The 40,893-nt window shown below is 61.3% G+C and carries 34 protein-coding genes, 1 tRNA gene, 1 other RNA gene and 1 pseudogene; 23 read left to right on the forward strand and 14 right to left on the reverse strand.

Translation table 11 applies throughout. From position 1 onward, the window contains the following. A pseudogene (locus tag Q0J85_RS10535) lies at positions 1–254 on the reverse strand (hypothetical protein); the annotation flags it as partial. Between the two features lie 85 nt (positions 255–339). After that, positions 340–1,731, reverse strand: a complete 1,392-nt coding sequence (locus Q0J85_RS10540) for an extracellular solute-binding protein (RefSeq protein WP_294481243.1) — start codon at positions 1,729–1,731, stop codon at positions 340–342. Between the two features lie 242 nt (positions 1,732–1,973). Here Q0J85_RS10540 and Q0J85_RS10545 point away from each other — a divergent pair, with 242 nt between their 5' ends. The 8 genes from Q0J85_RS10545 to Q0J85_RS10580 all read left to right on the forward strand — a co-directional run bounded on the left by Q0J85_RS10545 (position 1,974) and on the right by Q0J85_RS10580 (position 8,898). Then, a complete protein-coding gene (locus Q0J85_RS10545) occupies positions 1,974–3,419 on the forward strand; it encodes a sugar ABC transporter ATP-binding protein (RefSeq protein ID WP_294481245.1) in 1,446 nt (481 codons plus the stop codon). Then, positions 3,416–4,372, forward strand: coding sequence for an ABC transporter permease (locus tag Q0J85_RS10550; RefSeq protein WP_294481247.1), 957 nt, complete (start codon positions 3,416–3,418; stop codon positions 4,370–4,372). The genes Q0J85_RS10545 and Q0J85_RS10550 overlap by 4 nt, the downstream gene beginning before the upstream one ends. Positions 4,373–4,376: 4 nt before the next feature. Further along, complete coding sequence (locus Q0J85_RS10555) at positions 4,377–5,330, forward strand: substrate-binding domain-containing protein (RefSeq protein ID WP_294481249.1); 954 nt, start codon at positions 4,377–4,379, stop codon at positions 5,328–5,330. A 6-nt stretch (positions 5,331–5,336) separates the two neighbouring features. Beyond that, entirely contained in the window at positions 5,337–6,008 is a 672-nt protein-coding gene (locus Q0J85_RS10560) for an alpha/beta fold hydrolase (RefSeq protein ID WP_294481252.1), read from the forward strand. A 36-nt stretch (positions 6,009–6,044) separates the two neighbouring features. After that, positions 6,045–6,272 (forward strand): zinc ribbon domain-containing protein, encoded by a 228-nt coding sequence (locus Q0J85_RS10565; RefSeq protein ID WP_294481254.1) that lies wholly within the window; start codon positions 6,045–6,047, stop codon positions 6,270–6,272. After that, on the forward strand, positions 6,272–7,114 hold the full coding sequence (gene rsmA, locus Q0J85_RS10570) for a 16S rRNA (adenine(1518)-N(6)/adenine(1519)-N(6))-dimethyltransferase RsmA (RefSeq protein ID WP_294481258.1): 843 nt from the start codon (positions 6,272–6,274) through the stop codon (positions 7,112–7,114). The genes Q0J85_RS10565 and rsmA overlap by 1 nt, the downstream gene beginning before the upstream one ends. Positions 7,115–7,219: 105 nt before the next feature. Beyond that, the gene (locus Q0J85_RS10575) at positions 7,220–8,110 is read left to right on the forward strand and encodes a prephenate dehydrogenase (protein ID WP_294481262.1); all 891 of its coding nucleotides are present in this window, start codon (positions 7,220–7,222) and stop codon (positions 8,108–8,110) included. Then, on the forward strand, positions 8,107–8,898 hold the full coding sequence (locus tag Q0J85_RS10580) for an ABC transporter ATP-binding protein (protein ID WP_294481265.1): 792 nt from the start codon (positions 8,107–8,109) through the stop codon (positions 8,896–8,898). The genes Q0J85_RS10575 and Q0J85_RS10580 overlap by 4 nt, the downstream gene beginning before the upstream one ends. A gap of 16 nt (positions 8,899–8,914) precedes the next feature. Here Q0J85_RS10580 and Q0J85_RS10585 read toward each other — a convergent pair whose 3' ends face one another. The 4 genes from Q0J85_RS10585 to Q0J85_RS10600 are packed head-to-tail and all read right to left on the reverse strand — an operon-like array spanning position 8,915 to position 12,050. Then, complete coding sequence (locus Q0J85_RS10585; protein WP_294481267.1) at positions 8,915–9,688, reverse strand: ElyC/SanA/YdcF family protein; 774 nt, start codon at positions 9,686–9,688, stop codon at positions 8,915–8,917. After that, the gene (locus Q0J85_RS10590) at positions 9,685–10,506 is read right to left on the reverse strand and encodes a histidinol-phosphatase (RefSeq protein ID WP_294481271.1); all 822 of its coding nucleotides are present in this window, start codon (positions 10,504–10,506) and stop codon (positions 9,685–9,687) included. The genes Q0J85_RS10585 and Q0J85_RS10590 overlap by 4 nt, the downstream gene beginning before the upstream one ends. Positions 10,507–10,527: 21 nt before the next feature. Then, positions 10,528–11,313 carry a DNA repair exonuclease gene (locus Q0J85_RS10595; RefSeq protein ID WP_294481297.1) on the reverse strand — a complete coding sequence of 262 codons (786 nt, stop codon included), beginning with the start codon at positions 11,311–11,313 and terminating at the stop codon, positions 10,528–10,530. Next, positions 11,265–12,050, reverse strand: a complete 786-nt coding sequence (locus Q0J85_RS10600) for a hypothetical protein (protein ID WP_294481272.1) — start codon at positions 12,048–12,050, stop codon at positions 11,265–11,267. Before Q0J85_RS10600 ends, Q0J85_RS10595 begins: the two co-directional genes overlap by 49 nt. 227 nt (positions 12,051–12,277) lie before the next feature. Between Q0J85_RS10600 and fusA the strand changes: the two genes are divergently transcribed. Both fusA and Q0J85_RS10610 read left to right on the forward strand, forming a co-directional pair. After that, complete coding sequence (gene fusA, locus Q0J85_RS10605) at positions 12,278–14,290, forward strand: elongation factor G (protein ID WP_294481273.1); 2,013 nt, start codon at positions 12,278–12,280, stop codon at positions 14,288–14,290. A gap of 126 nt (positions 14,291–14,416) precedes the next feature. Then, positions 14,417–15,457: a LacI family DNA-binding transcriptional regulator gene (locus Q0J85_RS10610; protein ID WP_294481275.1), complete on the forward strand. Its 1,041-nt coding sequence runs from the start codon at positions 14,417–14,419 to the stop codon at positions 15,455–15,457. On the opposite strand, the gene cysK is transcribed toward Q0J85_RS10610, so the two are convergent. Beyond that, positions 15,424–16,350: a cysteine synthase A gene (gene cysK, locus Q0J85_RS10615; RefSeq protein ID WP_294481277.1), complete on the reverse strand. Its 927-nt coding sequence runs from the start codon at positions 16,348–16,350 to the stop codon at positions 15,424–15,426. The genes Q0J85_RS10610 and cysK overlap by 34 nt on opposite strands. 270 nt (positions 16,351–16,620) lie before the next feature. Here cysK and Q0J85_RS10620 point away from each other — a divergent pair, with 270 nt between their 5' ends. After that, positions 16,621–19,692, forward strand: a complete 3,072-nt coding sequence (locus tag Q0J85_RS10620) for a glycoside hydrolase family 38 C-terminal domain-containing protein (protein ID WP_294481280.1) — start codon at positions 16,621–16,623, stop codon at positions 19,690–19,692. A 59-nt stretch (positions 19,693–19,751) separates the two neighbouring features. Here Q0J85_RS10620 and Q0J85_RS10625 read toward each other — a convergent pair whose 3' ends face one another. The 5 genes from Q0J85_RS10625 to rnpB form a co-directional block, all read right to left on the reverse strand. After that, positions 19,752–21,851, reverse strand: coding sequence for a glycoside hydrolase family 36 protein (locus tag Q0J85_RS10625; RefSeq protein WP_294481281.1), 2,100 nt, complete (start codon positions 21,849–21,851; stop codon positions 19,752–19,754). Positions 21,852–21,868: 17 nt separating this feature from the next. Continuing rightward, positions 21,869–22,840, reverse strand: a complete 972-nt coding sequence (locus tag Q0J85_RS10630; RefSeq protein ID WP_294481282.1) for a hypothetical protein — start codon at positions 22,838–22,840, stop codon at positions 21,869–21,871. Between the two features lie 4 nt (positions 22,841–22,844). After that, positions 22,845–23,894 (reverse strand): glycosyltransferase family 9 protein, encoded by a 1,050-nt coding sequence (locus Q0J85_RS10635; protein ID WP_294481283.1) that lies wholly within the window; start codon positions 23,892–23,894, stop codon positions 22,845–22,847. A 24-nt stretch (positions 23,895–23,918) separates the two neighbouring features. Further along, positions 23,919–24,722 (reverse strand): metallophosphoesterase family protein, encoded by an 804-nt coding sequence (locus Q0J85_RS10640; protein ID WP_294481284.1) that lies wholly within the window; start codon positions 24,720–24,722, stop codon positions 23,919–23,921. 124 nt (positions 24,723–24,846) lie between these two features. After that, positions 24,847–25,214, reverse strand: an RNA gene (gene rnpB, locus Q0J85_RS10645) — RNase P RNA component class A. 128 nt (positions 25,215–25,342) lie between these two features. On the opposite strand from rnpB, the gene Q0J85_RS10650 reads away from it, so the two are divergent. From Q0J85_RS10650 to Q0J85_RS10680, 7 genes are all read left to right on the forward strand, one after another. Further along, the gene (locus Q0J85_RS10650; protein ID WP_294481285.1) at positions 25,343–27,145 is read left to right on the forward strand and encodes a hypothetical protein; all 1,803 of its coding nucleotides are present in this window, start codon (positions 25,343–25,345) and stop codon (positions 27,143–27,145) included. A gap of 3 nt (positions 27,146–27,148) precedes the next feature. Continuing rightward, on the forward strand, positions 27,149–29,458 hold the full coding sequence (locus Q0J85_RS10655; RefSeq protein ID WP_294481286.1) for a hypothetical protein: 2,310 nt from the start codon (positions 27,149–27,151) through the stop codon (positions 29,456–29,458). A 134-nt stretch (positions 29,459–29,592) separates the two neighbouring features. Beyond that, the gene (locus Q0J85_RS10660) at positions 29,593–31,185 is read left to right on the forward strand and encodes a ribulokinase (RefSeq protein ID WP_294481287.1); all 1,593 of its coding nucleotides are present in this window, start codon (positions 29,593–29,595) and stop codon (positions 31,183–31,185) included. Next, positions 31,178–31,876: an L-ribulose-5-phosphate 4-epimerase AraD gene (gene araD, locus Q0J85_RS10665; protein WP_294481288.1), complete on the forward strand. Its 699-nt coding sequence runs from the start codon at positions 31,178–31,180 to the stop codon at positions 31,874–31,876. The genes Q0J85_RS10660 and araD overlap by 8 nt, the downstream gene beginning before the upstream one ends. Then, positions 31,860–33,290, forward strand: coding sequence for an L-arabinose isomerase (araA, locus tag Q0J85_RS10670; protein ID WP_294481289.1), 1,431 nt, complete (start codon positions 31,860–31,862; stop codon positions 33,288–33,290). Before araD ends, araA begins: the two co-directional genes overlap by 17 nt. A gap of 109 nt (positions 33,291–33,399) precedes the next feature. Beyond that, positions 33,400–33,475: transfer RNA gene (locus Q0J85_RS10675), tRNA-Arg, on the forward strand. 164 nt (positions 33,476–33,639) lie between these two features. Next, positions 33,640–34,935, forward strand: coding sequence for a tyrosine-type recombinase/integrase (locus Q0J85_RS10680; protein WP_294481290.1), 1,296 nt, complete (start codon positions 33,640–33,642; stop codon positions 34,933–34,935). A 544-nt stretch (positions 34,936–35,479) separates the two neighbouring features. On the opposite strand, the gene Q0J85_RS10685 is transcribed toward Q0J85_RS10680, so the two are convergent. Beyond that, entirely contained in the window at positions 35,480–35,842 is a 363-nt protein-coding gene (locus Q0J85_RS10685) for a helix-turn-helix domain-containing protein (RefSeq protein WP_294481291.1), read from the reverse strand. 428 nt (positions 35,843–36,270) lie between these two features. On the opposite strand from Q0J85_RS10685, the gene Q0J85_RS10690 reads away from it, so the two are divergent. Then, positions 36,271–37,029 (forward strand): inovirus-type Gp2 protein, encoded by a 759-nt coding sequence (locus Q0J85_RS10690; RefSeq protein WP_294481293.1) that lies wholly within the window; start codon positions 36,271–36,273, stop codon positions 37,027–37,029. Between the two features lie 243 nt (positions 37,030–37,272). Next, entirely contained in the window at positions 37,273–37,671 is a 399-nt protein-coding gene (locus Q0J85_RS10695) for a hypothetical protein (RefSeq protein ID WP_294481294.1), read from the forward strand. A gap of 159 nt (positions 37,672–37,830) precedes the next feature. Here Q0J85_RS10695 and Q0J85_RS10700 read toward each other — a convergent pair whose 3' ends face one another. Further along, complete coding sequence (locus tag Q0J85_RS10700) at positions 37,831–38,133, reverse strand: PcfJ domain-containing protein (RefSeq protein ID WP_294481295.1); 303 nt, start codon at positions 38,131–38,133, stop codon at positions 37,831–37,833. 1,011 nt (positions 38,134–39,144) lie between these two features. On the opposite strand from Q0J85_RS10700, the gene Q0J85_RS10705 reads away from it, so the two are divergent. From Q0J85_RS10705 to Q0J85_RS10710, 3 genes are all read left to right on the forward strand, one after another. Then, positions 39,145–39,471, forward strand: coding sequence for a transposase (locus Q0J85_RS10705; RefSeq protein WP_367274636.1), 327 nt, complete (start codon positions 39,145–39,147; stop codon positions 39,469–39,471). Between the two features lie 52 nt (positions 39,472–39,523). Then, a complete protein-coding gene (locus Q0J85_RS15485) occupies positions 39,524–39,721 on the forward strand; it encodes a transposase (protein WP_367274637.1) in 198 nt (65 codons plus the stop codon). Further along, positions 39,718–40,893, forward strand: a 1,176-nt coding sequence (locus Q0J85_RS10710) for a tetratricopeptide repeat protein (RefSeq protein WP_294481296.1), incomplete at its 3' end; no start/stop codon positions are given. The genes Q0J85_RS15485 and Q0J85_RS10710, both read left to right, overlap by 4 nt.

Here is a 40,893-nt window from a genome sequence, read left to right on the forward strand (position 1 = left end):
GTTGTTTGATGGTTGGTTGGTACGGGGAGAGACGCGCTCTTACGAGCCGCTTTCTCTCCCCCGAACCCCTCTCTTGTAATGCCGGGCGCGGAACTCTGTTGCGGGGCGGGAACGGGGAGGGGCGTTTGGGCGTGAGCCGCTTTCTCTCCCCCGAACCCCTCTCTTGACTGTCCGGCGCATGCAAGCGGAGAATGGGGGATTGGGCGAATTTTCACTCTTTGTAGTTCGATCAGCGTGAAGTGTCTCGATTGCATGACAGTCCCTCCTTGATTTCGGTGGTTGCAGTGATTGTTATGAATGAGTTTCGACTTCGGTCGATCATGGTGAATCCTTGATTGTTCAGCGGAAAACAGCTTTGTTGGCGAAGAGAGCGGCGAATTCTCCTGCCGTGTCCGCGGCGGCGGCAGGCGGGCGCAGTTTCAGGAATGTCCGGGTCATGGCGGCAAGTTCGGCGGTTCCGTCGTCGACGCCGACTTCTCCGGCCAGGACTCGGTTGATGCCCGTGATGACGAGCTTGTAAAGCGTGCTGTCGGAAAGATGATAGTTCGTGGTCATTTTCGGAACCTCGGAGAGGAACAGGCAGTCGCCGGGATCGTGCGGATCGAGCGAACGCTGCATGGCCGAGATCCGCACCGGAATGCCGTAGCGCGATTCCGCGATGAAATTCTGGAAACTTTTCCCGAGCAGCAGACGCACGAGCCCGGCCGCAGTGTGCATATCCGCGCACTCCTTGCGGACGCAGAAGATCTCGGTCGCCTGCATGGTCGTGTCGATTCCGCCCGGAAATGCGGGCAGGGGAGCCAGCCGCCAGTTTCTGCAGTTGCAGCTGTTGAGCAGCAGCAGAAATTGCCTCGGCTGTTCGATGAACGGGAGCTCGCCATCGATGAAGCGCTCCCAGTAGTTCGGATGGCGCGGAACGAATGGAATCCCGTTCTCATGCAGGATCTGGTAAATGGCGGAGAGCCCGCGGCGGGTTTCGGGCGTATCGATGCGGACGGGATCTCCCGCCGCCGGATCGATCAGCGTTCCGCCCGCGCGGCGCAGATAGTTCATCCAGAGGAACGGTTCGGCTTTCCAGTAATACCGTTTTTCCGGAGGCAGGATCGGGCGGAACGCCGCCAGCGATTTCCGGAAGTCGTTCCAGGTCCATCCCGCCCCCGGCTCGGCGACGCCCGCCTTTCCCAGAAGTTCGGTGTTGTAGAACATGACGCGCGGCGAGAAGAGCAGCGGCAGCCCGACCAGCCTGCCGTTCAGCCGGCACGCATCGAACGGCGCACCCGTGAAATCCGCATCGTCCGGAAACACCGCCCGGAAAATCTCCGAGAGATCGGCGTATTCCGCGTGATGCGACTGCAGATAACCCGTCGCCCGGAGCTCGAACATCCCGTGCCGGAACTCCCGGACCACGCGCAGATGCGGAAACTCCCGCCCGAGCCGGTCGATCAGCTCCTCCCGGTAAGGCAGCTTGTACAGCGGATCGAAGAAGAATACGTTGCGCTGCAGAATCCGCCCCCGCCAGTCGGGGTGGACGTAAACTCCGTGACGCGGCACCTTGTAGAGCACTCCCTCGTTCGAGAGCGACTCCACGGCGCTCTGCACGATCAGCAGTGAGATTCCGGTCGCCGCCGCGATGTCGCGGGTGACGGGGAGCTTCTCCCCGGCGGGCACTTCCCCGGATTCGATCCGGTCGAGAATCCAGTTCCGAACGATCGTCAGTTTGTCCTGCTTCATGTTCTTTTATCCTCAGTGGTGTATTAGTCACTGATTTGTTCACAGATAATTTTACCCGAAAAAGCGGGAAAAGTCAAGAGCGGGTCGGAAAAAAAACGAAAAAAAACGGCGACGGACGCCGCCGGAGACTCTCCGGGTCGGCAATGAAGCCAATTTCCGGGGCGCGCGGGAGCTGAAGTTCGATTTGCAAAAACGACACTCCGAACGTATATTATCAGAATTGCAATCAGGGGGAATTTCCGGTGCTCAAGGTTGAAAATCTGACGAAATGCTACGATGCCGAAACGGCGCTCGACCATGTGTCGCTCACGCTCGAAGCGGGGCGCATCCTCGGCCTCATCGGCGAAAACGGCGCCGGAAAATCGACTTTCACGAAATGCCTCACCGGGGTGGTGCGCCCGACCTCGGGAACGATTTCGATCGATCCGGGCGTCTCGATCGGCTGGATTCCGCAGGAGTTCAATCTCGTTCCGGATCTGACCGTCACGGAGAACATCTTTCTCGGGCGCGAGAAGAGCCGGTTCGGGCTGCTCGACCGCGCGGCGATGCGCCGGGAGGCCGAGCGCAGATTCCGGAAACTGAACGTCGAGATCGACCCCGATGCGCTGGTCAGCGAACTGCCCCCCTCCGGAAAACAGATGGTGGAATTCGCCAAAGCGCTCGACGAGAGCCACCGGCTGCTGCTCATGGACGAACCGACCACGATTCTGAATGCGGAGGAGACGCGGCGGCTCTTCGCGATCATGCGCGAATTCAAAGCCGCGGGCGGATCGATCATCTACATCTCGCACAAACTCGCCGAAGTCCGCGAGATCTGCGACGAAATCGCGGTGCTGCGCGACGGGGTGCTCGTGAGCGTCTCGCCCGCCTCGGAACTCGATCCGGCGGAGATGGCGCGCCGCATGGTCGGCCGCGAACTCTCGCGCATGTTTCCGGAACCCCTCACGAATCCTCCGGGCGAACCGGCACTCGAGGTCGAACATCTCAAAAGCGGCCGGGCCGTGCGCGATGTGAGTTTCACGCTGCGCCGCGGCGAGATCCTCGGCGTGGCGGGGCTGGCCGGCGCGGGGCGCACGGAGATGGCCGAGGCGATCATGGCGCTGCGCCGGGTCGACGGCGGCACGATCCGCGTGGACGGCAGACCCGTGAAATTCCGCCGTCCGTCGGAGGCGGTCGCGGCGGGGCTCTCGTATCTGCCGGAGGATCGGCAGGGGAGCGGGATTCTGCCGGGATTCTCGATCGGGGAGAACATCACGCTCGTGTCGCTCGCGCGTTACTGCCGGTTCGGGCTGCTGCGTCCGGCTCTGATCCGGGAGGCGGCGGAGCGTTACGGACGCGAGTTCCGGATCAAACCGAACCGGCCGGAGGCGCTTCTGAGCGAACTTTCCGGCGGCAACCAGCAGAAAGTCGCGATGGCGCGCGGGCTGGACACGCGGCCGCGGATTTTTATTTTCGACGAGCCGACGCGCGGCGTGGACATCGCGGCGCGACGCGATATTTATGAATTCATCCGGAAGTGCGCCGACGGGGGCGTGGCGTGTCTGCTGATCTCTTCGGACATGGAGGAGATTCTCGGCATGTGCCGCACGGTCATGGTCATGCGCGAGGGGCGGGTCGCGGGCTTCCGGTCCGGGGAGAAACTGACCCAGGAGGAACTGATGTATCTGGCAATCGGAGTGGATCGATGAAAGTCAAGATGAATTGGAAAAGCGTCCGGGATTCCGGCGGCGTGTGGATCGCGCTGGTCGTGTTTCTCGTGGCGGCGGCGATTTCAAACGAGAATTTCCGTTCGCCGCAGAATCTGGTGAACATCACGCGGCAGGTGTCGTACAGCGGGATCATCGCGCTCGGAATGACGTTCGTGATTGCGGCGGGGGGGATCGATCTGGCGGTCGGTTCGCTGTTCGCGCTGGCGGGGGTGGTTTCGCTTTTCGCGATGAACGCGGCGGGCGGTCCGGAGAGCGTGCAGCTCGTCGCGGGGCTCGGTGCCGCGCTCGGGGTCGGCGTCATCGGCGGGGCGTTGAACGGGGTGCTGGTCGGGGCGGCGCGGGTGCAGCCGTTCATCGTGACGCTGGGAACGATGTCGATCTTCCGGTCGCTCGCGCTCTACTTCTCGAACGCGGGGCTGGTCCGCACCGACAATACGCTCTACCAGAAGTGCGGGATGGCGGAGTTCGGCGGGATTCCGCTGCCGACGATTCTGCTCTTCGTGCTGACCGCCTGCCTCACGGTGGTGTTGAAGCTCACGCGGTTCGGGCGGCACGTCTGCGCGGTCGGGTCGAACGAGCGGGTCGCATACTACTCGGCGATCCGGACCGGACTGGTCAAATTCTGGACCTATGTGCTGGTCGGCGGGCTGGCGGGGCTGAGTGCGTTTCTGCTCGGCGGGCGGCTCAATTCGGTCAGCAGTTCGGGGGCGGGGCTCTCGTATGAGCTCGACGCGATCGCGGCGGTCATCATCGGCGGAACGGCGATGACCGGCGGAAAGGCGACGATTCCGGGGACGCTCGCGGGCGTGCTGCTGCTCGGGATCGTCTCGAACGTGCTCGACATGTGGGGAATTTCGGTCAATTTGCAGGGGACGGTCAAGGGACTGGTCATCATCATAGCCGTACTGATCCAATACAGAAGGAAGGATTGATTGTATGAAGAAGTGGTTCACTTTGTTCGGCGCGGCGCTGCTGGCGTTCGCGGTCGTGTCGTGCGGTGAGGCGAAAGCGAAAAAGACGAAGATCGGCGTGTCGATTCCGGCGGCCGACCACGGCTGGACCGGCGGCGTGATCTACAGCGCCGAGAGCGCGAAGAAGAAGCTCGAGGCCGCGAATCCCGATTTCGAGATCATCATCTCGACCGCCCGTGACGCCTCCGAGCAGGTCAACAAGATCGAGAATCTGCTCGTGCAGGGGGTGAAAGCGGTCGTGGTGCTGCCGCAGGAGCCGGGGCCGCTGACGAACGTCTGCGACATGGCGAAACAGCAGGGGGTCTTTCTGGTCACGGTCGACCGCGGACTTGAGAAGCCGGTTCAGGACGTTTATGTGGCCGGCGACAACGCCGGATTCGGCCGGACGGCGGCGCAGGCGCTCGTGCAGGCGCTCGGGGGCAGGGGAGACATCCTCGTGATGGAGGGGATTCCGTGTGTGGTGAACACCGACCGCGTCGAGGCGTTCAAGGCCGAGATCGCGAAGCACCCGGGCATCCGGCTGCTCGAGTCGCAGTCCGCCTACTGGGACACCGAAAAGGGGCTGAAACTCATGGAGAACTTCCTGCAGAAATATCCGAAGATCGACGCGGTCTGGGTCGGAGACGATGACGTTCTCATCGGCGCATTGAAAGCGCTCGAGGAGTCGAAGCGGCAGGATGTGAAGCTCATGCTCGGCGGCGGAGGGGCGAAAGCGATCGTCAAGCGCGTGCTCGACCGCGATCCGGTGGTCCGCATGACGGTCACCTATCCGCCGAAGATGATCGAGATCGGCATCGAGTCGGCGATCGCGGGGCTGAAGAACGGCGGGAAAGCGAAAGAGGCGAAGATTGTGATTCCCTCGGAGGTGGTTACGCCGGAGAACGCCTCGGAATACTATTTCCCCGATTCGATCTACTGAGGGGCGATGGTTCCGGCACTGGTCGCATATGCGCTGGGGCGCCGCTGTTTCGAGCGTTTTCCGGGGAGGGAGGATCTTCCGCCGGTGGTGCTTGTGCACGGGCTGCTGCACCGGGGCATTGTCATGAGGAGTCTCGCGAAGTTTCTGAACGGGCGCGGGTATCCGGTTTACGTCTACGACTACAAGACCACCCGCGGCGGGATCGTCGCGCACGGGCGGATGTTCGCGGAGTTTCTGCGGGAGCTGCCGGAAAAGCGGGTCGACCTGGTGACGCACAGCATGGGCGGGCTGCTGACCCGTGTGGCGCTCTCCGGATTCGAGGGGACGCCGATGGCGGCGAAGATCGGGCGCGTGGTCATGGTTGCGCCGCCGAACCACGGGTCGCAGATGGCGGAGGATGTGGCGCGGAATTTCCCGCCGTCGAAACTGCTGGTGCGGCCGCTCGACGAGCTGTCGAACCGGGAGGGGGCGGTCTGCCGGGAACTGCCGGTCCCGCGCGGATACGAGATCGGGATCATCGCGGGGGACGCCGACGGGAAAGTTTCGCTGGAGTCGACGCGCCTCGAGGGGATGCGTGACCATGTGATCGTGCATGCGCGGCACGTGAATATTCTGTTTCAGCCGGAAGCGCGCGGAGAGATTCTGGCATTTCTCGAGACCGGCCGGTTTCGCCACTGAAACTGTTCGGAAAAATGTTCTGGAAAGGATTGTGTTATGCCGATTTTCAATTACAAATGCCGCAGTTGCGGAACGGAATGCGAGCTGTTGGTGGCGCACTTCGACTCTGAGGCGGAGTGTCCGAAGTGCGGTTCGTCCGACATGGAAAAACTTCCGAGCCGGTTCGGAGCGGTGCTGAGCGGCGGGGCGACTTCGTGCGCGAGCCGGGATCTCTGCCCGTCCGGTCACAAGTGCTGCGGGAACTGCGGCTGCGGCGGTCACTGATGAACAAACAGCAGCTGCTTACGGCGCTTGAGTCGATCGGGATGCGCCCCGGGCGCGGGCTCGGGCAGAATTTTCTGCTGGACGGGAATCTGCTCGACTTCATCGTGCGGCTGAGCGCCCCGAAGAGGGGGGAGAAGATTCTCGAAGTCGGTCCCGGGTTCGGCGCGCTGACGTCGCGGTTGTTGAAGAGCGGGGCGGAGGTGTATGCGGTCGAATTCGATCACCGGATTGCGGAGTATCTCCGGGCGCATGTTGAGAAGGAGAATTTTCATCTGACCGAGGCGGATGCGTGCCGGGTCGATTACGTTGAGCTGCTGAAAGGGGAGCCGTTCCGTGCGATTGCGAATCTGCCCTATTCGATCAGCACGATTTTCATTGCGCGGATGCTCGATCTGCCGCGGCCGCCGGAGTCGATGTTCTTCATGCTGCAGCGCGAGATGGGGGAGCGGCTGAGCGCGGTGCCGGGGACGAAGAATTACGGAGCGTTGTCGGTGCGGACGCAGCTCAGATACGAGGTGAAACTTGAGAAAATCGTGCCTCCGGAGGTGTTTTTTCCGCCGCCGGAGGTTGATTCGGCGATTGTTTCGTTCCGGCTGCGGCGCGGTGGGGCGGGGGATGATCCGGAGCTCTGCCGTCTGCTGCCCGGGGTGGTCAAGACGGTGTTCGCGCAGCGGAGAAAGCAGATGGGCAAGGTGCTCGGGCAGAACTACGGGAAAGAGAAAGCGGCGGCGGCGCTGGCGGCGGTGAATCTGCCGCCGGAGGTTCGCCCGGACAAACTCACGGTGGAACAGTTTGCGGCTCTGACCCGCCGCCTCTTCGATCTGCCCGGCGCGGACTCGTGACCGGGGCGCGTTCTCCGCGGGAATCGGCGTTTCTTTTGTAAAACGGGTTGCATCCGGGCGCGGTTCATGGTATATTAAAGGATTTACCAGAGGAACATTGAAACTATGGATCAACCCCGGAATACGGTTGTCGCAATCATCGGACTCGGACTGCTCGGCGCTTCGCTCGGCATGGCTCTGCGCGGCGGAGCGTTCCGCCGGACCGGCTGGACGCGGCGGGAAAGCATCCGCCGGTGGGCCGTCGACTGCGACGTTCTCGACGAATGTGAAGACTCTCTCGAAGAGGTTCTCGGCAAGGCGGATCTGACGATTCTCGCGCTGCCGCTCCCCGAGATCGAACGGTATCTCAAAGAGTATGCGCACTGCTTCCGCCCCGGCTCCGTCGTGAGCGATATCGGCAGCTGCAAGTCCGGCATCATGAAAGCAGCCGAGGCTCTCAAGCCGTTCGGCGTCCATTTCGTCGGCGGCCACCCGATGGCGGGAACCGAAAAGTCCGGCCCCGAGTCGGCGTTCCCGACCCTCTACCGCAATGCCGACGTCTTTGTCTGCCCCGGCGAGGAGTCGCCGGAGGAGGCGGTTGAACTGGTCGAACAACTCTGGCGGTCGGTCGGCACAAAGACCTCCCGCATCTCCGCGGCGCGGCACGACGATCTCGTGGCGCATACGAGCCACGTGCTGCACATTCTCGCTTCGGCGCTGGCGCTCTCGATTCTCGACGCGCCGGATGAGACGCTGCGGCTCGAACGGTTCCGCGGCTGTGCGACCGGATTCCGCGACACCTCGCGCATCGCGTCGAGCTCTCCGCTCATGTGGCGCGAGATCATCGAGAACAACCGCGAGGCCGTGCTCGTCGCCATGCGGGATTTCGACCGCCGTTACGAAGCCTACCGCCGGATGATCGAAACCGGCGATTTCGACTCCTTTGAACGGGAATTCGCCCACGGCAAACTGCTGCGCGACAGCTGGCTGGAATACAAGAGCAGGAAACGGGAATGAACAAGGAATTAGCTATCAACATCGAGAACGCGAGTGTCCGCCTCGGCGGCCGCGAAATCATCCATGACATGCACTGGCAGGTCGAAAAGGGCGGCCGCTGCTTCATCCTCGGAGCGAACGGCGCCGGAAAAACCACGCTCGTGAAAACCCTCATGGGCTACGCCTGGCCGAAGTTCGGCGCGAAGGTCGAAGTCCTCGGCCACCGGTTCGGGCAGACCAACCTCGTCGAACTGCGCAAGCGGATCGCCTGGGTGAGCCCGTTCATGAACCAGTTCACGAACACCGAGAGCACGGGACTGGAGATGGTGCTCTCCGGATTCGACGGCACGCTCGGGCTCACGCGCAAGGCGACCCCCGAGGAGATCGACACGGCCAGGGCGTTGATGGAGCGTTTCCGCTGCGCGCATTTGACCGATCAGGAGATCTTCACGATGTCGAGCGGCGAGCAGGTCAAGATCATGATCGCGCGCGCGCTGCTCACGAAACCGGAACTGGTCATCCTCGATGAGCCGAGCGTCTATCTCGACATGGCCGGGCGCGAATTTCTGCTCGAGGAGATCCGCCAGATCGCGGAGAAACTCCCCGAGGTCACGATCATCTTCATCACGCAGCGGATCGAGGACATTCTGCCGGTCTTCAGCCGCGGGATGATCCTCGCGAAAGGGCGGATCGTCGAGAGCGGTGAGCGCGACGAGATTCTGCGCGAAGAGGTTCTGAGCGCCGCTTACGGGCTGCCGATCAAGCTCTGGAAGAACAAGGCGGGCCGCTACTGGGCGATGCTCGAGTAGCGCGGCAAACTCCCCGTCAGAAGAGCAGGTATTCGAGCATGCCGAGATATTCGTAGACGGCGCGCTCGCAGTCGCTCAGATTTTCCGCCGAGGGGACGAATTTGAGGATTCCGGCCCCGTTCCCGCCGATCTGCGTGGCGGGAGCGGGCAGGGCGTCGAGACCGTACCGCTTCGAGAGCATCATGAGCCGCGGCATGTGATACGCCTCCGAGACGAGGATCTTTCTGCCCGGTTCTTTCCGGAACGCCAGAACTTCCTGCCGGGAGTTCAGGGCGGTTTCGAGGAACGAGAGCTGTTCGGGCGGAATGCCGTAGTGGCGGAAAAACGCCTCCAGCGCTTCGCGTTTCCGCTCCGGAGCGTCGTGTCTGCCGGTGATGGATGCGACGATCCGGAACGGGATCTCCCGTTCCTTGAGCGTCCGGCCGATGCGGGCCGCCTCGTGCAGCCGCAGCTGCATCTCGTCGTCGAACCAGCGTTCGGGCGGAACTCCCGGTTCGGCATGGAATCCGTGTCCGGCCACGACGATGGAGTAATGTTCTTCCGGCAGCTCCTCCGGCCTCAGCACCGGATGGACTCCGGTCAGCGTGAGCAGCATGAGCCGGCCGCAGAGCGATCCGATGAGCAGCAGCGCGATTCCGGCGAGCAGCAGCGCTTTCCCCGCGGTCCGGCAGCGTTTTCCTCCTTTCGGCCAGAGCAGGAGCGCGAGAGCCGCGGCGAGCACCAGCAGCAGGAACGGCACGGGGAAGAGCAGCCGGGCGATCAGCTTTTTCGCCATCAGCAGAAACATCATGCACTCTCCCGGCGCGTCCGGCGGAGAATCCGGTCGGCGAGCGCCGCGTTCTGCGGGACGAGTCCGAATTCGAGCCCGAATGCGATCGCCTCGTCGGTGTTGCCCCAGACGTCGACGGGGCGGTGTGCGTCGGCGCCGACGACGGTCTGCACCCGGTGTTCCGCCATGATCTCCCAGAACTTTTTCCACGGATATTGCGGACGGCGTCCCTCCGGGGTGTCGATCCACGGTTTGCGCAGTCCGTAGGCGTTGATTTCAAAGGGTACGCCGAATGCGTTCGACGCCGCGGCCAGCTCCACGGCGAGCGCGCGCAGTTCGGGCGTCCAGCGGGGAAACCCCGCGAGGAACATGTCCGGATGTGCGACGTAGTCGAAGAGTCCGGTTTCCATCGCGCGGATCATGAGATCGGTATAGGCGCGCGCCCGCTCGGGCGAAGTCGGAGAGCCGCCGCCGATCCCCGGCGGATCCGTGAAGTGCGGTCCGAGAATCCGGTAGTCGAAGCCGTTTTCCCCGGAGTAGGTTTCGTCGTAGAATCCGCGCCCGAGCGAGGGGACGAAATCCACTTCCGCTCCGGTGAGGATGCGCAGCTCCGGGAAGAGTCGCCGCATGCGCGACAACTCCTCCCTGTAATCGGGCAGCTCCGAAAAATCCATGCGGGAACTCCCGAATCTGCCGTCCGGAAACGGCGCATGGTCCGAAAATCCGAGCACGGCGACTCCCTGTCTGACCGCCTCGCGGCAATATTCCTCGACACTGCCCTGCGCATGTCCGCAGCGGGCGGTATGGGTATGAAAGTTGATCCTCTCTCCGAATTTCATGGTGTTCTCTCTTCTGGAACGTTAAATCCGCAGCAGCTCCCGCCGGATGACGCCGTCGGTCACGGTGATCCGGTTGAAAGCGTACCATTCGTTTTCCTCCTGCGCGAGCCGGTAGATCGAACCGCAGTAAGCCGTCATCGGCCGGTCGGCGAGCAGTTCGTGCCGGTGCATGTGCCCGAGCGCCCAGTAGTCGACCGGCGAGGTTTTGAGTTCGTCGAGCGTGACGGGGGCGGCGTATTGCTGCGTCCCGACGTTCGCATGGACGAGCCCGATGCGGAACCCCGGTTCGCGGGCGAGTTCCCGCGCCGTGAGCGCCGCGAGATTTGCCACGACTCTGCGGCTGTCGTGGCTGGCTCCCGCCACGGAGACCGCCGCCGGGTTCCCGTCGACGGAGAACCGTTCGACTCCGGGTTCCGCTCCGAAAAGCCGGACGTTGCCGGGAAGCAGCGGCGCAATCTCCCACTCCGGGAGCGGATCGTGATTTCCGGCGACGATGAGGACGCGCACGCCGGCCGTTTCGAGCTTTCTCATCGCCTCGAGAAACCGCCTCCGGCTCTCCGTGCAGTGAAAATTCCGGTCGAACACGTCTCCCGCGAACAGCAGAAGATCCGCTCCGGACGCAATCGTCATATCGATCAGGCGGTCGAAAGCGGCGAAGAGTCCGGCCCGCAGACGCGCCGCCTCCGCCGGGACAACCCCGTCGAGGCGGTCGAACGGAAATCCGAGATGAAGATCTCCCGAGTGGATGAAACGGAATTTCAGTTGACGCCTCCCGCCGTCGGATCCTCCGGCATTGCAATTCCGCAGCGGCGCGCGAACTCCCCGCCCGCGCGGAACGTCTCCTCGCCGAACTGACCGAGCCCATGCGCGTCCGAGCCGGTGTGAAAGCGGCAGCCGCATTCGCGCGCGATGGTCATGACCCGCTCGTACTCCCGCAGCGCCCCCGGAGGCATTTTCCGGAAGATCGAGAGATTCAGTTCGATCGATTTTCTCTTCTCCGCGGCCGCCCGGAAACACTCCTCGAAGAGGCGGTCCGGGATTCCGGCGAGCAGCTCTTCCCCGCGGTCGAAGAAGCCGATCGGCACGAACGGGTGGGCGATGCCGAACGCGAAGTCGATTTCACACACCTCGAGAAAGCGGTCGAGAAAGAGTCTGCGCAGTTCGTCGGAGCCCTCCATCCCCGCGGGGCGCACGAACCCCTCCATGTGGAAGTGGTTGGCCGGAACCAGGACGAAGTCGAACAGCGCCGCGTGTTCCGGCGTGAGTCCGACCACGCCGTTGCCGATGTACTCCGTCTCGCAGCCGAAGAGCAGCCGGACGCCGGGAATCGTGACGTCCGCGAGCTCCCGCCGCAGCGAGAGCACGTGCGGAATGTCCTGCGGGCGATACCAGTCGCTCGCGCCCGGAACGTCGCTGTCCCAGAGATGGTCGGCGAAACCGGCGACCGTGAACGGGCGGCGGCGGATTTCCGCGAGGTAGCCGCCCGGGGCCGCGTCCTCCCGTGCGCAGCGGGACAACGTCGTATGAATGTGGAGATCGTGCATGATTCCGCGTCCGGTTGAAGAAACAACTGTCCGGGTAAAATAGCACATTTCCCGGTTTTTGTAAAGGCGCTCCGGGAAAAAATGATTTTTTTTTGTTTTCGCCGGAAATCCGGGTTGTATTTTCAAAACGATGATGCTAGTGTTAAAACAGCCCGGAGAATCCGGGCGGAGAAGTTCTTCCACAACTGTTTTTTCCGGAATTCAATCCAAACATAAGGGGGGAGTCTATGACCAAAGCCACCGAGTGCAGAAACTTCGTTGTCGCCGGACATTCCGGCTGCGGGAAAACCACGCTCTGCGAACTGATGCTCTTCAAGTGCGGGGCGATTCCGCGACCGGGCAGCGTCGAATCGAAGAACACCGTCTCCGATTTCATGGCCGATGAACAGGAAAAGGGCTCGAGCATCTACTCCTCCGTGATGAACTGCAAGTGGAAGGGCGACGAGTTCTTCTTCGTCGATACTCCGGGATACGCCGAATTCATCGGGGAATACGTCGCGGCCGTGCGCGAGGCCGACGCCGCGCTCGTGGTCGTCGACGCCGTGGACGGTCCCCAGATCGGAACGGCCCGGGCCTGGAAACTCTCGAAACAGCGCGGCATTCCGCGTTTCGGCATTGTGAACCGTCTCGACCGCGAGCGGGCCGACTTCAAGGCGACGCTCGAGCAGATGCGGCGCAACCACGGGAAGAACGTCATCATCCCGCTCTACTGGCCGGTGGGTTCCGAGGCGAATTTCAGCCGGGTCGTGAACGTGCTGTTCGACAAGGAGATTCCGGCGGAGATCGCCGACGACGTGGCCGAGTGCCGCGGTCTCTGGCTCGATGCGATCGCCGAGACCGACGACGACCTCATGATGCGCTATCTCGACGGCGAGGAGCTGACCGACGAGGAGATCCACACCGGACTGTTGAAGACGATCAAGAGCGGCCGCACGATTCCCGTGTTCGCCGGCAGTTCGGTCAAGGACATCGGGATTTCCGAACTCATGGATGCGATCGTCGCGCTCTTCCCGTCGCCGCTCAATTACGTGACGGTCGACGGCGCCAAGCGCAAGATCGGCGAGGAGTGTCCGCCGATCGGCATCGTGTTCAAGAGCCTGAACGATCCGTTCAGCGGCCAGTTGACATTCATCCGGACGGTTTCCGGCGTGTTCAAGGCCGACACGGACGTCTACAATCTGTCGCGTCCCGGGGTGAAAGAGCGGTTCGGGTCGCTGCTGTTCATGAACGGCAAGAATCAGACTCCGGTGAAAGAGGCCGGTCCGGGAGCGATTTTCGCGGTCGCGAAGCTCAAGGACACCCACATCGGCGATACGATTTCGGCGGTACCGACCGAGACGCCGCTGCCGGGCATCGACTATCCGGCCGCGGTCATGTCCTACGCCGTTTCGGCCGCGAAGTCCGGTGACGACGAGAAAATCTCGGCCGGTCTCGCGAAGATCCGCGAATGCGATCCGACCGTCCGGCTGCGCCGCGACGAGGTCACGCACGAGTTTCTGCTCTCCGGCATGGGCGACCAGCATCTCGCGATCGTCGCGAAGCGGCTGAAGGACCAGTTCAAGGTCGAAGCGATTCTCGACACGCCGAAAGTTCCGTACCGCGAGACGATTACGGCTCCCGGCGAGGGCCACTACCGCCACAAGAAGCAGACCGGCGGCGCGGGTCAGTTCGCGGAGGTGTTTCTGCGCATCGCCCCGAACGAGGCGGGGTATGAGTTTGTGAACGAGGTCGTCGGCGGGACGATCCCGAAGAACTTCATCCCCGCGGTCGAAAAGGGCGTCGCCGAGACCATGGAGAGCGGACCGCTGGTCGGCTGCACGGTCGAGAAAGTCCGCGTCGCCGTTTACGACGGCAAGTATCACCCGGTCGATTCAAACGAAATGGCGTTCAAGATCGCCGGGCGCATGGCGTTCAAGGAGGCGATGGCGCAGGCGAAACCCGTTCTGCTCGAACCGGTCATGCACGTCGATGTGCACATTCCGGATGCGTACATGGGCGACATCACCGGCGACTTGAACCACAAGCGCGGCCGCATCCTCGGCATGAGCGTCGAAGAGGGCATGGAGGTCGTCTCCGCCGAAGTCCCCTACGCCGAAATGCGCAAATATGCGACCGAACTGCGCAGCATGACGCAGGGACGCGGTTCGTTTGAAATGAGTTTCGTCCGCTACGAGCAGGTCCCCGCCAACGTCGCGAACGAGATCATCGCCAGACATCAGGCCGAGGTCGAGGCCGAATAGAAGAAAGGCTCTCTGCCGGAAAAGCGGGGGGCGGATTCCGTCTCCCGCTTTTCTCATGCCGGAGATGTAAAATCCCGGGGGAATTTTACATCGGACGAACGGGCGGGGGAGCGGAGAAAGAGCGCTATGACGATTGTGGAGATAGCCCGGATGGCGGGCGTGAGTGTGAGTTCGGTGTCGAACTACTTCAATCGGCCGGGGCGGGTCGGTGCGGCGACGGCGGCGCGGATTCGAGCGGTCGTTGCGAAAACGGGTTTTGTGCCGGATCTGCGCCGTCCCGGCCCCAAGACCGGGGAGCGGATCGGGGTGAGGACGGGGAACATCGCGTTTCTCCATCCCGGCGGGGAGCTGCTGCGCCGTTTTCTCGCGCGTCCGGGGGTGCCGCGTCTGCTCGACGGGGTCGAACAGGCGCTGGAGGCGCGTCATCTCCGGCTGGTGCTCTCCGGCGCGGCGGCGGCGGGGAATCTCGACGCGCGGAGCTGCGACGGCGTGATCGTGTACGGCGGCTGGCTGCCGGCGGCGGCGGAGAGTGCGCTGCACGGGGTTCCGTGGATTCGCTGCTGCGCTCCGGTCGGGGAGGGGAATCCGGAGCGCTGCGGCGTGACCTGGGACGGCACGCGGGCCGGGGAGATCGCGGCGGAATTCCTCATGCGGCAGGGACATCGGCGCGTGGCGGTGTTCAATCCGGACGGCTCCGATGCGGAGTTCCGGCGGCGGGTCGCCGGATTCCGGCGCGTGGCGAGCGCGGGCGGGATGGTTGTGACGGAGTTCACCGTTCCCGGGATCTCCGCCCACTCCCCGATCGTGGCGAACCGGATTCTGGCGGGACGTTTTCTGCACGGGCCTGCCGCTCCGACGGGGGCGTTCTTCTGCACGGACGGCGCGCTTGCGGGCGTGTGGCGCGAGCTGCGGGGGGAAACCCGCACGCTGCAGCTGCGCCATGTGATCGGGTGCGGCGCGGACGAGACGGCTCTGAGATACGTTTCTCCGCGCCCCGCCACGGTCGATCTGCGGTTTGAGGAGATCGGCCATCTGGCGGTCGAACTTCTCGCCGCATTGTTGCGCGGCGGGGAGCCGGTGCCGGCGGAGAGGGTTGTGTCTCCGGTCCTGATGGCGGGGCGGTTCGGGGAGTCTCAGAGCGTGTCGAAGAGCCAGGTCGAGAGATAGCGTTCCCCGGAATCCGGGAGCAGTACGACGATGGTTTTGCCGCGCCACTCGGGTTTGCGGCTCATCTCGAGCGCGACCGAGAGCGCCGCTCCGCCGGAGATGCCGATGAGGATTCCCTCGGTGCGGGCGCATTTCCGGGCGGTTTCGCCCGCGGCTTCGGCGCTGACGGGGACGACTTCGTCGATGACGGAGCGGTCGAGCACCGCGGGGACGAATCCCGCGCCGATTCCCTGAAGTTTATGAGCTCCGGCCGGTTTGCCCGAGAGCACGGCGGAGGTGTCCGGCTCGATCGCGATGATGCGGATTCCGGGGTTGTGTTCTTTCAGGAAGCGGCCGATGCCGGTGATGGTTCCGCCGGTGCCGACTCCGGCGACGAAAGCGTCGATCTTCCCGTCGGTATCGGTCCAGATCTCCGGTCCGGTGGCGGCGAGATGGGCCGCGGGGTTGGCGGGATTGGCGAACTGCTGCGGGATGAAGCTGCCGGGATTCGCGTTGTGGATCTCTTCGGCCTTGTCGATGGCTCCCTGCATGCCGCGGGCGCCGTCGGTCAGCACGACTTCCGCGCCGTAGGCGGCGAGCAGTTTGCGCCGTTCGATGCTCATGGTTTCGGGCATGGTCAGGATCAGCCGATACCCTTTGACGGCGGCGGCGAGCGCGAGTCCGATTCCGGTGTTTCCGCTGGTCGGTTCGATGATGAGTGCGCCGGGGCGCAGGGCGCCGGATTTTTCCGCCTCCTCGATCATCGCGAGCCCGACGCGGTCTTTCACGCTGCCGCCGGGGTTGGCCGATTCGAGTTTGACGATGATTTCCGCGTTTCCGTCATTGAGCCGGTTGATCCGGACGAGCGGCGTGCGGCCGATCAGTTCGGCGACGTTGTCGGCGATGTGTCCCATGAGTTCTCCTCCTCCCGCTGAAGAGCTGGATTCCGTCCGGGGTGCAGCGGGCAACGGCTCCGGAACCGGATTTTCGCATCATAATATAGCGCCTTGCGGCCGTTTTTGCAATTCGGGCGGCGGGGATGGTTTCGACGCGGAAAAATCGCGATTCCCGCTCTCCGGAGATTGCATTTCCCGTTTACGGATGTACATTACCAGAAATGCAATCGGTTGTATTATGATCTGCACCTGCGAGTTATAGAAAGGGAAAAAATGCGACAGGAAGAGATGAAACTGTACCTGGACCGCTGCCAGCGTTTTCTGAGGCGTTGTGAGCCGGATCTGCTGTCTGAGGCACGGGAGATTCAGGCGGAATTCGCGAACAGCCGGGAGCCGGTCCGCTGGGCCGACCGGCTGACACTGCAATATAAGCCGATCAGAACCGGAGACGACTGGGGCGAGGCGTGGGAGAGCGCCTGGTTTCATCTCACGGCGGAACTGCCGGAGTCGTGGCGGGGCAAACCGGTCGCGATGCAGCTGAATCTCTCCGGGGAGAGTCTGGTGTTCGACGCCGCCGGAGTTCCGGCGTTCGCGCTGACCGGAAACAGCGTCATCAACGCGCATTACACGAAAGAGTATTGCCAGTTCCCGCCGGAGTTTCTGAAAGACGGGCGGCTCGACCTCTACGTCGAAGCGGCCGCGAATTCGCTGTTCGGGGTGTTCATGGACGAGGAGCCGCACCGGCTCATCGAAAAGCCGGAGGGGTATTTCCCCGGCAAGGTCAAGGCGATGCGGGTCGGGCTCTTCAACACGGAGCTCTGGCACATGCGCATCGAGCTGGAACTTCTGCTGAATTACTATGAGACTCTTCCCGAGGCGGACTACCGCCGCCGCAAGCTGCTGGCGGCGATGAATGAGGCGGTCAACGTCTATGCCGACGATCCGGCCAATGCGGCTGCGGCGCGCCGGCCGCTTGCGAAGATGCTTTCGCTGCCGGCGCTCGGGTCGGCGCTGAAAGCGAGTCTGGTCGGGCATGCGCACATCGACACGGGCTGGCTCTGGCCGGTTCGCGAGACGATCCGCAAGTGCGCGCGCACGTTCGCCAATCAGCTCGACATGATGGATAAATACCCGGGGTACGTGTTCGGCGCCTCGCAGCCGCAGCACTACGCCTTTGTGAAAGAGCACTACCCGGAACTTTACGAGAAGATCCGCCGCCGCGTGGCGGAGGGACGCTGGGAGCTTCAGGGCGGCATGTGGGTCGAGGCGGACTGCAATCTGATCTCCGGGGAGTCGATGGTCCGCCAGTTCCTGCACGGCAAGAACTTCTACATGGATGAGTTCGGGTTCGACGTGAAGAACCTCTGGATTCCGGACGTGTTCGGATACTCGGCCGCGCTGCCGCAGATCATCCGGAAATGCGGCTGCGACTTCTTCCTGACGCAGAAGATTTCGTGGAATCAGTTCAACCGCTTCCCGCACAACACGTTCTTCTGGGAGGGGATCGACGGCTCCGAAGTGCTGACCCACTTCCCGCCGGAGGACACCTACAACGCATTTGTGTTCCCGACCGAACTCTGCGCGGCGCAGGACCGTTTCAAGGAGTCGGACATGCTCGACGAGTTCATCAGTCTCTTCGGCATCGGCGACGGCGGCGGCGGCCCGAAAGAGGAGCACATCGAGCGCGCGCTGCTGCTCGGGAACATGGAGGGCATGCCGAAAGTGAAGTTCGGCCGCGCTGACAAGTTCTTCGAGCGCCTCGCCGCGAGCGACGCGGTGAAGCAGCGCAGACTCTGCCGCTGGGTCGGCGAACTGTATCTGGAGATGCACCGCGGCACGCTGACCACGCAGGCCCGCACGAAACGCAACAACCGCAAACTCGAGCAGCTCCTGACCGCGACCGAGTTCCTCTGCTCGATGGCTCCGGTTTCGGAGTATCCGGCGGCGGAACTCGACAAGGCGTGGAAGACGCTTCTCATCAATCAGTTCCACGATATCATCCCGGGCTCGTCCATCCGGAAAGTCTACGAGGTGACCGAGAAGCAGCATGCGGAACTCTTCGAGGTGTGCGGCCGTCTCATCGCCCGGGCGGCGGAGTCGATCACGGTTCCGGAGGCGGATGCGCTCACGCTCGTCAACACGCTGTCGACGCCGTACACGAATCCGGTCGAACTGCCGGAGGATTGGGCCGACTGCGAGATCACCGATCTGGCCGGAAACGCCGTTGAAGTTCAGGGGCGTCGCGCGGCCGGGAGGATTCCGGCCTCCGGCGCGGCGGTCTGGAAACGCGGCGCGAAACGCGCCGCCGCCGTCGAGGAGAGTCACTCCCTGGTGCTGGAGAACCTGCTGGTCCGGTATGAGTTCGACGCCCGCGGCGAACTTGTGCGCGCCTTCGACAAGGAGGCCGACTGCGAGACGCTGCGTCCCGGCGAAAACGGCAACGTCTTCAATCTCTACGTCGACCGCCCGAACAACTTCGAGGCGTGGGACGTGGATTTCTTCTACGAGCAGGAGCAGCGGACCGGCGCGGAACCGATTTCGCATTCAAAGTGCGTTACCGGTTCGGTCGAGTCGACGCTCTCGTTCGAGTGGAAAGTCGGAAACGCCTCGTTTATCCGGCAGACGGTCCGTCTGGCCGCGAACTCGAAGCGGCTCGACTTCGAGACGGAGGTCGACTGGCACGAATCGCGCCGCATGCTCCGCGTGAATTTCCCGGTGGCGGTCTGCGCCGGAGAAGCCGCATTTGAAATTCAGTACGGTTACGTGAAGCGTCCGACCCACTCGAACACGAGCTGGGATATGGCGAAATTCGAGGTCGTGGGTCATCGTTACGTCGATTTCTCCGCCGGGAAATACGGTGTCGCGATGCTGACCGACTGCAAGTACGGTTACCGTACGAACGAAGGGAACCTCGACCTGTGTCTGCTGCGTTCGCCGAAATATCCGGACTGGAATGCGGATCAGGGACGCCAGGTGTTCACCTACGCCTATCTGCCGCACGTCGGAGCCCTCGCCGAATCGAATGTCTGGAGCGAGGCCGCGCAGTTGAACCGCGCGCCGCTGCAGTTTGCCGGCCGCCGGCTGACCGCGGAAGTGCCGTTCTCGGTGCTGGGCGGATCCGTTTCGCTCGAAGTCGTCAAAAAGGCGGAGAAGAGCGACGATCTCGTGATCCGGCTCGTCGAGACCGCGGGGTCGGCTTCGCGCACCCGGCTCTGCACCACGCTGAAAGAGGCCCGGCTCATCGAGACCAACCTCATCGAATGGGAAGAGCTCGACTCCTTTGAGTTCCGGAACGGCGAGGTCGAACTCGACTTCCGTCCGTTTGACATCCGCACGTTCAAAGTGCGCCGGAAACGCTGAACGTCGATACGATTCAGGCCGCCCGTGAACCGGAATCCGGTTGCGGACGGCCTGTTTTTTTACCGGTCGGCGAGTCCGATTCTCACGACTCTGCCGCTCATGGCCGCGGGGGAATCGAGCCGGAACTCCCCGCCGACGATCGAGGCGATGCCTGTCCCCGGCGCGGCGAACTCCTCGAGGATCCGCCATTCCCCGCCCGGCGGCAGGTGGAACGCGATCTGCGACGGAGGATCGTTGAATACGTGCAGAAAGAGCGCCGCTTCCGTGCCGTTCCTGCTCCGGCGGATCAGGAGCTGATTGCCGCGCAGCTGCCGCCATGCGGGGCCCATCATGGTCGCGAGCGTGCTCGAGCCGTGTTTCAGCAGCGGGACGAGGCGGCGGTAAAACTCCATCGCGCGGCAGGTCAGAGCCCACTGTTCGGGGGAGAGTCCGAGGACGTCGCCCGAGAGACAGAACCGCCCGAGCATCGCCGAGGAGAGGATGTACCCGAGTTTCGTCAGATCGTGTTCCGGCTTCACCACCGCCCAGATCTGGCACTGGCGCGGCAGCATGAGCCGGTGGAGCGAAGCCGCGATCACCGGGACCTCCGGCTCTTCGTGGGCGTCCGAGAACGAGGACATCGAACTCAGGGCGAACATCGACGGTTCGAGCCGGTGGCCGCCCGAGGCGCAGTTTTCGATCACGAGATCCGGGTTGACCTCGCGGAGCCGCCGGAACATCCGCCAGGTGCCGAGCACCTGGCGTCGCAGCCCTTCGCCCGGGGAATCCGGATGGTCGCAGCCGAAGCCGACGGTCTCATTGTAGTCGACTTTCACGTAGCCGAATTGGTTGTTCCGGAGCATCTGCACGACGCGCTCCTCGAGATAGGCGATCGCCTCCGGATCGTTCAGATTCCAGAAGTGCCGATCCGGAAAGACCGGGATGCCGTCGAGCGTAAGGTGATGTTCCCGCTGTTCGGTGAACGCCTTTGACCCGGGGCCGCACACCTCGAATTCAAACCAGATGCCCGGGATGAACCCGCGTTCGCGCAGCCGTTCGGCGGTGGCTTTGATGCCGTCCGGGAAAAGCTCCCGGCTCGGCACCCAGTCCCCCTGGGAGTTGTACCACTCCGTGCCGGGGGTCTTGAACCAGCCCGCGTCGATCACAAAGTAGCGCACGGGAGTTCCGCGGAGTTTATCGGCGATGGCGAGGATGTTTTTTTCGCTCGGGTTGCCCCAGGTCGTGCACCACTCGTTGAAGATGACCGGCAGATCCTCCTCGGATTCCGGCACGTCGAGCCGCGCCTCCTGTTCCGCGAGCAGCCGTTCGCACAGCGCGTCGAAACCGCGGGCGGAGCAGGCGAGAAACGCCTCCGGCCCGGAGAAGCTCTCCCCCGGGGCGATGCGTTTGCTCCAGTGGCCGAACTCCCGGTCCGCGAGCCCGCCGGAGAGGCTGAAACTGAAGTTCCGGCGGCGCGAAAATTCGATCTGCCAGGAGCCCGCCCACGCGAGCTGCACCCCGTAAAAGACTCCGGTTTGCGTCTCCTCCACCGCCGCGAACGGGTGGAATCCGCGCACGGGCATGGTGCCGATCTGGCCGAACCGTTCGCACTGGATCGAGTGCCTGTTCCAGGAGCGTTCCAGGTGGAGCGCCTCGGCCGTATCGCAGACGTGATACCCCTCCGCGCTCCAGTTCGAGCGGAAACGGTGCAGTTTGACCTGTCCGGACTGTTCGGCCGCGGTTCCGGGGCCGATTCCGCCGAGGGCGAAACTCTCGATCATGTCGAGCACGACCGGCTGCTCCGAGCGGTTCACGAATTCGATCCGGACAGAGAAAACCGGCGTCTCATCGCGCCAGCTCAGGTGATGGATCAGCTCATACCCGCGCGGGTCCGCGAGGGTCGTGACGACCGTCCGCCCCTCTCTCCTCTGATCGCGGAAACGGAAACGCTCCGTCGAGCCGTTTTCGCGCATCGTGCGCCCCGCGCCGAAGCCGCAGGTGTTGTGGTCGCCGCGGATTTTGACTTCCGCCAGCGGCACGAGCGTCTCCTCCGGGACGGTCTCCCGCTCCGGGGCGCCGGCCGGAGCCAGCGCGAGTTCGATCCGTCCATCCTCCGGATTGTGCCGGTAACGCAGTTCCGTATCGCCGATCCGGAACCGGGAGAGTTCCTGATTGTGCATGAAAGAGTCCTCCCCGGTCACAGATCTTTGCCGAGATCGACCAGCCCCGGAGCGGCGGGCGCTTTCGGGGGAGGCGCGGGATTGCCGGTCGCGGCCGCGTCGTCTTCCGAGAGGAGATCCGCGGCTTTGACCAGTCCGGCGTTGGGATCGGCGAAATCGACCCCCGCGCGGGCGGTCTCGCCGCCGACGAGCGTGACGATGCCGGTATCGGGATTGCGGAACAGCATCGGAATGGTCGCGGCGGTCTTGCGGTATTCGTTCGCGACCGGCTTGCCGTCAATCGAGAACGCCAGATACTGGAACACCTTGGGCGAGAGCGGCATGAGCAGATGAATCCGGCTGAGCATGTCGACCTGAACCGAGAAGCGTTCGTAGCCGACCGCCTTGCCGATCCGGATTACCGAATAGATCTTCTGATCGTCCTCGATCACGAGATAGTAGGCCTTGGTCGCCCCCTCCGTGATCGACCGGATGTTGTAGGTCCGCTCGGCGGAGACCCCGTTGCCGGCCTCTTTCGTATTGAGTTCCGGGACTCCGACGGTCTGTTTCCAGACCTGGATTCCGGGTTCGACGTTGAACTTCAGATCCCGGGTCTTGTATTCGCTCGGCAGCAGCGAGTGCGAAACGTAGGCGTGAACCCGGTAGACCCCGGTCCGGTCGAGCTGATAATAGCGGTTGATCGGCACGATCATGCGTTTGATCTGCCCCGGAGAGAGCACGAGCCCGCGCACGGAGAGTTCCATTCCCGGCCGTTTCGGCACGATGTTTCCGCGCTGGTCGGTCACCTCGAAAAGAATATATCCCTGCAGTTTCGGATGTTTCCCGAAAAGCAGCGGCCGGGCGGTGTCGTTGCGCAGCGTCACGCAGGCGTAGATCGGTTCATACTGCATATAGTTGGTCCGGTTCAGCGAGAGGTCCATGCCGATCTGGGCCGACGCGGTCACCGCCGCGCAGCAGATGAGTAGGGTCAGGGCGATTGATTTGAACATGATTTTATTCTCCTGTTGCCAGAGTTTGATTACAGTCGTCAGCAATCCGGGCGGCGTCGAGCCGGTGACAGGCCGGCGGCTCCTCCGGACAGTTTCGTTTCAGACAGCCGAGGCAGGGCGCTTCGCTCCGGTAGATCCGGTGAATCCTGCCGTAAGGCCCGGTTCTGGCCGGGTCCGTCGGCCCGAAGAATCCGAACACCGGCCGCTGCAGCGCGGCCGCGGCGTGCATCGGTCCGGAGTCGTTGCTGAGCACGAGACGCGAATTGCGCAGCAGCTCCATCATGACCCCGAGCGAGGTTTTCCCCGTCAGGTCGAAGAGCGGAACGCCGCCGCCGGCCAGCTGCCGGATCTCCGCCGCGGCGGGCGAGTCCCCCGCGGTCCCGACAATGGCGAACGCGCACTCCGGGGTCTCCCGGTGGATGCGCCGGATCACCTCCGCGAACAGCGCGGGAGGAAACGTCTTGGTCTTCCACCGGCTGCCGGGCAGCAGTGCGACCAGCTTCTCCGGAATCGGACCGGGCAGGAGCTGCCGCAGTTTCGCCGCATTTTCCGGATTCTCCGGCAGGAGCGGCTCCGGAACCGGGTCGGACGCGCCGAACAGCGCATTGACGAGATTCACGTTGCGCTCGACCGCATGACCGGGCGGAACGTCGAACTTCAGCGTGTATCCGAGTTTCGCCGCCGGTTCGCGCGGGCGCGCGAAGCCGACCACCGGACCCCCTTTCGCCGCCGCCGCGAAAATCGCGCTGCGCGTCAGCCCCTGAAAGTCGATGACCAGATCATAGCGCCGCCGTCTGAGTTCCCGCACGAGATGCGCGAATTCCGGCACCAGCGTGGTCAGCCGCCCGAGCCGTTTGCGGTTGAACAAAATCCGCTCGGAGATCGGGCAGGGGCTGTAGTCGAGAATCTCCGCGAACGCCGGGTGCACGAGGTAGTCGAGTTCAGCCTCCGGGCAGTGCCGCCGCAGCAGTTCAAGCGCCGGGAAAACGTGGAGGATGTCCCCCAGGCTGCTCGGCTTGACCGCCAGAATCCGTTTGACCGATGAGCTCTTCACTTTTTCTGAACAGCAGCCGGAGACTCAGCTTCCGAGTTCGAGCCGGGTGGCGAGACGCTCCGGCAGCCCCGCGTCGATGATCTTCTGCTGCTGGCTCGCGATGTCGTAGGGCAGCCGATACCGCGTGACACAGCGCGCGACCGTGTCGAGCACCGCGAAGCTCGCGCGCGGGTCGCGGTTGCGCGGCTGGCCGATGCTGCCGATGTTGAACAGATACTTGTAGCCGACCTTGATCTCGACCGGCAGTTCGTCGGCGAGGGTGTAGTCGAAGTTGTCATCCTCGAGTTCGGGGTTGTAGTTCCACTCTTCGATCTCCTCGATGTGGCTTGAAACCGGTTTCTTGCAGAACGCGACCGGCACATGCGAGTGCCCGCAGAAACACAGCGAGGTGAACTGATAGTTGAAATTGTCGGCCGCATGGTGCGCGTCGAAGATGTATCCCCAGTTTTCGGGCGAATCGAGCGTGGCGTGGACGAGCGTGGTGTTGCAGTTCTGCATTGTGGTCCGGAACGGCGCGCTGCCGATCCAGTTCCGTTCAGCTTCGTCGAGGTGCGCCCGGGTCCATTCCACGGCTTTCTTCGCGTGGGGATTGAAGCCGGAGATTTCGATGTCGCCGTTGGCCGTGTATTCGTCGTGATTGCCGCGGACGCGCGCAATGCAGTTGAGCTCGTAAATCGTGCGCACGCAGATCTGCGGGTCGGCATTGTAACCGACGATATCACCGAGGGAGACGTAATGATCCACCTCGAGTTCCCTGCACTTTTCGAGCACCACTTTCAACGCATCGTAGTTGGCGTGGATGTCACTCAGAATCGCATACTTAGCCATCTTCTCAACATCTCCGGACTGTTTCCGGCGCGGGGGGCAGAGGGCCAGACTCTCTCCTCCCGCACCGTCCCGCCGCCGGCTTCCGGCGCGGATACTTATATGAAATACGAAAAAACACTTCAAGAGCACGTCGACTGCTGTAAGCCGGATTCTGTCCTCCGCCGGTGGCGGATGGGCAATCATCTGTCTGTGCGACCAGAACCCGGGGTTCATAGCGCCGCGAGCAACGGCTCACCCCCTATTTGGTCTTGCTGCGGGAGGGGTTTACCATGCGGCGCCGCTCTCGCTGACGCGCCCGGTGGGCTCTTACCCCGCCTTTTCACCCTTACCCGGACGGATCCGGGCGGTTTGCTTTCTGTTGCACTGGCCTTCCTGCGGCGTATTGTCCGCAGTATCCTCCTTTTCAAGAGGACTCCCCGCTCTATGCAGTCCGGACTTTCCTCAGCCGGACGGTGTCGAAACATCTCCGGCCGCGATTGCCCGCAATCGACGTACCTCCGTTAATATAACCATCTCGCCGGAATATACAAGTGCCGTTCCGGTTTTTTTGCGGCCGTTGCCGCGGGAAAAGGCGGTTTTTTTCTTGCAATCGCGCCCGGACGGGAGTATATTCCCGCTGTATGGATGGAGAGATTAAATCGAAACGCTTTGCCCTGCCGGAGGCTCTGCGCCGGGAGCGGGGAGTCCTGTGCACCGTCGGGGCGCTGGCGCTGGCCGTGCGGCTGGTGCTTTTCTTCGGCTGGCTCGATTCGCCGCTGCGGTATTTCCACCGGGTGCCGGGGCTGGATATGCTCTCGCTGCTGCGGTACGGGCAGTGGGGGGATCCGGGAATCCACCCCGTGTTCACGCTGCACCGGACGCTGGTCGCGCTGATCTACCATTTGAACGGCGCTTCGCATTCGGTCGCGGCGCTGGCGGTGATCCAGCTGTTCTGCGGAACCGGGACGGCGGTGTTCACGGCCTGGTCGGCGCTCCGGCTCTGGGGGAGCCGCCGGGCGGCGCTCGCGGCGGGGGCGGTCGCGGCGTTCTACGCGCCGGCGGTGATGTATGAGTTGTCCATGCTGCAGGAGACGCTGCTTTTGTTCGCCTTTTCCGCGAGTTTCGCGGGGATTCTGCTGGCGGAGAAGCTCCATTTCCGCCGGGGGTCGGGGTGGATTGCCGGAGTGCTGCTCGGGCTGGCTTCGATCGGGAGGCCGACGGCGCTTCTGTGGGTGGCTGCCGCGGTCGGCTGGTCTTTTCTGGTGCAGTTCCGCCGGGGGCGGGGGAACTGGCGCCGGGTGCTGCCGGTCGTCGCCGCGGTGTTTGCGGTCTGGATCGCGGTCGGGGGGCTGAATCGCTGTTTCAACGGCGGGTGGAGTCCGTTCTTCAACGTCGTGGAGTACTCTGCGACGGTCAACCGGATCGGCGCGCCGGCCGGCGGCGGAGACGGGGGCGGCGGCGCAACGGCGGTTCCGGATTCGCTCGGATACCGCTTGTTCCGGATCGGTCTGAACGCCGCCGGGAGAATGCCGATGGTGTTTCTCGCCCATGAGATTCCGGACAATTTGAATTACTATTTCATCCGCGAATACTTCCCCGGGCTGAAGTTTCTGATCGGGCCCGGATTGCTGATTCCGTTCGCGCTTGCCGGTCTGGTGCTGGTGGTGGTGACGGGGCGGTTTCTGCGCCGGGAGAGCTTGATCGTGCTGGCGGTTCTGACGCTGGCGCTGCCGATTTCGGCGAACTGGCCGATGGGGCGGTACCGGCTGATTCTGCTGCTGCCGTTCGCGCTGCTCGCGGTGGAGACGGTGCGGATCGCGCTGCGGCGTCCGCGGCGCTGGTTTCTGCCGGTTTCGGCGGTGGTGCTGGCGGGAGCGTTCCTCGTGAATCCGGTGCGCGGGACGCCGTTCTGGCGTTCGTCGGATTTCGTCGCGTGGGCGCTGGCGCTCGAGCAGCGGGCGGGCGGCCGGGTGACGCCTGAGTCGGTGGGGGTTCTGCTGGAGGGGTACCGTCTGACCGGCGGGGAGGCTCCCGCCATGAATCTGCTGATCCGGCTGATCATGCTCCGGGAGTACGCCGCGGCGCAGCGGCTGATCGACGACGCGCTTGCGAACCGGGTCGGCAACGCCTCGCTGCTGCACTACTACGCGGCGCTGCTGCGGATGGAGCAGCGCGATCCGGCGGGGGCGGAGAAGGAGCTGGCGCAGTGCGATCCCGGGGCGATGGAGGATCTGACGATCAAATATCACTTTCTGCGCGGGGAGGCGGCGCGGCTGCAGGGACGGAACGCCGAGGCGCGCGAACATTTCCGGCGTTCGCTCGCGTCGCCCGATCCGTTCGGATTCCGGGCGGAGGTGGAGCGGGCGCTCGCGCTGCCGGGGATTGCCGGGAGCGGTGCCGATGCCGCGGGCGCGAATGCTGAAGAGTTGAGAAGACAGGAGTGAGTCATGAAAGTTTTTTCCGCGATCGCGATTGCCGCGATGGTGGCGGTGACCGCCGTTCAGGCGGCGATACTCGATTCGATCCGGTTCGGAGACCGGAGTTCCGAGCGCAGTCACGGTTTTGCCGGTCCGCAGACGCGCGTCGTCGAAACGGGTGATCCGGCGGAGACCGCGCGCGAACTGCTGCCGCTCGAGCCGGTTTCGTGGCAGGGGGGCAATATGCGGTTCAAAATGCGCGTGGACCCGCGCCGGCCGAACTACGTCACGGTGAAACTCCGGGGCGACGACGTGAACGAAAACATGCTGATTCTCTACGTCGACGGCAGACAGGTCGGATTCCGGCACTTCGGTGACGTCGACATTCTCGATCACGGCAGTGCATCCGCGGCGGTGCCGGGGCGTTTTTATTACGTGACGGTGCCGATTCCGATGTCGGTGACCTACCGGAAGTCGCGGGTGGAGTTTGAAATCGCCGCGACCGGCGGCATCGTCGCGGACGGGGCGGATTTTGAGCATTACCAGAAAGAGATGCGCACGCCGAGCCGGAGGATCTATGATTTTTACGTGCATGACGACGGCTTTTTCGAGCCGCCGGCGGGGGAGCGTCAGGGGCGTCCGCCCGAGCCGGTTCCGCCGGAGTCCGGGAGCGGAGATGAGCTCGAGGCGTTCAAGGCCGCGGTGAATCACCGGCTCGCTTTGCTGCTCGTTCCGGGGCGGGAGTTCCGCAATCAGGAGGAGCTGCGGACCGCCGCGCATGCGTACCGGACCGCGTGGACGCCGACGTTCGGGAATCCGGCGCTCGCGGAGAATCTTCTGGCGGGAGTCGACGCTCTGGCGCTGCGTTCGGCCATGGATCCCGCCTTTGTGCGCAACACGGTTCCGGGACCCGAGTCCGAATGGTGCGCTTTCGGTCCGGCGGGGGAGGCGGTCTGCCTGCTGTGGCAGGAGTTTGAACCGCGTCTCAATGAACGTCTCGAGCTGGAGGACGGGCGCACTCTCACCCGGCGGCAGGTGTGGACGGCGATGTTCGAGTCCGGGGTGAAACATCTTTCCACCCATCGCCGCCCCTGGGCGGACCAGTCGCGGATCATCGACTTGAATCTCCACTGGAACAACCGCGCGCTGCGGCTGCTCGCGCCCGGGAAAGGGCTGCCGCCCGCGCGGACGCTCCATTTTCTGTATGAGTCGGCCGGGATCGAGCCCTGGTCCGGTCCGGTCGACGCACAGGGCGTTTCGAGCTGGCCGTTCGGGCGGCAGCTCCGCTTTCTGACCGCGAAGTCGCTCGCGAAGGAGTTCGGCGACGTGCGGATTCGCGGCGACCGGCTCGACTGGCTCGCGGCCGCCTGCGAGGCGACCCGTCCCGCCCCGGACAAACCCGGCGACGGGCGGCTTCTGGAGACGCTGCGCAAGGCCATCCGGGCGGAGAGTTTCTTCCGGTATCCGGCGGTCGACGGGCAGGGGCGTCCCCTCATGCGGGCGGAGAGCGTCATCGACTGGCGCAGTTCGGATTTCCCGGGGGAGGCGGCCTATGTGCAGCGGCCGGCGCCGGGGCTCTCCGTGCTGCGGGCGGCGGCGGTCGCGGCCGATCCCGGCGCGATCGGGATCGTGCAGCAGATGTTTGCGCAGAACCGGTTTTTTCCGTGGCTGGCGCGGTTGACGGCCGACGGCGCCGGGGAGTTGACGCCCGGTCTGCTCCGGCTGCCGGAACAGTATGAGTTCCTGCGCCGGCAGCCGGCGGCGGGAGGCGGTCTGCCGATGAGCGGGGAGGAGACGGAACTGCTCTTCAGCGACGAGGAGAACGGCGTGATCGCCATGAAAGAGGGCGGAGAGATTCTTTACGTTTCGCTCTACTGGCGGGCGCTGCGGGGGGTCAATTTTCTCGCCCGGGTGCACCACATCACGCCGGAGTTCGAGCGCATTGCGACCGTGCGGGAGGAGGTCCGGTTTCAGCCGTCGGGCATCACCTGGCTGCGGCGGAACTGGACGAATTCCGCGGCGGCGGCGGGTGGAATCGCCTATCCCGACCGGCGCGATTCGGTGCACCTCGGCGAGACGCTGCCGGTCGCCTGGATCCAGGATCTCACCACATTCCGGCCGGGGCAGGAGTCGCCTCTGGCCGGGCGCGGCGACTTCTACCGGCTCGAATTCGGCCCCTGGCTGATCGGGATGAACACGACCCCGGACCGGGTGTTTCACCTGGAACTCCCGGAAAAGGGCCCCCGCCGGCGGCAGATCGTCACCGGCCGGGAATTTCCGGCCGGGGAGCGCGTCGAAGTCGGGCCGATGAGCACGGTCGTGCTCCGGCAGCTCCGGTGAGCCCTCCGGGGGGGAGCGTACACGCACGGATGATCGATAAAATCCGGTTTTGCGGGTTGCATTTTCGGGAGAGTGATGATACCGTATCGAATACGATGAACTGGAAGTCTCTGGTCAACGAAAACAGGTGAAGAATGAGCAAACTTCTGATCGGCATTGATTTCGGGTCGGACAGTGTTCGCGCGGTTCTGATCGGCGCTGAGAACGGCGAAACCCTCGCGACGCACGTGCACCATTACCGGCGCTGGGCGGACGGACTCTACTGCGACGCGGCGAACAGCCGTTTCCGGCAGCACCCGCTCGATTATCTCGAGGGGATCGAAATCGTCATCCGCGAAGTCGTCCGGGGGATCGATCCCGCCCGGATCGCCGGGATCGGGATCGACACGACCGGCTCGACCCCGTGCGCGGTCGACCGCGACGGGACGCCGCTGGCGCTCAATCCGGAGTTCGCCGACAATCCGAATGCGATGTTCATTCTCTGGAAAGATCACACCGCCATCGCCGAAGCCGCCCGGATCAACGAGTACGCGAAGAGCCACGGCGGAGTCGATTACACGATGTACGAGGGGGGGATTTATTCGAGCGAATGGTTCTGGAGCAAGATTCTGCATACGCTGCGGACCGATCCGGCCGTGCGCGAAGCGGCGTTCAGCTGGGTTGAGCATTGCGACTGGATCACCGGCGAACTCTGCGGCCGGAGCGATCCGCTCACGATGAGCCGCAGCCGGTGTGCGGCGGGCCACAAGGCGATGTGGCACGAGTCGTGGGGGGGGCTGCCGCCGGAGTCGTTTCTGGCGGGGGTCGATCCGCTGCTTGCGGGGCTGCGCGCGCGGCTTTACACGGAGACCCGCACGGCGGACGTTCCGGTCGGGACGCTTTCCCGAAAATGGGCGGAAAAGCTCGGGCTGCCGGAGACGGTGACGGTTTCGGGCAGTGCGTTCGACTGCCACTTCGGGGCGGTCGGGGCGCAGATCGCCCCTTATGAACTTGTGAAAGTGGTCGGGACATCGACCTGCGACATAGTTGTGGCGCCGGAAGTGCCGGTGTGTGTGCGGGGGATCTGCGGGCAGGTGAACGGGTCGGTGATTCCGGGGATGATCGGTCTTGAGGCGGGGCAGTCCGCGTTCGGCGACGTCTATGCGTGGTTCAGGCGGCTGCTCGGATACGCGGGGGAGATTTCGATTGCGCAGCTCGAGCGCGAGGCGGCGGAGATCCGTCCCGGGTCGACGGGGATTCTGGCGTTCGACTGGTTCAACGGGCGGCGCACGCCGGACGCGAATCCGCACCTGCGCGGCGGGATTCTCGGGCTGAACCTCGGATCGAGTGCGCCGATGGTCTACCGGGCGCTGGCGGAGTCGACGGTGTTCGGGGCGCGGCGGATCGTCGAGAGATTCCGGGAGGAGGGTGTGCCGGTGAAATCGGTTTCGGCGATCGGTGGAATTGCGCGCAAGTCCCCGTTCATCATGCAGATGTGCGCGGACGTGTTCGGGCTGCCGATCAAGACTCCGGCGGCGGAGCAGGCGTGCGCGCTCGGCGGGGCGATGTTCGCGGCGGTGGCGGCGCGGGTTCACCCGGATCTGAATACGGCGATGGCGAAAATGGGTGCGGGCGTGGACCGGGTTTACGAGCCGATTCCGGAAAATTCCGCACGGTATGAGAACGAGTACCGGCGTTATCTTGCGCTGGGGCAACTGCTGGAAGAGGAGGCGATGAAACATGTTTAAGAAGCTCAAGGAGAAGTGCTGCCGGGCGAATATCGAACTGCCGCGCCTCGGGCTGGTGATCTACACGTTCGGGAACGTCAGCGTGATCGACCGCAAGCTCGGGGTATTTGCGATCAAGCCGTCCGGCGTCGACTACGCGAAGATGAAGCCGGAGGATATGGTCATCGTGAATCTCGAGGGGAAGGTGGTCGACGGGAATCTGCGGCCGTCGACCGATGTGAATACGCATCTGGTTCTCTACCGGGAGTTTCCGCACATTGGAGGAATCGTGCACACGCATTCGACCTACGCGGTGGCGTGGGCGCAGGCGCAGCGGGCGGTTCCGATTTACGGGACGACGCACGCGGATCATCTGGCCTGCGACATTCCCTGTACGGAACCGGTTCCCGACGACCGGGTCGAAGCGGATTACGAGATTGAGACGGGGCGCTGCATCGTCGAATATTTCCGGGCGAACAAGCTCAATCCGAACGACGTGCAGATGGTGCTGGCCGCGGGGCACGGTCCGTTTGCCTGGGGTGTGAACGAGAAGAAGGCGCTCTACAACGCCCGCATTCTCGAGGAGCTCTGCCGGATTGCGCTCCTGACCGAGCGGATCAATCCGCAAGTCCAGCGGCTGAAAGAGTCCCTGATCGCCAAGCACTACAACCGGAAACACGGGAAGAATGCGTATTATGGACAGAAGAATTGATCGGAGAGAATACCGGATTCGTTTCATCACCGGCAGCCAGCATCTCTACGGGGAAGAGACCTTGAAGCAGGTTGCGGCCAACAGCCGCGCGGTGGTGGACGCGCTCAATGCGAGCGGGGAGATTCCGCAGCCGATCGTCTGGCAGCCGACTGTGACGACGCAGGCGGAGGTGACGGCGGCGATCGTCGCGGCCAACGGCGATCCGGAGTGTGCGGGGGTCATTTTCTGGATGCACACGTTCAGTCCGGCGAAGATGTGGATCAACGGGTTGAAGCTGCTGCAGAAACCGATGCTGCACTGGAACACGCAGGCGAATCGCGACATCCCGTGGAGCACGATCGACATGGATTTCATGAATCTGAATCAGGCGGCGCACGGCGACCGTGAATTCGGGTTCATCTGCACGCGGCTCGGGATCGCGCGCAAGGTGGTGAACGGCTTCTGCGGAGATCCGGAGGTGCGGGCGCGGATTGCGGCCTGGGTGCGGGCGGCGACGGCCTGGCACGACTCGCAGACGATGCGGATCGCCCGTTTCGGGGACAACATGCGCGAAGTCGCCGTCACCGAGGGGAACAAGGTTACGGCGCAGATTGCGTTCGGGTACGCGGTTGACGGGTACGGCGTCGGCGACCTGACCGCGGTCATCAGGGAGGTTTCCGATGCGGAGGTTGAGGAGCTTCTGCGGGAGTACCGGGATCTGTACGTGATTCCGGACTGTTCGGAGCCGGCGATGGCGTCGATCCGGGCTGCGGCGCGGCAGGAGATCGGGATTCGGCGTTTTCTTGAGGCGGGGAACTGCTCCGGTTTTACGGATACCTTTGAGGATCTGCATGGATTCGATCAGCTTCCGGGGCTTGCCGCGCAGCGGTTGATGGCTGACGGGTACGGTTTCGGAGCGGAGGGGGACTGGAAGACAGCGGCGCTGCTGCATTCGTTGAAAGTCATGGCTTCGGGACTTCCGGGGGGAGTGAGTTTCATGGAGGATTACACCTATCACTTTGAGCCGGGGCGCGGCCGGGTGCTGGGTTCGCACATGCTGGAGGTATGTCCGAGCATAGCGGCGGGGCGTCCGAGGCTTGAGGTGCATCCGCTCGGGATCGGCGGGAAATCCGATCCGGCGCGTCTGGTATTCGGCACGCGGCCTGGTGCGGCGCTGAATGCGAGCATGATCGAGCTTGACGGTCGTTTCCGCCTTGTGGTGAATGAGGTGGAAGTTGTTGAGCCGGATGAGGATCTGCCGAGACTTCCGGTGGCGCGGACGGTCTGGATTCCGAAGCCGGATCTCTGCGAGGGTGCGCGGCGCTGGATTGAGGCGGGCGGGGCGCACCACAGCGTGCATGCTCCGGCGCTGACGTTGGAACACCTGCGTGATTTTGCGCGCATTGCGGGTGTGGAGCTCGTTGAGATTCGCTGAAAGGGGGGAGTTGTTTGGCCGACTGCGGGCGGAGAGCGGGAGCGGGCGGCCGGATGATTTTGTCAAAACGGCTTGAAATTCAGCGGATGCGGGGTTATTTTATGGTGATGCCCGGGTAGCTCAGTGGATAGAGCAGAAGTTTCCTAAACTTTTGGCCGGAGGTTCGATTCCTCTCCCGGGTACCACTTTTACGCCCGAAAACGCCCTTTGAGGTACCACTGAGTACCACTCGAAAATTTCTCATCCCCCTGTTTTCGGCTTTCTCCGGCTTCGGACGATACTGGCAATTACCGGCGCATTTTCTGCTGTTATTCTTTGCCACAGAAACTTTTAACAAAGAGGTTCTTCTGTGGCTAAGAAATCGTTACGCTTGAGCGTCGGGTCGATTTTCACCAAAGGTCCCGGCAAAATCTACTTCTACCGTTATCAACTCGACGGGCACCGCAAGACCGTCAGTCTGCAAACCACCAATCGTGCCGAGGCGGTCAAAAAAGCCGAAACTCTGCTGCCGATCATCAAAGCGACTTCAACCGAAGTCATCGCCGCCCACGTACAACAGGCCAGAGGTTTGAGCTCTCCGATACGCAAGCTGTCGCTTGACGGCGTCTGGGATTACTATTCCACGCATCCGGAACGCGCCACACCCGCCACCGTCAACGAACAGATTCAGTATCGCACCACCCTTGATGAATTCATCCGCTTCATCGGCAATCCTCAGATGGAAGTCGGCAAGATCAGCAGCCAGCACACCGAAAAATTCGCTCAATATCTGAAAAGTACTGGCATTGCCGTCTGTACTCACAACCGCAAAATCAAACGACTCCGCAAAATCTTCTCCACCCTGGGCGAATTTCGGGACGCGGAAAACCCGTTCCGAACGATTCTTTTTCGCCGGGAGCGTGAAGAACAGGGTCTCGGGGTCCGCCGCCTTGCCTTCAACCGGGAGCAGGAGCGGCAGCTTCTCGAAGTCCTTGACGATCCGCAATACCGCGTGATGAACAAACCCGAAATTCGAGTGATCTACCATCTCGGCATGTACACCGGTCAGCGGCTCAAAGACTGTGTCCTGCTGCAATGGCGAAGCATCGACCTCGAACGGCGGCGGATCTGGGTCAAACAGTTCAAAACCGGCAAGGAAGTCACGATTCCGATTGCGGACAAGCTGCTTTCCGTGCTGCTGGAGGCCCGCCAATGGCAAAGCAACGATTATGTCTGTCCCCAAACGGCGGAACGCTACAACCACCTCGACAAAACCGGCAAAAACATCGGCAACAATCTGGTCAATCTCGACGTGCTGCGGGTGATCCGCTGGATCGGCGTAGAGCCTTCGGTTGCCGTTCCTGGACGCAAGCGCAAGGTGACACAGTACGGCTTCCACTCGCTCAGGCACACCTTCGCCAGCCATTGCGCCGAAGCCGGAGTTCCGAAAGCGGTGTTGCTCTCAATTCTCGGCACCGATTCCGAAATCGCCGACAAATACTACACGCACATCGGAGAAGAAGCCCAGTTGAAAGCCATCGAAGCCGTTACCGGAACCGAAGTTTCTTCCGCACAGGAACGAATTCGACAGGCCCTTGCCTTTCTTGCCGCCCTTCCTCCCTCTCCAGAACGTGAGAAATTGGAACAGATACTGAAACCAGCCTGAAAACTTTCATCACAAGGGGGGGCCCTGTATCATTATAGCCAATGGATTGACTGAAACTACTTTTTATTGACAAAATTTATATTTTTTGCCTTTTCAGGGGCTTGACGGAGGGGTGTTTTTTCTTTATCATACAATGAAAGTTCTCCTCCTACCTCATGTCTGTTTTTTTAATGCGGGCTTGTGCCCTGATTTTAACGACAACGAGGTAAGTAATGAAATTTCTTCAGTTTGCATCTTCTGAGCCATCAGTGTCTTCTTCCGCAAGGATGAACTTGATGATGTCGGAATTGCGGTATCGTACCGCAGTACCGATCTTCTTCCGTCGAGACGGAAAGGTCCTACTTTGCTTTCTTTTTTTGTACAACTCAAAACTTGTGGAGACGGTTGAGACGTTACTTCAGCACCTTTAAAACTCTAACGGAAACTTGGTTCGTTTTGTCCAAGCGTTTTCCAAAGATAATTTGCTGACGTCTCAACTGTCTCCGCCCCTGTTTAAAAGTTTTCTTAAAGGTAAATTTCAAATGTCTCAAGTGTCTCAGTTCACTTATATTTCAAATTCAGCCGTCCCACTGTCGGAAGACAAGTCTTCTTCCGCCAGGATGAACTTGATGATGTCGGAATTGCGGTATCGTACCGCTGTGCCGATCTTCTTTCGTCGAAACGGAAAGGCTCCGTTTCGTTCCAACTTTTTGAAGTTCGCCAGACTGATTCCGAGCATTTCAGCGGCTTCCGGCTGGTCGATCAGCTTCGGCAGCACAGCTGGAATCGTCTCGCCGTTTTTCGCCAGGTTTCGCAACTGCGCCACGATCTCCCTTTCCTCCGGGATGCTCAACACTCCGGCTTCGGCCAGCGGGTGCAGCAGCTTTGCGATCAGATTGACCGTCGTTTCCTTGATCCTGACATCCATTTTCAGACCTCCTTGATTCAGATACTTCCGTTGAAAAGGCTTTCCCCTCAAACTCAGGCGGAGAAAGCGGGGGTTTTAGAGTTTGTTTTTATTGTATCTATCAAAAAAAAATAAGCATCTCACGAGAGAGAACACCCTAAGCAAAGCAAAAAAGAGAGAACAATACTATCTAAGACAAAGCACAAGAAACCCCTCAAACACAAAACAACAAAGAGAGAACACCCTAACGAACCAACAAACAAACACCAAAAAGCAAAGCAGACCTCTCAAAGGAGAACCCCCTAAGCCGATACCAGAAACAAACCAGCAGGCACCTTTAAACAGACTTAAAGCGAAAGCAGAAGAAACCATAATCAAAACAAAAACTTCTCTGACTGTTGTTATTATTTTACTGAAAAGAAAACAAAACATTACAGGAGCAAGCAACTATGGGAAAACCCAGAATCCACCGGGAAGAAACTTACAACGAAACCCGAATCTATCAAAGTCCATCAGGGAGCCGGGCGGAAATCCTGTCGGCGATCCATCAGATTTTCGATTACATGTGGAGCATCAGCCACGGAAGACTTTACGTCAGCCATTTCACGGTCAACTTCCCCTCAACTTTCACACTTCAGGCCAATGACTTTCTGACCGGAACCCTCCAAAGCTGGCGGCGAACCATGCAGAACCGCCGAGTTCCAACCGAATATCTCTGGGGCCGCGAAAAAGGCGATTTTGCCAGCGGCGGGCACGTTCATTTCCACATCTTCGTCATCGTCCACGGCAAGTTCATCCAGTCCGCTTCCGGGATTGCCAGCCATTTGAATTGCTTGCTCTCCAAACGTTTGAAAGACGATGTCAGGCGGGTCCGGTGCAATCCTCCATTACGGGACCGTTTCTACTGGGGCAAGAAGGTTTCCGCGAAGCTCGACAATCTCGCTGACGCGATCGAGTGGGTCTCCTACATCGCCAAGGTCGATACCAAGGAGGCTCCTTTCGGCCAGAAGACTTTCGGCTTTTCCAAAGGCTTTCTTCAGCAGCATCAGATTTCAGCTTTGACTTTGGCGGAAGAGGCCGCTTTCGACGATGCCGACCTTTCGATTTCCGACGAAGATTGGGCGGCATGGGGTTACGAACCGCTTAATTGGGAAGAGATTTTGAATTTCAACCCGGCAACCGGTGGGCAGCTCCATGCGGAAGCCTGAACACAGAAAGGTACCGGAAAACCATCTCCGTTGCGCAGAAGCCTTCGCCGGGGTCGATGCCGGGATTGCGGTCTCAGTGGCCCTTCCCGTGGCTCCGAAATACCAAGACGGGCTAGCTGTTACAGCGGTTGCCGTCAACAGGAGTTCAAACCAGAGAGGAGGAAGCAAGATGGACGGTTGAGGTAGAATTGACAGAACTTTTATTCAACAACCAAAAAAAACTTAAACAATGGGGAATTTATCATGATCAGAAATCGAAAATCTGTTTGCTGCTTTCCGAAAGACGAAGAACCTGAAAAGCCGCAGTTTTATCGGAGAAGCAAGGAGGAAGCCGATCGGGACTTCCGGAAAGGCATCCTGGAACGCGGCCCCGGTATCGAGGTGAGAGTTCACCCGAACGATCACACCAAAGAGATTGTGATCAAGTGGGATACCGGAAAACGCAAGCGCTACGTTCGTAATCGCCGCAACCACCTGTGCGACGATCTGGTCGATGTTTTCGCCTGGGGAGAACCGAGAACCAGGAAGGAAGAACCTCTGCAGGACAAAGAGCCGCAGAATGAGGAACGGCAAGACGGAGAAGCGCAGGGCGACAACCCTCCGGGGAGCGAGCCGCAAACTGATGAGCCGCAAAACGATTGACCTTTTGCCGCCGGGAGAGCGGTGCTTAAAACCTTTCCCGGCGTTTTTTATTTATCGGCAGGTCCTTCCAGAGTATCCGAACCGTTTCAGGGGGGGCGGAAGTTGACACTCTGGAAGAAGAGAGTTTGCAGGTGCGAAAGCTGCCCAGAAAACCGGATTTCATGCCGACTTTTTCCAGATCAATCCCACAGCTTCGACATAGGCTTTGATGTGGCGACGGACAACTGCCGAAGGCTGCCGGTTGCAACTTTCCTTCACCTGGACGAGAATCCTGCCGGGCAGTTCGATTTCGAGGGTGGCGCAGAGTTTCCCATCCAGCGAACGCATCGAGACGATGGCGCAACAGCCGCGCCGACAGGCATCCAGATAGGAGCCGACACAGTGATGTAACTGGCGGCCTTCCCGGAAAAGCGCATCCGAGTCGAGAAGTTCGTCAAAGATGATGTCGGGATTTTCCCGCACCCGCGAGAACCCATGCGACGGCCGGGAGCGGAGGACTTCTGAACGGCGAATGCCGTACAGCCACTCGTCAGCCTCCTGACATACCGAACGGAAAGACCGGTCTTTTCAGGTAAAATGCTCGTTGAAAAGTCCCTGTGTCCGCCAGTGGTGCACCGGAATTTGAAGTTCCCTCAGCGTGAACTTCTGACAAGCCAGCCATTCGGAAACAGTGCGGACAACATGAAGAAAAACCGGCCATTCAAGATAACGGCAGGCCCCGTTGAGCACTTCAGCAATTTCCGTTGCCTCAGCGGTCGAATGGCGGTGACTTCGGAGAATACAGAGGCAACACCCTGTTCGCAAGGGAAGAAAAACGTTTTGGAAAGTGTCGGGAGCTGCGGGGCAGGCTGCTGGAACTTCTGAAAATTCAGAAGCGGCGAAAAGAGTGATTCGGCACCGGCAGGCCCCGCAACGACAACACAACTTCATGCACGATTGCCGTTTCCGGTTTGACTTTTCGCTTTAGGCGAACTATGTTAAAAGGAAAGTTCATTAACCCAAAAAAAGGAAGTGAAACCGTAGAGACGAACTGAATCTGAACTGAAAAATCGTATAATACCGGCCTTACAAGGAAACTAGCAATTTTCAAACGCAATGGCCGACTGCATGAAGTGTGTCCGGAATGTGGACGCATTCTCGTGGTTTGTCGTTGCGTGGGCTTGCTAGTGCCTCTTGTAAGACGGATTGCGGAATGCGCCCTTTTTTTGTGCGCAGTTCCGCAACCTGAAACACAGTCGTTTGAGCAGTATGCTCCTCAAGCAACCGAAGGGAGGTGGATAACGTCCGGAAAATTGCGCACATTTTGAGAGATGGCACTTAAAAAAGAGCCTGTTTTCTGATTGATTATAGTGACCAACCCATAATCAAAGGAAAGGAAAACAGGCTATGGAAAATGTAGCGTAGGAAAACGAAAAGGCAATCTCCGGAGCGATTAAAATTGATGAAAAAGAGATTCGGACGCATCTTGATGGATTGGTTCGACAGTCGGTCGAGGATACACTGAATACTCTTCTTAATGCGGAAGCTGACGCGATCTGCCAGGCTTCGAGGTATCAGCGCAGTCCGGCTCGTCAGGAGACGCGAGCCGGAAGCTATAAACGCAAACTTCTGACGAAAGCGGGCAAAGTGGAACTTCACGTTCCCCGTCTGAGAACGTTGCCATTTGAAACGCAAATCATTGAGCGTTATAAGACAAAGCAAAGCAAAGCAAAGCAAAGCAACGTCGAGGAAGCCCTGATCGAGATGTATCTGGCTGGCGTGTCCGTTCAGCAGGTGGAGGATATCACCGAAGCCCTGTAACGTGGACTCCAAGTCGTAAGGCTGATCGTTTCGGATAAAGGTCTGGGATTGTATGAAATCATCGGTGATTTTTTTCCCTGAGGCCAAATGGCAGCGCTGTGTTGTACACTGGTATCGGAATGCTTTCACCATGTGTCCGTGGAAACATCTCCGCGAGGTCGTCGTTATGCTCAGGCAGATTTCCACGATAAAATGGGGAACTCGTCAGTATATGAACACTTACAAACTTTACGAAAGTGGTATAAAATGAAAAATATTCTACTTGGGCTCATGGTATTCTGTCTCAGCATCGTCTGGGGAGGAGAAACTACACCAACAGCTCTCCGAAAATCTGCAGAACAGGGAGATGCAAAGGCTCAGTGTCAGCTGGGACTCTGCTATGCCAAAGGCGAAGGTGTCAAAGCAGATGCCGAAAAAGCGGTTTACTGGTGGAAAAAAGCTGCGGAACAGGGAATGGCAGCGGCTCAGTTTTTTCTAGGATTCTGCTATGCCGCTGGCGAAGGCGTCAAAGCAGACGCCGAAAAAGCGGTTTACTGGTATCAAAAATCTGCAGAACAGGGAGATGCAAAGGCTCAGTATCAGCTGGGACTCTGCTATGACAATGGCAAAGGCGTCAAAGCAGACGCCGAAAAAGCGGTTTACTGGTGGAAAAAAGCTGCGGAACAGGGAATGGCAGCGGCTCAGTTTTTTCTAGGATTCTGCTATTTCGACGGCAAAGGCGTCAAAGCAGACGCCGAAAAAGCGGTTTACTGGTGTCAAAAAGCTGCAGAACAGGGAGAGGCAAGGGCTCAGGTTCTTCTAGGAGTCTGCTATTTCGAAGGCAAAGGCGTCAAAGCAGACGCCGAAAAAGCGGTTTACTGGTATCAAAAAGCTGCAGAACAGGGAGAGGCAACGGCTCAGTATAATCTAGGAGTCTGCTATTTCACTGGCAAAGGTGTCAAAGCAGACGCCGAAAAAGCGGTTTACTGGTGGAAAAAAGCTGCAGAACAGGGAGAGGCAAACGCTCAGTGTAGTCTAGTAGCCTGCTATGCCAAAGGCGAAGGTGTCAAAGCAGACGCCGAAAAAGCGGTTTACTGGTGTCAAAAAGCTGCAGAACAGGGAGAGGCAAACGCTCAATTTCAGCTGGGACTCTGCTATGCCAAAGGCGAAGGTGTCAAAGCAGACGCCGAAAAAGCGGTTTACTGGTGGACAAAAATTGCGGAACAGGGAGATGCAACGGCTCAGTATAATCTAGGATTCTGCTATGCCAAAGGCGAAGGCGTCAAAGCAGACGCCAAAAAAGCAGTTTACTGGTATCAAAAAGCTGCAGAACAGGGAGATGCAACGGCTCAGTATCTGCTGGGAGTCTGCTATTTCGAAGGCAAAGGCGTCAAAGCAGACGCCGAAAAAGCGGTTTACTGGTGGAAAAAAGCTGCAGAACAG

The sequence above is a fragment of the uncultured Victivallis sp. genome (assembly GCA_944389935.1).
Lineage (GTDB): Bacteria > Verrucomicrobiota > Lentisphaeria > Victivallales > Victivallaceae > Victivallis.

Excerpts from the sequence above, each read along its gene's own strand:
- Q0J85_RS15485 (WP_367274637.1), top strand. The coding sequence starts at position 39,524 with ATGAAATCATCGGTGATTTTTTTCCCTGAGGCCAAATGGCAGCGCTGT.
- Q0J85_RS10585 (WP_294481267.1), bottom strand. The coding sequence starts at position 9,688 with ATGATGTTTCTGCTGATGGCGAAAAAGCTGATCGCCCGGCTGCTCTTC.
- Q0J85_RS10560 (WP_294481252.1), top strand. The coding sequence starts at position 5,337 with ATGGTTCCGGCACTGGTCGCATATGCGCTGGGGCGCCGCTGTTTCGAG.
- Q0J85_RS10655 (WP_294481286.1), top strand. The coding sequence starts at position 27,149 with ATGAAAGTTTTTTCCGCGATCGCGATTGCCGCGATGGTGGCGGTGACC.
- Q0J85_RS10550 (WP_294481247.1), top strand. The coding sequence starts at position 3,416 with ATGAAAGTCAAGATGAATTGGAAAAGCGTCCGGGATTCCGGCGGCGTG.
- rsmA (WP_294481258.1), top strand. The coding sequence starts at position 6,272 with ATGAACAAACAGCAGCTGCTTACGGCGCTTGAGTCGATCGGGATGCGC.
- Q0J85_RS10610 (WP_294481275.1), top strand. The coding sequence starts at position 14,417 with ATGACGATTGTGGAGATAGCCCGGATGGCGGGCGTGAGTGTGAGTTCG.
- Q0J85_RS10565 (WP_294481254.1), top strand. The coding sequence starts at position 6,045 with ATGCCGATTTTCAATTACAAATGCCGCAGTTGCGGAACGGAATGCGAG.
- Q0J85_RS10540 (WP_294481243.1), bottom strand. The coding sequence starts at position 1,731 with ATGAAGCAGGACAAACTGACGATCGTTCGGAACTGGATTCTCGACCGG.
- Q0J85_RS10600 (WP_294481272.1), bottom strand. The coding sequence starts at position 12,050 with ATGCACGATCTCCACATTCATACGACGTTGTCCCGCTGCGCACGGGAG.
- Q0J85_RS10660 (WP_294481287.1), top strand. The coding sequence starts at position 29,593 with ATGAGCAAACTTCTGATCGGCATTGATTTCGGGTCGGACAGTGTTCGC.
- cysK (WP_294481277.1), bottom strand. The coding sequence starts at position 16,350 with ATGGGACACATCGCCGACAACGTCGCCGAACTGATCGGCCGCACGCCG.
- Q0J85_RS10685 (WP_294481291.1), bottom strand. The coding sequence starts at position 35,842 with ATGGATGTCAGGATCAAGGAAACGACGGTCAATCTGATCGCAAAGCTG.
- araD (WP_294481288.1), top strand. The coding sequence starts at position 31,178 with ATGTTTAAGAAGCTCAAGGAGAAGTGCTGCCGGGCGAATATCGAACTG.
- Q0J85_RS10695 (WP_294481294.1), top strand. The coding sequence starts at position 37,273 with ATGATCAGAAATCGAAAATCTGTTTGCTGCTTTCCGAAAGACGAAGAA.
- Q0J85_RS10650 (WP_294481285.1), top strand. The coding sequence starts at position 25,343 with ATGGATGGAGAGATTAAATCGAAACGCTTTGCCCTGCCGGAGGCTCTG.
- Q0J85_RS10580 (WP_294481265.1), top strand. The coding sequence starts at position 8,107 with ATGAACAAGGAATTAGCTATCAACATCGAGAACGCGAGTGTCCGCCTC.
- Q0J85_RS10690 (WP_294481293.1), top strand. The coding sequence starts at position 36,271 with ATGGGAAAACCCAGAATCCACCGGGAAGAAACTTACAACGAAACCCGA.
- araA (WP_294481289.1), top strand. The coding sequence starts at position 31,860 with ATGGACAGAAGAATTGATCGGAGAGAATACCGGATTCGTTTCATCACC.
- Q0J85_RS10620 (WP_294481280.1), top strand. The coding sequence starts at position 16,621 with ATGAAACTGTACCTGGACCGCTGCCAGCGTTTTCTGAGGCGTTGTGAG.
- Q0J85_RS10640 (WP_294481284.1), bottom strand. The coding sequence starts at position 24,722 with ATGGCTAAGTATGCGATTCTGAGTGACATCCACGCCAACTACGATGCG.
- Q0J85_RS10630 (WP_294481282.1), bottom strand. The coding sequence starts at position 22,840 with ATGTTCAAATCAATCGCCCTGACCCTACTCATCTGCTGCGCGGCGGTG.
- Q0J85_RS10625 (WP_294481281.1), bottom strand. The coding sequence starts at position 21,851 with ATGCACAATCAGGAACTCTCCCGGTTCCGGATCGGCGATACGGAACTG.
- fusA (WP_294481273.1), top strand. The coding sequence starts at position 12,278 with ATGACCAAAGCCACCGAGTGCAGAAACTTCGTTGTCGCCGGACATTCC.
- Q0J85_RS10555 (WP_294481249.1), top strand. The coding sequence starts at position 4,377 with ATGAAGAAGTGGTTCACTTTGTTCGGCGCGGCGCTGCTGGCGTTCGCG.
- Q0J85_RS10590 (WP_294481271.1), bottom strand. The coding sequence starts at position 10,506 with ATGAAATTCGGAGAGAGGATCAACTTTCATACCCATACCGCCCGCTGC.
- Q0J85_RS10575 (WP_294481262.1), top strand. The coding sequence starts at position 7,220 with ATGGATCAACCCCGGAATACGGTTGTCGCAATCATCGGACTCGGACTG.